Origin of the sequence: Endozoicomonas sp. Mp262, from assembly GCF_025643335.1 — a bacterium.
GTDB lineage: Bacteria > Pseudomonadota > Gammaproteobacteria > Pseudomonadales > Endozoicomonadaceae > Endonucleibacter.
Genome location: NZ_CP092489.1, coordinates 57,672 through 115,342 on the forward strand (window position 1 = coordinate 57,672; position 57,671 = coordinate 115,342).

Consider the following 57,671-nt stretch of genomic DNA (forward strand, 5'->3'; position numbering starts at 1 on the left):
CATGCCTTTAACCAGCCTCTTACCTGCTCAAGCATCACTGTTTTTCCCGCATGCTTTTTAAACGCTAATGCCACTGGAGAGTTTTGAAACCAACGGGCGTAACCAGAAGCCCGTTCAAAATAAATTTCAGCAGTCATACCACTGCACACACCATGCTTATACCATTGGTAGCGCTGGTAACACGACTTTACTCCTGGCATCACCTCTTCAAGGAAAGCAAGCTGCTTGCCGCTCAAACCTATAGGTCTATAGTCGCAGGCTGAACGTTTTTCACTTCCATTACAAAAAGCCGGATGTTTCCCCTGTTTATTTGAAGGCCATAACCCATGCAGCACAAAGGAGTGGGAGTGGGAGTGGGGTTGAGATTTACACTCAGGCAATCGCTTATTTTTATTTTTGCTACAAAATGCCGGGAATGATGACATGGCCAGCGTAAAAAAATCTGGCTTATTGATTATTAATCCTGTAACTTCTCCACACTGTTTACTGACCCACCTCACTTCCCCCCCAGGCATTTTTATCTGAACCCAGCCTCCACCCGGTTTATTTTCGCCCAGCAACGAGTATGACTCTCCCTTAATAAGCCGCTGTTTTTTAGGGTTTGTCTGCTTCTTTATGGATTGAAATACCGGACACTCCTTTTCCGCCAAAAAGGCCCCGGACAACTTCTCGAATGCTTCAGCAACAGGAAAAAGTAAACAACAAAAAAGCACGACCACAATGGTCGTTCCAGGTAGCATTTTACACATACTTGCCCTTTATCAGGGATCACCAGAAGCAGTTGACAGCCTCACCACTACCTGAACCCCTTATTTTACCCTACCAATCACATATTCTAACTAACCCGGTTCTCTCATAAACTGCCAGAAATCCCACACACGACTATATAAATGTTGATAAATTCCAAATCCTGCCAAAATAGTCATTGCACTGAATGTGTTTTTTTGAACCTTTGCAAACATACCACTGCCAGCAGATGATGGAAAAAAATAGTCCATAAGCATGAAGGCAAACACACCAAGCATTGAGACACCAAGCACTCTATTTTCATCTTCTGCAGTCACTTCAACCACTGTAACAGCTGATGCCTCCAGAAGGCTATCAGACAATTCAGGAAAAAAATTCTCTGCATTAGCAGATGAAAGCCCATAACTTGCCAGGAATCCAGCCAAACTCGTCATCACCCCCTTACCCAATACCTGGTTAAACAATGCAATGGTCTGGTAGCCTGCGCCAACTCCAAGACCCGGAGCCCACAGCTTAACTGCTATATCCGAGGAGGCGACCCCTACCCCTAACGCAGCTGTCCACATTATCCCCGCTGTCACTGCCTGACCAACGGTGGATGCAATGTCAGGATCCCCTCCAAAACTATAAATAGCCTGTGCTGTACTTGCCCTTATGGATTTAGCCAAATGAGTTACTGCGGGAGAAAGCAAGTAACTCGCTAAAGCCATTGGAACATAGCCTATACCTGCACACCGCATCCGATTCAGAACCCTGTAAGCAGCCCAGCTTGACAATCCCACAACACTGGCAGTCCCTGCATGAGAAAGAATAGATCCCAGCTGTTCAGAAAAAGATTGTTGAACACCATCAAAAGTCTTAATGGAACTAGCCAGCAAAATATAATCAAAGGGCTTGGTAGCACTGGCAACCATTCCTTCTTTTTTTGACCCCAAAATACTGGACAAACCAATAAAATAAGTGAAACTGTCCGCGGCAACCATAACCACTGCACCGATAGCATGACCTAAAAAACTGGAATTCCCCTCCCCCTCTTTCTTCTTGTATGGTTCTATTTCTTCAACATGCTTTTCATCGGTTATGCCAACCCAAAACTCCTGATCTGGATCATTATCCAGGGGGATGGCGATAGTCACTATTTTTAAATCATCAGATATTTTGACATGTTTTTTTTCACTTTCACCCTCATGATCAGAAAAAGGTTCCATTGCGTGATGAGATAAATCAGTACCTGTCGTATTTAATTTAATATAAAGTTTTTCTGAATCCTTATTAACGCATACCGATTGCAAGCGCACCTTTCCACCTTCAGCCAGTGTTTTTTCTTTCTGGAAAAAGCAGTGCTCCTGTAAAATCATCATTTCAGAGGGTATTACTTTTATACCAGCCTGTTTGGCTTCTACACCATTGAACTGAAATAAATTTAGATAGATAAAAAGAAACCCCCACCCTTTGAATCCAAGAAACATAAACTTGATTTTATTCATAGTATTTTCCTACAACATCATATAGGATAGAACGCCATTAGAAATCCCTATAGGCAAGACTGGATATTTCATAAGTTTATTTCCAGCCTTATTTATCCCATTAATTCTTTTGAAGTTATAATAATAGAAAAAACCATTACTTCGTCAAATCACATACCACCACTTTAAAAAGACACAAGTCTACTTTTATATAAAATTCATTAAAGCAGTTTCTTACCTTTTACCTTTCGAAGAATTATCAAATTCATCACTCAAGTTATCCTCCAATGACTTTTTAGTACTCTCACTCTTAATTTTATTATCACCTCCCTGATTTAATGGCTCGACACCCTCCTTTTCAGTGCCTTTATTATTAGACAGTTGATGTTTATTTTTCTTCTCCAACCCTGCATCATTTTCATCTTCTTTTACATGAATATCACTTTCATAATTAACTTTCACTCTGGTATTCCACTCCTTTTCTAATGCTTTTTTATCAAATACTCCCCCTTCTGTTTCTGCCTTATCCTTTTCCTGCTGTAACCAGTCAGCCTTTAGCGTGTCCAGTTGTATATCAAGATCATCACACTCAAACTGGGCCAGATCTCCATTCAGACGTTTATCCAGAACCCCCATTGCCCGGTCTATCAGATTCTCCTGCTGCTCTCGCGACATCTTCAGAAATTTTTTATCCGGTGGAATAATGGAAACAGGTTCACTCTCACCTTTGGGTGTCATTTTAACAACAACATCCTTAGGAAACTTATGCTTGGCCAGCTTGTCCAGATTAGCTTTCGCCTCTTCAAGCACAGCCTTTCCATCTGATAACCGCTTATGCTCAATATATTTTTCTGCTTTTTCCTGTGGCTCAAGAATAGCAGGTGCCTCACCGGCACTCTTCAGACTGGCTACTGCCCTGGAATCAGTAGTTTTCGCCTGACCTCCTGGTTTTTCCAGCATCTCACCAGGTTTTACAGTACGATCCTGTTTGCTTGACTTAATACTAGGAAGTTCACCCGGTTGACCAGCTTCACTGACATTTCTTGTCTGTAAGCTTTGGTCTGAGGGTAACGAGTCAGGCTTTACCGTATTAAGATTATTAACAGGCGTTGGGTTTTGAGTGACTTTCAAGCCATTCATCGTACTCTCTGCTGAAGACGGGTCAGGATTATGCACATTAGGCGATGTTCCCTGCGCATTTCCAACCTGCCCTGCTCCCCCTACATTAGACATATCTTTCCTCCAAAGCGCTGATACCATTGAAATGATGTACTAGTTAATATCGGTAAATACCGCTGGCTTTACAGGCACACATAAAAAAACCTGCGCTATCAAACGCAGGTTTTTTTATATGTGGAGGTAGGCTATTTAGAAAAGCAGCCCGACTTCACAGGGGAATGACTTTACATCATACCGCCCATGCCGCCCATTCCACCCATACCGCCCATGGCACCCATATCAGGAGCGGCAGCCTTGTCTTCAGGCTCGTCAGCAACCATGGCTTCGGTAGTGATCATCAGGCTGGCTACAGAAGCGGCAGCTTGCAGTGCAGCGCGGGTTACCTTGGCAGGATCCAGGATACCCATTTCGATCATGTCACCGAACTCGCCAGTGGCGGCGTTGTAACCGAAGTTACCTTCACCAGACTTAACCTTGTCCAGAACCACAGAGGCTTCGTCACCGGAGTTGCTGGCGATCTGACGCATTGGGCCTTCCAGCGCACGAAGGATCAGCTCAACACCTGCTTTTTGCTCAGCATTAATGGCATCAACATTGATGGCAGACAGCGCGCGCACCAGGGCAACACCACCACCGGCAACCACGCCTTCTTCAACGGCAGCACGGGTAGCATGCAGGGCATCTTCTACACGGGCTTTCTTCTCTTTCATCTCAACTTCGCTGCCAGCACCCACCTTGATGACAGCAACGCCACCAGCCAGCTTGGCTACACGCTCTTGCAGCTTCTCTTTGTCGTAGTCGGAAGAGGAGTTTTCGATTTCAGCGCGAATCTGTTCAACACGACCGGTAATTTCAGCCTGGATGCCAGCACCATCAACAACCGTGGTGTCTTCCTTGGTAATAACGATACGCTTGGCGGAGCCCAGGTCTTCGATAGTAGCGCCTTCCAGGGACAGGCCCACTTCTTCAGAAATTACAGTACCACCGGTGAGGATGGCAATATCCTGCAGCATAGCCTTGCGACGGTCACCAAAGCCAGGAGCCTTAACCGCTGCAACCTTAACGATACCACGCATGTTGTTAACAACCAGGGTAGCCAGCGCTTCGCCTTCTACGTCTTCAGCGATGATCAGCAGAGGCTTGCTGGCCTTGGCTACCGCTTCCAGTACTGGCAGCAGGTCACGGATGTTGGAGATTTTCTTGTCAACCAGCAGAACGAATGGGTTTTCCAGTTCTGCAGACATGCTGTCCTGGTTGTTGATGAAGTAAGGGGACAGGTAACCGCGGTCGAACTGCATGCCTTCAACAACGTCCAGCTCATTTTCCAGGCCGGAACCTTCTTCAACGGTGATAACGCCTTCTTTGCCCACTTTTTCCATGGCTTCAGCGATAATCTCACCCACCAGCTCATCCGCGTTAGCAGAAATGGTGCCTACCTGGGCAATGGACTTGCTATCGGCACAAGGAGTGGCCATAGCGTGCAGCTGCTCAACAACGGCAGCAACGGCCTTGTCGATACCACGCTTCAGGTCCATTGGGTTCATGCCCGCAGCAACGTACTTCAGACCTTCATTAACAATAGCCTGAGCCAGCACAGTGGCAGTAGTGGTACCGTCACCCGCCTGGTCGTTTGCCTGGGAAGCCACTTCCTTAACCAGCTGGGCACCCATGTTCTGGAACTTGTCTTTCAGTTCGATTTCCTTGGCTACGGAAACGCCATCCTTAGTGATGGTAGGTGCGCCAAAGGACTTCTCGAGAAGAACGTTACGGCCTTTAGGGCCCAGAGTTGCTTTTACAGCGTCAGCCAGAATGTTGACACCTTCCAACATTTGCTTGCGAGCTTCGTCGCCAAATTTAACCTGTTTTGCTGCCATGGTATGTGATCCTTTCAGAATTTAAACAGTTGCAATCGAATTCCGAACCTGATATCAGGCTTCCAGAACGGCGTAGATATCGCCTTCGGACAGAATGATCAGCTCTTCACCGTCAACTTTCACGGTGTTGGAATCTGCGTATTTACCAAAGATCACCTTGTCGCCAACGCTCACACCCAGAGGACGTCTTTCGCCGTTATCCAGATATGCGCCATCGCCCACAGCAACAATTACGCCCTGATTTGGCTTCTCGGTAGCAGAACCAGGCAGCACAATACCACCTGTAGAAGTGGTTTCTTCTTCTTCACGACGAACGACCACGCGATCACGCAACGGACGAATTTTCATCGATTATATCTCCAACTGTTTGGTGATATGCCGAACAATCAGCATTCAATCAAATCAACACCCTGGAAAACCCGGTTTAACCAATGGTTCCAGCAGTTTCCAAAGAAAGTCCGAAACCTTTGGCTTCGTAACTTTCCTGTAGTTCCCCAAGCTTGTTTAGCTGAGGATATGCTCCGCTTATCTCTGGTTCTCACCCCCTGCCCTGGAAAGTGGACAGAAAGACAGAGAAATCGAAACACAATCAGATGAATCACTTTTTAAGGGTGACCCGAACTAATTTCAAGGCCTACCCCTAACTTTTTTTCATTTTTTCACCGAATCATCCCTTTGAGCATCATTTACCAGCTCCCCCTCATAGGTATGATTCACTCTTGCATGCCCCTGATCACGCCGGGTTTCCCGGTAAAATTCGCCATCATACACTTCGGTTTGCCGAACCTGCCAATGACCAGAACCAAGGATTTTTCGAATAATAAACAGACGACTGGCCGGCACCAGCAAGGCCAACCCCAGAAAATCAGTAATAAAGCCCGGCAGCATAATCAAAAAACCTGCCATGGCCATGACTCCCCCTTCAATAATATCCTGGGCGGGTAACTCTCCTTGAGCCATGGTTGTCCGGACATTGAGCATAGTACTGAATCCTTGCTGCCGGATAATGCCCAGCCCCAAAATCCCTCCAAGGATCACCAGCGCCACTGTATTCAGCGCACCAATCATGCCACCCACCTTAATGAGCACCACCATTTCAAGAACCGGTAATAATACAAAGAACAAAGGAAGGAAGCGCATATCTGCCTCCGTTAAGGATGTTCTCAGTTATATTGGGAAATCTATGGGAAATTTCAAGGGATACTAAAGATCATGGTTAAGCATGATGTGCGAGCTCCCATTGAGTAGCAAAAAAAACACAAGATGCTTGTCAATAGCTATAGGCCTTTGCTGCATATGAGAGTGCTAAAAATATCAAAAGTAAACAAAGTGTAAAGACCAGGCATTTATACCTGACTTTAGTCGTTTTTTTCTATGGTAATCTCAGCACGAATGGTATGGAGATTTACGCTTGGCTGCATCAGCAGACAAAAAAATACACTTGACAAAAATACGTATAACCCGAAAAACCATTCCACGCATCCACTCCTATCCTAAATAGTAAATTTAGAAATAACCAAATATAAGGTTAAGGTTTTCCGTTTACATGAACACCTACGACGCGCTCAATGCCTTTCAGAAAAAGCCCCCTTCTAATGAAAGCAAAACACTGTACTCACACCAAAGATGGGTATCAGGTATATTCCCAGCTATTATTTTATCAGTCGTAACAAACGCCTTCTGCGCCACACACAGCACTAATGGCTCTAGTAGTGAGGATATCCAGTACACAGAAGTTACAAACCCTGCTAATCGAAAACCAAGCAGGCTTGGAAGTATTTTTCAGAGGCTGTGCAGTTGGATTGGAAAGAGCGACAAACAGGAAGACTCTATAAGTAGCGATTCAGAAGAAGAAAGTGAACATATAGAGAAACCGCGTCATCGAAACCTCTCTGGAAAATCCGATATATCAACAGTAGCTGAACTAGAAAAAGCCCAAATGAAAGGATACTTATCCAAAGACCTGAATCCGTGATTTCTTGATTTGCCCGGCAGTTTTGAAAATGTGCTGATTAATTTTTTCCTTTGAAAATAACTCGGGTTATTGATTGAAGTGTTTTTATGTCGTTTTTAAGCATAAATGCTGATCAAAATATCATCAAACTTGAAGACAGGTTGAAAGAAGCCCTACCGTTATCAATACAGTACTTTCTCATTTATGGCATTTTTTTCTATCTCGCTATTCAATCAACAAAGTGCATGCTGGCTTATTAATTGATGGAAAGACCTGAAACCAGGACAGTAACGACCAAAGCGTAGCCGGTATTGATGTCCTTTTTTCAGAAGACGGGCAGCCAGGTAGATGAGTTCCTGTATCACGGTTTTTAACCGGCGTCGTTTGGCTTTATGACGTACCGGCGCATCTGGCCCGAGCAAGCAACTCTGCCCCATGTAGCGCAGAATGTTATAGACCAGTGCACCCAAACACATCACCAGGTCGTTGGTGTCAAACTTGCCTGAAGGCAGGCGCTCTAAATCCATATCAGTCTTCAACTCACTGTGAAACTGCTCGCTGGTCGCATGATCCTCATAAAGATTAATGATCTGATCATCGCTGTAGTCAGCTTCGCTGAGTGTTGTCCACCATCCTTCCAGCTCATAATCGGGTGTCAGAAATCTCTGCCCTACAGTATCAGTGGTACGCTTGATAATGCGAATAATCAGACGCTGGTTACCATAGTTGGTTTCATAGACGGTTGAGAGTGTCGCATAACTCTTTCCTGGACGCGACTCCTCCCATTTGACTTGCTTTTCTTCAAAAATGGGGAGCCAGTGTTCCTTGGTGTGATACTTTCTTGGGTTGAGCTTGATAATGTGATTCACACCTTTGAACCCGGCGATTTCCCGGCGCGATTCCTCAGCATCGTGGCCACTATCAAGGCGAACCAGAATAGGCGCTCGGGTCAAACGTCGGCTGCGGTGCAGCACTGCTTGTAAAAAGCCAATAAAATCATTCTGGGAGTGCTGAGAGCCTGGGCGTAATTCACATCCCAGGCACCAGCCTTCGCAGCCAAAGTAAGCGGCAATAGGGGCATAACCAAAGAATTTTTTATACGTGTACTCGACCCCCTCCTTTTTGGTATTGCTGTTATCCATAGGGAATACGTCGATATCCAGTGGTATGTGCTGCTTCTTATCGAGTTTTTTCGGAAGGGGTGTGACGGGCACCTGAAGATTAACCAGGACATCGGTAAGGCTGTCCTCGATGAAAGGAATCAGTTGGGCGGCATCTTCATTGAAACGCTGTCTTAAGCGGCTGGCTGAAGGCATTTGTTTAATGCCCATTGCCAACCGGAACCAGTCGTTATCCCGGTTATTATCAACATTATCAAAATCACTTTTACCCTGAGCCAGTTGGCCGCAGTAAGCTCTGATCAGGTCGATATGAGTGATACGGTGCCTTTTTTTTATTTTGCGCAGGGATTTGCTTAACGCTGTCTTTTTGTTGAGTGCATGACCAACGAAATAAAGCCCTGCGACCGGTGTATAAAATTCCGTCTGTGATTGTTCAATTTTCAGTTTCACAAAAATGCACCCAGGTGGTGAAAATTAGAGTGGGTGCATTTTAACTTGGAACTTACGTTTTGTGGTTGATCCAGAGGAGTTGGGCTACAGTGAACTCACGGATTCAGGAAAGAAAGAAAAAGAAACAGTAATTCTACATCAACAAGTAAAACAAACGACTCTGGATTTATAGATAACTCACCTAAAGTAGCAACAACAAGAGAACGCCGCTATATCAGCTCCAATGAATCTTTTGAAAGCAAACAATCTATGCTTACACCTCATCAAGAGTTAACGCAAGAAGAGGAAAACCGAAGAAAGGATGAGCTTCTCACTCTAGTCGTTGAGGAGTGGCTAGATGACATGATGGCTGATGCCGATTTCATATTGCCAATTTTCAAATGGGGTGAGAATACTTGCGCAAATGTAACACTAAACCTTGTTAAATTGTTTACTTGCGGTGTTGCAGCCATTGCCTGTCCTTTCAACAGTCTATTTATTAGCAATGCACCTCTACTCGATAGACTAATGGCTGCGATGGGTACAGTACCACTCAGCATGGAGTTTAACCTTGAATTAATTCAAACAACAGAAAGAGCCTACCATAAGTAGTGTATAGATTGCTTTCGAATAATTTAACCATCCAGTCGGACAGTATTAGAAAATGAGATCATATACTCCTCTCCAAATGAAAAAAGCACCCGTTCAACTTCTTTTTCAAATTCCGCAAAGCTCTTGATTGACAAGAGGTTGAGCCATTCATACTTTATTTTCCTCCACAGGATTTCAATCAGGTTGAGCTCAGGTGAATATGTTGGCAGAAAGCAGACCAGCAATTTCTTTTCAATCATCCAGTCATCAATTCTGGCACAAAACTTTTTGCTGGTGTGAATGCTGGCATTATCCACCATAACTACCGTGTAACGATCATTTGAGCTGTATTTTTCATCTGCCATTTTCTCTGCAAAGTCATCAAAGGCCGCAATCACCGTATCGCTATTCACTGAACCCACAACAGGATAATGAAATAGCTCACAGCTTCGGTTCATAAACCCCAGTACGTTGATGCGTTTACTTTTGACTGATGGTATTCTGAGCTGCTTTCCTTTTTCCTGCCAACCGTATGGCACACAAGGTTCCTGGGTAAAGCCGGACTCATCAAAATAAAATAAATTGATTAACCCTTTGCTCTCGGCTTCCTGGGCATCTTTCAGAGCAGTTTTACAGTCATGGAATTGCTCTTCGTCCCGTTTATGTTTGCATGATTTACGGAGTCTTTTGTAAACCAGCCCTGCTTTTTTACAATGTTTGCCAGAGTAATTTTTGATGAAGATTTACCGGTTTCATCCTCGATCTTGGATTTGACATACGATAAGCGACGAGGCTCTTCAGCCACTAATTCTTTTATGCGTTGCACTTCGGATTCGTCATATATGCACGGCCTACCGCCACCATGCCCCTTGTACAAGGCACGAATACCATATTCTTCCCAATCATCAATCCACTGAGAAGCAGTTTGATATCTAATTTCAAGTATTTCGGCAATTTGCTCAAGGGTAAAGCCACGATTGCTCAATAAAAGGCTATGGGCTCTTTCCCTTATACATCTCAGAGGTCCGTAGTGTTTGGCGAATTTCAAAGTTAATAAAACAGCTTCATCAGTGATTGTAGTGACGTACTTCATAGGGAGAGGGATTTAAAGACCAGTACTCTCTTTATAATAGAGTAAATGTATCATTCAATAGCTATCTGATCGTTAGATCAAGAAGTAGATTTCTCGTACTGGCCGAACATCCAGTTTATTTGAAACCAAACTATGACCTACTTATTCTTAAAAAAAGAGGGGTAAAAGGGTGGTTTTCAGACTGGCTTAAAGACTTTAAAAGTCGTCTTGAGTCAAGCCATACAATAGGCAAAGCAGGCGACACAACAACCACATTTTTATTCAGACCAGCTGCCGCTACAGTAGGAGGAGCTATGTACGCATGGTCAGATGCGCTTTCTGCCCAGCTTGCCGGGGAGCACGTCGCAGGGCTTGCTGGAGCCAGTGAAGCTGGCAAGAAAACCACTGGATATGTTACCGGAATTGCAAACTTCTACTACACAGACCTTTCTGGTGCCATATTTTATGTAGGTCTTGTTAATCAAATCAACGACACTGTCTTTCACTTTGGGAAAAATCAAGAATCCATAAGATTAAGTAAGGTGATAGAAAGGTTAAATGGCTTCTATAGTGAAGACACCACCGAAGAAAAATTGCAGGCAAAGGAGAAAGCAAAAAATCATATAGAAAAAATCAAGATGAACTCAATTAAAGGCATTTTAGAACTTGGTGCTGCAAATAATGGTAATATGCTTGTAGACTCTCCCTTTAAGTCTTTTCTTTTCAATATAATACCCCTTATAGGAGGTACAACAGCCGGTTTAATGCTTGCCCAGTGTAATGTTGAAAGTTTTTCTGCAAAAAGACAGGTACTCAATGCCTGTCAAAATGGCCTGACCGTTTTTGGAACTGATATTTGGTATGACCAAAGAGTTGCACTTAATATAGGGTCAGCCTCTTCTGAATGTTGTGGGGCAATGATTGATGCGCTATCAGGAAACTCATCATATTCAGGAGGTAGCTGCGTCACAGAACATGCTAATATCACTATGCTCCCTACTTCTGATACTCAATCCAGCCATTTGGAAGGGATAACCCAAACTAGCGAAGTTCTGCATAATGTAACGGAACATAGCACTTTTGCACATGCTGGAATTCAGATGCTGGAAAGAGGAAATTTCACCTCTATTGCAGAGACTACAGGGAAATTCATATCCTCAGCCAATAGCACACTAATACAAACATGCCAGGGAGTAACTAGTTCAAACTGCCATTTGGAGCTATTACCACCAACGGTCGAAGCATTGGAAAAATCAGCCGCTAGTGGATGGGCAAGTGGTTACGCCCAAGGACTAGGACTTTGGTGCGCAATAACAACAAACTGTCTTACTGCCACTAACTGTCTTTACAATGCTTTCTTTCAGAAAAATCGAGTAAAAAGAATACCCCCTTCTGTATGGATTTATAGAGCCCTTGGATACGGTGAAATGGCAGTGTTTCTATACTTTTACAGTGCAAATGTATGGGCTGTTGTGCCAATCACTGCGGGATTCCAGATTATATATAATGCAACTAAAAATAAGGATCAAAAATTTGACCCAAGCCTAAGCGGGGTAATTTCGCTATTATCATTAAACGGAGCCTTTATTTCCGGTGGCGAGTTTATGGCCAGGGCCACAAAAACAGGGGTGCATTATACAGGAAAAGGATTAAAATTTGTCTGGCACACCCTAAAAGGCAGCTATTCCCGTGACATCAATTAAATCACTGCAACAGCAAGGCTTACAGTAAATTCCAAATGGAGTGATTTCGCACAAAATAACGTCTACTTTTGATAGGGATACTTTATCAATGGCTGTCTCTCATGGCTTATCCATTCCAAAAAAGTCGTAAGCATCTTTGTGCAAACAGTTTAATTACTACGATTTCTGAAAGTTATGAGCAAATTCCAGATGTCCGACCAAACAAGGATTCCAGAAAAATAACAATACATGATGCCTCCATGTCCGCTTTTGCCATGATGCATCTCAAGTACCCATCGCTCCTCTCGTTTGAGCGTGATAAAACAGAGCAAGAAGTAAGGCATAACCTTGAGCACCTGTATCAGATAAAAAAACGTGCTCCCTGTGATACCAGTATGCGGGAAATCCTGGATCCAATAGATCCCGTAGAGTTCAAAAAGCCTTTTAAGACATTGCTGTCTAACGTCCAAAGGGGCGGATTACTGAAGGCATTCGAATTTCACTGCGGGAACTTGAAAAATCACTACTTGCTCCCGATCGATGGAACTGGGCTATTTTACTCCTGCAATAATAAAAAACCTTGTCAGGAGTGCTGTACTAAAAATAAGGGAAAGGCCAACGAAGCTCACTACCACCAGTTAATGGCAGCATGCATTGCTCACCCGGATCAAAAAACAGTCTTGCCATTGGCACCGGAAGCCATAGTTTGCCAGGACGGTTCGACCAAAAATGACTGTGAAAAAAATGCCATTAAACGGTTGTTTGCCACCATACGAGAGCATCACCCACGTCTAAAGTTCGTTATTCTTCTGGACAGTCTTTATGCTGACAACCCCACTGTCCAACTGATTAAGAGTTATGGCTGGCATTACATCATTGTCGCGAAAGATGGCAACCATGCCTCGCTGGTTGAAGCGATGGATGAGCTGGATAAAGAAGGAAAAGTTCACCGTGCTGAAAAAGTTAATGAAGAGACTGGAATTAAGTGGTGGTTTCGCTATGCCAATGACGTCAGGCTGAACAAGGCAAAATATCTCTGTAGGGGACAATTCTGAGGTAAACGTTGATCTATGAGGGAGAATGAGCTGCTTTCAATCAGTATTCTGCAAGTCCTTTACCTCAAGCAGTTTACTTTTTGTGCAGCATACTCATTCTCTGGAAAAACAGCTTAAAGCTTCTTTTAACTGGCATCAATCCCGTATTAACCTTATGGCTCTCGCCATCTTTGGCCTTATACAGGTTGGCACGGTCAGTTTGTCCCGTATAGCTCAAACGATGGGGCACCACACTGAAATAGACTCCAGACGTAAGCGCCTCAAACGTTTCCTGATGTGGAAAGGCTTCGAGCTGGATTGTGTGGCACGAATGGTTGTTGACTGGATGGTGCCTGAAGGCAACTGGATTGTGTGCCTGGATCGCTCCAACTGGCAGTTTGGAAAGTTCAAAATCAATATCATGATGGTGGCAATTGCTTATAAAGGCACTGCCATTCCTATTGTCTGGACGCTCCTTCCCAAAAAGGGCATGTCCAGCATGGAGGAACGAATCACGCTGCTGAAGCGTTTTATCAACTTACTGGGTACAGAGCGTATACAGTATTTAACCGCAGACCGTGAGTTTCGGGGTGAAAAATGGTTAAAGTGGCTGATAGCGCAGAAAATTCCTTTCCGTATCCGCATTCCAAACGACACCCGCACAATGAACCGCCATCGAACGGAAAAATTGAAAGCGTATCGATTTTTCAGTCTGAAAGTGGGAGAAAGCATGCATCTGAATCATGCACGGGAACTCTGGGGTGTTCGTGTATTTCTTTCCTGTTATCGCTCAGAGCAGGAACGCGTCATCATTATCAGCAATGAAGCAGGTCAGGAGGCGCTGGGTGACTACATGAGGCGATGGGAAATTGAGACACTATTCCAAGCTTTAAAGGGTAGAGGTTTCGATCTGGAGAGTACACACCTGTCAGACAGAGAGCGTATTGAGCGCCTGCTGGGAATTGTAACCCTTGCCTATTGTTGGGCTTACTGCACAGGAGAATGGCGTGCTGAAATTAAGCCCATCAAAAGGCTAAAACATGGACGCCTTGCCAATAGTATTTTTCGATATGGACTGGAGTGGCTGGCAAGCCTTCTGTTTGACCGTACTTCATCCAGTACAGAATTAATGTTTCATATTGAGATGTTTGGCCAGCCTGTAAGGCCAGCCACTCATTGCGACAGTAAGAGTTAGGGATAATTGTCCCCTACAGAGGCAAAATATGCAGAACAGGTTAATGTGCTTGATTTTGTCGAAACCGATAAAAAAGGTAAACAGCATATCTGGTGCTGGGTGACTGATATTCCGCTTAACGAAGAAACCATAGAACCCGTCATGAAAGGAGGGCGCTGCCGATGGCATATTGAGAACCAGACGTTTAACACCCTGAAAAATCAAGGCTACGATCTCGAACATAACTACGGTCACGGTGAGAAGCACTTAGCCACAAATCTGGCCTATCTGACGATGCTTGCTTTTCTCGTAGATCAAATACAGGAACTGTGCTGTCCCCAGTTTCAGGAAGCTTTAAGAACCCGCTCAAAAGGAGTCCGTATAGCATTATGGAAATGGATACAGGGCTATTTTTTGCATTGGCTGATAAAAACGTGGGAGGGGCTTTTTTACACAGTAACTCATGGTATTGAAGAGAAAAGGGTGATTCCATTCGATACATCATAACCGGCCATATCGTAGCTACGTTCAGGGGTGACATTTTTTCTTTAAAGCTCCGCTTTGTTAATTGGCGGCTCAGTTTTGATCGGCTTCATTATTTTTGCTGCCTTATTGTCAATACCAACGATCATCGACGTTCATCATGCGGGAATAGCTGCCTAAAAGGACTTTGCGGTTATGCCCCTCATAGCGATAATCCTGATATTCATTGTGAGCTAGGACACATAGGTAATCCGTGAGGTAAAGAGCAACTACTTATAGAATTAAGCGTAGGACTATTGCTATTGCAATTTTGTACAAACAAGATAAGTAATACCAGCCGAATATTCAACTACGCCATTGGAAAACCACTATGAACCTAAACAATAAAAATATTCTGATTACTGGTGCTGCCCAGGGTATTGGTCAGGCTATGGCCGTTTATCTTTGCCAAAAGGGAGCCAATGTGGCCTTATTGGATCTGAATAGGGAAAAGCTGAAAAAAACCACAGATCTCTGTGAAAAGGCAGGTAGCAAGGTCATGGCATTAGAGATTGATGTATCCAGCGAGTCACAGGTTGAAGGTGCTATCCAGAAAATCAGCAACAACCTTGGCTCACTGGATGGCCTGATCAACAATGCCGGAATCTTGAGGGATGGGCTTCTGGTAAAAACAAAAAAAGGGCAAATCCTTCAGAAATTATCCTTGGAACAGTGGCAATCCGTTATTAATATCAATCTCACCGGTGTCTTTCTGTGTGGCCGGGAAGTGGCCGCCCATATGATCGAAGCTGGATCAAAGGGCGTCATTATTAATATTGCCAGCATTTCAAGTGCCGGTAATTTTGGTCAAAGCAATTATGCTGCCGCCAAAGCTGGAGTCGTAGCCCTAACCACCACCTGGGCCCAGGAGCTTGCCCGTCATGGCATTCGCTGTGCGGCCATAGCCCCGGGAATGATTGAAACAGAAATGACCTCGGCTATAAAACCTGAAGCCAGGGCAAAAATTAATGCAGGTATTCCCCTGGGTCATATGGGACTGCCAAAACACATTGCCCAGACAGCGGCCTTTATTTTTGAAAACCACTATATTAATGGGCGGGTTATAGAAGTGGATGGGGGGCTAAGGCTATAGACAGGGTGCATAAGCACTCTGCTCAAAAGATCATCCATTGATCCACTGCACCAATACCATCTACATATCACCACTTATATCCAATCCCTAATTTAACCTGGTTATCCGTCTTTTCCGCATCATCCACAGGCCGACCATCATAATCAAAATAGTGGGACAGCTTTAGCTCAAGAGCCTCAGTCAGGCTGATTTTAAGCCCGTGTTCACCATCCACGATTAGCTTATTGCCACTGCCAAGGCGGTAGAAAACCTTGTTATCCAGAAAATACTCCATTCCCCTGGGAAATACTTTCCGATAATGGATATCCCAGGTCAGGGCATAGTGTTTCTGATCATTTTCATTTTTGTAATCCTCCCATAAATGGGTAACACCTACACTGGTTAGCAACGTCCCATCAAGGGTTTCCCAGAAGCGATAGCCTCCGCTGGCACCAAAGGAAGTTCTTAGTTGCAAGTCTGCCGCTGAGTCATGACTTTGGTCTGCGGCACCTTTGACAAACCAGTGCTCTGTCAAATAGCGGCTATAGGAGTAACCTAATTCCCATTCAGAGGTTCTCACTCCCTTCTTGTTTTCCACTTCAACATCCCATTTAATGAGATTCTTATTCCACCGGTCATTGATGCCCAGGTTGCCATCAACACTGATGATGAGCTCATCCTTGTTACCTTTCTTACTGTCAAAACTGACCCCGATAGACCCCGTCACCTCCCACTCATCAGCCAATACGGGTTTTTTTCGGGTAATTCCCGCCACTGGCCAGGCTGCCGAAAAACTTCTGGCATAGCCATCCTCATCAATAATGGTCAGCCGTTTCCCCTTACTTTCGAGCAATCGCTTACTGGCCTGGCTTTCACCAATCATGCTAACCCACAAAGGTTCATCCCCATGAATAGCCCTGACATATCGCCAACTGACATTAATGGTTCCGGCATACCGGGTACTCAAGGAGAGTTGACCTGACTCCAGCTTTTCTATTTTTCCGGAAATCACATCACCATTTTCCAGCCATACCGTATCTGCCCGGGCAACATTAACATTCCAGGCTAAACATACTGCCAATAACTGCACGACAGGCAATGAATAAACACCAAGTAAGCTCCCGATGGTGCGGAGCAACATAAATCCCCCGAACAAAACAAAACCGTTATAACTGATTTTAAATGGCGGCAGGATTCCATACTTTACGCCTATAAATCAAACCGGGTAATGGCAAATAGTGGCGTTCAAGCAAGTTAAAAAGCTAAAGTCGTTAAAATAAAGTAGGATAGGCGGGAGCTAGGGGCTGTTGAGGTTTTATCATGTGCTCAGCCAAAGCCAGCGGTTTCGTGGCTAGGCGCAGCAGCGCAGGAATAACCTAAAGGTCACTCGTACTGACGTCTTTCAAGCTGCTGTAACGACGGCACGGAAGCGCTGGCTTTGGCCCTTCGGGTGATTCGTAAAGCGGCCTTCCGGCTGTGTTGAACTGGCTTGACGTAGAATAACTACGCGCTGCGCCAGTCCGCCCGGTGTGCCCCATTGGGTATTGCGTAAGGCCGCTTTACGAACCACTGAGCTCATGATAAAACCTCAACAGCCCCTAGAATTTTAAACGGAGATATCACTTGTCTTCCCCGGTAGACCCCAAAAGGGTATGGTACATTTTAAGCCAGATTCCAACAGGCAAAATTATCACTTATGGTCAGCTTGCTGAAATGGCAGGTGCCCGCGGCTGTGCAAGGATCATAGGCAATATTCTCAAGCAATTGCCATCAGGTACAGGTCTTCCATGGCATCGGGTTATAAACTGTAAAGGTCGTATTTCTTTCCCGGAAGGGTCTGCACACTACCAAAAACAAAAAGAACGACTGGAACAGGAGGGAATATCCCTCACAACAGGAAAAGTCGATCTTCAAACTTACCGCTGGAATGGAGAATAAATTATGGAAGACACGCCAGAAGATATTGCCCTGGCAGTGGAGATTATTCGTCAGCTTGAAAATCTGGCATACCCGGAAGAGGCTATTCTTCAGGCAATGATTTACGTCTGCAAAGACACCCTGAACAAACTGCCTGATCAGGCTAGCAAAGCGCACTGGCGGAATAAAATTACTCTGGCCCTGGCCGATTCATCTTCGCCTAACTAGGGGCTGTTGTGGCAATATCTCTAGGGGCTGTTGACGTTTGATCATGAGCTCAGTGGCTCGTAAAGCGGTTTTCCGCAATACCCAATGGGGCACACCGGGAGGACTGGTGCAGGCATAGTTATTCTACGTCAAGCCAGTCCAACGCAGTCGGAAAGCCGCTTTACGAGCCACCCGAAGGGCCAAAACCAGCGGTTCCGTGCCGTCGTTGCAGTAGCTTGAAAGACGCGAGTACGCGTGACCTTTAGGTTATTCCTGCGCTACTGCGTCTAGCCACGAAACCGCTGGTTTTGGCTGAGCACACGAGCACACGTCAACAGTCCCTAAATCGGGTGGCCTATTGTGGCCACCTTTTAAAATAAGCAACAGTAGCACTACCTATGCCCTCTAAGCCCCTTTCATCCTGGTGGGAATCCATCCAGGTTTATCGCCACCCCAAGGCCATTTCGCTATTCTTTCTTGGTTTTTCGGCAGGCCTGCCGCTAATGTTGCTGTTCTCAAGCCTGTCTTTCTGGCTCAGGGAAGCCGAGGTCAGCCGTGCAACCATTGGTTTTTTCAGCTGGATCGGCCTGGCCTATAGCATCAAGTGGATTTGGTCACCCCTGATCGACAAATTACCCTTACCACTATTAAAAACCTGGCTTGGACGCCGACGTTCCTGGCTGCTGGTCAGTCAGGCAGGTATCACATTGGGTCTTATTGGCATGGCCCTCACCGACCCTGCCATTAGCCTGGAGCAAATGGCAATACTGGCCGTTGTGGTAGCGTTTTGCTCCGCCACCCAGGATATAGTCATCGACGCTTATCGTATTGATGCCGCGGAAGAAAAACTGCAAGCTGCCCTCGCAGCAACTTATATGATGGGCTATCGCCTGGCTATGATCGCAGCAGGAGCGGGTGCCCTGGCTATTGCAGGCTTTGCTGCCGGCACCAGTGAAGGCTATGTTCCCCAGGCCTGGATGACCGCCTATCTGTGTATGGCTGCACTCATGGGTATGGGTATTGTCACCACCCTGCTGATTGCTGAACCGGCAACACCAACAAAACCACCGGCATTAGAGCAAAAAGCGATTGACTGGATGACCAGCAAATCTCACTTACCAGACAGAATAGTAAAGTTAGCAGGATGGTTTTATGGCACAGTGATTTGCCCATTTGCAGATTTTATCGGCCGACACCGTTGGCAGGCCGTGCTACTGCTGGCATTAATAAGCACCTATCGTATTTCAGATATTGTCCTGGGCATCATGGCCAACCCGTTTTATGTGGATCTTGGCTTTACCAAACAGGAAGTGGCCGCTGTTTCCAAAATATACGGCGTCATAATGACCCTGGTGGGAGCCGGGATTGGTGGCCTGCTGACCATGCGTTTTGGGGTCATGCGTATGTTATTTGCAGGTGCCCTGCTTTCTGCTTTAACCAACCTTCTGTTTGCCGCGATGGCTCATGTGGGTCACGATATTCTCTGGCTAACACTGGTTATTTCCATTGACAACCTGTCCGGTGGTATTGCCACAGCCGCCTTTATTGCCTGGCTCTCCAGCCTGACCAATGTTAATTACTCCGCAACCCAATACGCTTTATTCAGCTCAATGATGCTGTTATTCCCAAAGTTTCTGGCGGGTTTTTCCGGGGTTGTTGTTGATAGTGTAGGCTATAGTCCGTTCTTTATTATGACAGCATTATTGGGAGTCCCGGTGCTTCTGCTGATCTGGCTGGCATCGAAGCACCTTGCTTACCAGTCTGCCCATAGCGGAGAGGATCAATGACTTGCAAAGAAGAAAAATAGAAGGAATCCATAAGGAAAAACCGTTGATGGCAAACCCCGACTTTTCATCAGCAAGCTTGAAAACCTTTCTATCGATTTATCTCCACAGGCGAGCGGTCACTCTGTTTTTTCTCGGCTTTTCTGCGGGCCTGCCCATCATGCTGGTATTTTCCAGCCTTTCCTTCTGGCTCAGGGAAGCAGATGTCAGTCGTTCCACCATTGGTTTTTTCAGCTGGGTAGGGTTGGCCTATGGATTAAAATGGCTATGGTCTCCCCTGATCGACCGGATGCCCTTGCCACTCCTGACCCGGCTTATGGGACGCCGGAGAGCCTGGTTACTGCTATCACAGGTGGCTATCACCCTGTCATTAATGGGTATGGCAGCCACTGATCCCGTAGCCGATCTTTGGACTATGGCATTATTTGCAGTATTTGTAGCTGTTTCATCGGCTTCCCAGGATATTGTTATTGATGCTTACCGTATTGAAGCCGCAGAGCAAAAACTTCAGGCTGCCCTTGCCGCTGCCTATATGCTGGGATATCGGCTGGCCATGATTCTGGCTACGGCCGGGGTACTCTCTATTGCAGCCTTTTTTGGTAGCGCAGATGGCGGTACCTATGAGCTGATCCCCTGGCAAATGGCGTATCTATTTATGGCGGGCTTTATGTCCATAGGAATAATAACTACTTTAGCCATAGCTGAACCTCATGCTCCCACACAGCCTGCCATGGAGAAACGGGCACAACAATGGATGGAGCAGCACGTTCATTTACCTTTGCCAATACTCAGATTAGTTACCTGGTTTTATGGTGCGGTTATTTGTCCCTTTATGGATTTTTTTTCCCGCTATCGCTGGCAGGCACTGTTAATACTGGCCCTGATAAGCACCTATCGAATCAGTGATGTGGTCATGGGAATCATGGCGAATCCGTTTTATGTGGATCTTGGCTACAGCAAGCAGGAAGTGGCAGCCATAACCAAGGTTTTGGGCGTTATCATGACCTTGCTGGGTGCTGGTATTGCCGGTGTGTTAATCCTCAGACTTGGTATCATGCGTATTCTGTTTCTATCAGGAGTGCTTGTGGCAGTGACGAACCTGCTGTTTTCGTGGCTGGCACTAATTGGTCATGATCTTGTCTGGTTTACCGCTGCCATCTCCCTGGATAACTTGGCTGGCGGTATGGCTGCCGCTGCCTTTATAGCGTATCTGTCAAGCCTCACCAATATTAGCTATTCTGCCACCCAATATGCCCTGTTTAGCTCCATCATGGCCTTATTCCCCAAGTTTATTGCCGGGTTTTCCGGTGTCCTTGTGGATCATCTGGGATACGCTTTGTTTTTTGCCATCAGCGCTCTTATGGGTATTCCCACTTTAATACTTATTGCATTGGCCTGGCGCTATACTCCAGCCGTTGAGGACAATCGGTCAATAAAAGAAGAAAATGTCACTATGGCGCAAAAATAGAGAGAAGTTATGATTCATTAACATCAGCCCAAACCCGTGAATCTGTTGCCCCATGATTCACAGGTTCGCACTGAGGTTAAATTAATCCCTGAAATTATTATACTGCAAGGGCATATCCAGCTCGGCCTCTTTCAGTAAAGCAATCACGGCTTGCAGATCATCCCGCTTTTTACCCGTAACCCGAACCTGCTCACCCTGAATCGCCGGCTGAACCTTAAGCTTGGCATCTTTAATCATCCTGGTTATTTTCTTCGCCACCTCTTTATCCAATCCCTGACGAACAGAAACCTCCTGTTTCACCTGTTTACCAGAAGGGTAAAACTCCTTAACTTCCAGACACTTAACATCGATACTGCGCTTAACCATCTTGGTTTTCAGCATTTCCAGCATCTGTGCTAGCTGAAAATCAGCTTCTGCAGTCATCTGAATCTGGGCATCACTTTTGCTAAAGTTGGCATCCACTCCCCGGAAATCATAGCGTGTGGTCAATTCCCGGTTTGCCTGATCCACCGCATTAGTCAGCTCATGCATATCGACTTCAGAAACAATATCAAATGAAGGCATACAAATATTCCTGAATAAAGGCTAATTCTCTATTGTATCCGAGATTAAGGTGAATGTGGCGTGCTTCAGTATTCAGGCTTGGCCATTGGCTACAATAAAAGTTAAGGGACGTTTTGTTGACAGAAGACTACAGAGAAAGGTTTACGGAGGAACACAGCAATGAGCAGAGGGAGCAGCATTGGCAATGCACCGGGGACATTACCCTCTGGTCATCAGGCAGAACCCGAAATTCCAGCTGGACAAAAGCAGCCACCAGAACCTAAAAAGTACCTTCCCCACCAGCAACAGCAGATACAGTCGCCCCTGCCAAAAAAGAAGCTAGCAGAAAGAATGACCCAAAAGGCAGAAACCGCCCAACATTTACCATCCGTGCAAGAGTCCCCTTTTCATCGCCTTCAGAGCCAAATCTCATGCAGTGACAATCTAACCGAGCTTCAGGATTTGTATACTGCTCTTGAAGATGAACCGTTACGCAAATAGTGGAGGACATTTTCTCTGCCGATACAGACGCCATGGATCTAGAGGCTCTTCGCACCGTTTATTTAAGCCATACTTCAGACAATGCCGGAGTTACGCCCGTTTGGGATAAACTCACTGCACACATTGCTCATTCAGGGCCAGAAATAGTAGAGAGTGGTAATCAAGAGGCTATCCAGCTTATGTTTGATATCTGCCGCGAATCTCGCGCAGGACTTTGCCCCTCTAAGGAATTTTGTGAAGGAGCGCCGTACCGGGGAGTACGGTCGACTGAGCAAAACTTTCTTAGAGGGGCAAAGGACAAGCGAGAACGGGAGCATGTTTATGAAATATCCGGGCTAGTGATCCTCCAGCCTGAAACCAATTCTCACCGTTATTTGAAAATGGGCCACTTCTCCATCTTCAATATGCCCCCGATGACTGACCACTTCATACCAGCCAAGGTTTTTTAAACTGACGCTTGCCGTTGCTATAGCATTCCGGATTGCATCATCACTGCTAACCGTAGACGTTCCTACAACTTCTGTAATCTTGTAAACATGCCCCATACCATGACTCCGATCTGACCTGAACAAGAACAGGGCTTTACCCCGGCATGGGAAAGTATAGCCAGTGTTTTATCATAGCTATAAAATAAACGGATCAATTGAGTTATAGGGTTTTCATCTCTGTTCATGAATAAACTAAACTGGTGCATTCTTGGCGCTGGCAGCATGGGTTGCCTGTGGGCAGCAAAACTTTCAGAAAAAGGCATCAGTCCCACACTTATTTTGCGGCCAGAGCGATTCCACGGTCTGGGGAAAAATCAGGTCACACTAAAGTTAACTGCATTTTCCGGTATTGTAACTGAACACCATCTCTCAATCACCAGTGCTAAAGCCATTAATACGCCCATTGATCGACTGATAGTGTGCACAAAAGCCCAGGATGCAAAAAAAGCAGTACTACCCTTAAAAGATCAGCTGACGCCAGCAAGCAGCCTGCTTTTGCTACAAAACGGGATGGGTAGCCAACAGGAAATCGTCGATTTATTACCAGAACAGAACATCTGGGCCGGTTCCAGCACTGACGGTGCATTTTTGACCGAACCTTTTAAGGTCTGTCATGCGGGTAAAGGGGAGACGACCATTGGTGAAATCCAGTGGGGCCATCAAACGGCACAGTTCCCTTTTTCAGACTTGCTTGATAATTTTGGACTGGCCGTTCATAAAACATCAGATATAAAACAAATTCTATGGCGAAAACTGGCTGTCAACTGCTGTATCAATGGTCTAACCGCTCTGTATGATTGTAAAAATGGCGCATTAGTTGACCATCAGGAAAAATATAAACACCTCACTAACCTCATCAGTGAAACCAGCAGAACACTCAAGGGACTCAACAAAAACCTGAATACTGACATATCCCGACTAGTGGAGTCTGTCTGTAGAAAAACGGCGAACAATATATCCTCCACGTGTCAGGATGCCCGATCTGACCGGATGACCGAACTGGCTTACATCAATGGCTTCCTGCTAAACCTTGCCAGGCAGCATGGGATTGCTATGCCTGAATACTCAAAACTGCTATCAGCTCTTAAGCTAAAGGGAATCGCACTATAAATCGCAAAAACGAAATCGCAAAAATGCCATTTATTGCTATGGTATTGACTGTTCCCTTAAATAAATCAGTCAAGTTCACGCTCTATGATCAGGACTTTGTTGACGGTATTAACCTTGTCTGTCCTTGCATTACCGTCACACGCCGTTTTTTTGGTAACAAAGCAACCCTTTGTTTCCAAATACACCCTGGAATCCATGTCCGGTGAAATGATTCAGGAAAGATACCCCCAGGGGATCAAAGTCACCAACAAGGATGTACCTGAAGATTTACGCCATAAGCTGAAGGAACTTGAAAAAAAAGGGTATTCCGTTAAATGGGATAAACCGGACTATGAAAGGCTTCAGACACACACCTTCTATGTGATCCGGAAAAATAGATTTTTATACTATTTTTCCAACATGTTCGCTGACAACGCCAGTTGTTCGCCTTTTTTTCGGCATCAATTCCTTGATCATACTCTGAAGCTATCACCAGCTATAAACATAACCTGTCTCAATGAATTAAGCTCAATCCCGGTAACGTCATACTCTAACGCTTTAAAAAACCATCCCCATTGGGACAACCTGGGATTTACCGGCATGATCGCAGCCCCACAGGAAGTATCCGCATGGTTAAACCAGACAGCCAAAGAAGCAGAAAGCCTGCTCCAAATGGCGTTGAAAAAATGCCGGATTAAGCTTTCCCCCGAACATCTATCGGAAATCAGCAAGCTGGTTGTCCTGCAATATCTTAATGACTCGGTTAATGGACTTTTTTACCAGAGCAACGCCAGTCCCCTTACCTATTACCGAAAACGGGCGGTGGACTCTCTGGGAGGCCATATTGAGTGATTTTTCAAGGAACCCGGCAATTCACCATAAAATGAAAAGCCTGCAAACAAAAGCAATAAAGAACCTACCGGCAAAAGACACACTGTTGTATTCTTGCCAGTTTCACCCCCTGATTACAGAGCTAAGATGGAAGAGCATTACCACCCCCTTCAGATTGAAAACCAGGCTCAAGAGTACTGGGACAAGCATCACAGTTTTACAGTGACAGAAGATGAGAGCAAGGAAAAGTACTACTGCCTTTCCATGTTTCCTTATCCCAGTGGTCGCCTCCATATGGGCCATGTGCGAAACTACACCATCGGCGATGTGGTATCCCGGTATCAGCGAATGCAAGGCAAAAATGTCCTTCAGCCCATGGGCTGGGATGCCTTTGGCCTGCCCGCAGAAAATGCCGCCATTAAAAACAAGACAGCCCCAGCCCCCTGGACCTATGAGAACATTGATTATATGCGGGGCCAGCTAAAGCGCCTGGGCTTTGGCTACGACTGGAGCCGGGAACTGGCTACCTGTAAACCGGAATACTACAAGTGGGAACAATGGTTCTTCACTCAACTTTATGAAAAAGGCCTGGTTTACAAAAAAATGGGCACCGTAAACTGGTGTCCTAATGACGAAACCGTGCTGGCTAATGAGCAGGTTGAAGATGGCCGTTGCTGGCGCTGTGATACCAAGGTTGAACGTAAAGAGTTGCCCCAGTGGTTCGTCAAGATTACCGCCTATGCTGATGAGCTACTGGCAGACCTGGATCAGCTGGAAGAATGGCCAGAACAGGTCAAGGCCATGCAGCGCAACTGGATAGGTCGCTCCGAAGGTGTTCAAATGACCTTCAGTGTGGCTGCATCCTCTCTGGAACACACACTGGAAGCCCCTGACACATTCCAGATCTATACCACCCGTCCTGATACCCTGATGGGGGTGACTTATGTAGCCGTTGCTGCCGAACACCCCCTGGCCCAGGCGGCTGCTAGCAATAACCCCAAACTGGCCGAATTTATCAGCGACTGTAAAAAGAATACCGTCTCTGAAGCCGACATGGCCACTCTGGAAAAAATGGGCGTTGATACCGGAATCAAGGCGATTCACCCGGTTACCGGTGAGGAAGTCCCGGTATGGGCTGCCAATTTTGTGCTGATGGATTATGGTACTGGCGCAGTGATGTCTGTACCTGCCCACGACCAACGCGACTTTGAGTTTGCCACCCGCTTCGGGCTGACCATTAAACAGGTCATAAAACCGGCTAATGATAATACCCAATGCGATACCAGCAAGGCCGCCTTCACAGAAAAAGGCCTTCTGATCAATTCCGGTGACTTTGATGGCCTCAGCTCGGAAGATGCGTTCCACGCCATTGCTGAGTGGCTGGCTAACGCCGGAAAAGGGGAAAAGCAGGTTAACTATCGCCTGCGTGACTGGGGGGTTAGCCGACAGCGCTACTGGGGTACGCCTATTCCCATGCGCTACCTGGAAGATGGCACAGAAGCACCTGTTCCTCTGGAAGACCTCCCGGTCAGATTGCCTGAAGACGTGGAAATGGATGGTGTTCAGTCCCCTATCAAAGCGGATCCTGAATGGGCAAAAACCACCCATAATGGCCAGGCGGCCCTGCGGGAAACAGACACCTTTGATACCTTTATGGAATCAAGCTGGTACTATGCCCGTTACTGTTCACCACAAAGCGATACCATGCTGGATCCGGCTGCCGCCAATTACTGGCTGCCCGTAGATCAGTATATTGGCGGCATTGAACATGCCGTAATGCACCTGCTCTATTCCCGTTTCTATCACAAACTGCTCCGTGATGCGGGCCTGGTTAACAGTGACGAACCCTTCAAACGTCTGCTTTGCCAGGGAATGGTACTGGCTGACACCTTCTACTCTTTGGATGAGAAAGGCGTCAAGCAGTGGGTTGCCCCCACCGATGTCACCGTCGAGCGGGATGAAAAAGGACGCCTGGTAACGGCTACCCACAACGCAACAGGTGAAGCCGTTAGCTATGCGGGCATGAGCAAAATGTCCAAGTCCAAAAACAACGGCATTGACCCCCAGCAGATGATTGACCAGTATGGCGCCGACACCATTCGTCTCTACACAGTATTTGCCTCACCTCCAGAACAAACCCTGGAGTGGTCAGAAAGTGGCGTAGAAGGTGCTCACCGTTTCCTTCGCCGTTTCTGGAAGCAGGTGTGTGATCACCTGGGCAAAGGAGAAGTGGCAGTTCTGGATACAGATGCCCTGACCAAAGAGCAAAAGGCATTGCGTCGTAAAACCCATGAGACCATCAAAAAGGTCACTGATGACTTTGAACGACGCCTGACATTTAATACAGCCGTGGCAGCCGTTATGGAACTAACCAATGCCACCAGCAAATTCTCTGATAATTCTGAACAGGGACAGGCTGTATTAAGAGAGGCACTGGAGGCGACAACCCTGATACTGGCACCCATTGCCCCTCATATTGTCCATAGCCTCTGGCAGGCCTTTGGCAATAGCACACCAGTACTGGAGGCCCAGTGGCCCAGGGTGGACGAAAATGCTTTGGTTAAAGATGCCATTACCCTGGTTATTCAAGTTAACGGCAAGGTACGTGCCAAGCTTGAAGTTGCCGCGGACATGTCCAAAGAGGCCATTGAAAAGCTGGCTCTGGAGCAACCCAACGTCACTAAATTCACCGATGATAAAACTATTCGCAAAGTCATCGTAATTCCGGGAAAGTTGGTGAATATTGTCGCTAACTAAACGATTCAGGTTTTGTTGACAAAACCACTGGTCTGGCAATCTATCGGAAGACGGATAGGTTGCCAACCTAATATCCTGCCCTCCTTCTGCAATCATAAAACACTTTATTACAACCTAACCCATTAATTGACTGGACACCTGCTCAGTAAATAGGGATATTATTCCTCTGAAAGGCAATGGCAATCTTCGCCAATAACTCCTTGCATATTGGCAAAGCTGCCTGGCTGATGCGTTTATCCTGCAGATTCAAAAAAAAAGAGGACAGGAGTAACACGGATGATCAGTGAACAAAAACAGATAAGGACATTGCTGGAAGAAAGAATCCTACAGTTTAAGGCATGGTCTGATACCTCCCCTAAAGCAACGGGCAACCTGACGGTAAGAAAGTTTCCCTGCCAGGTGGAACTGCTTGATTTCAGAACATCCAAAGAAAGGCAGCCAAGTGGCCAGGCAAAACTGAGAGTGATCCTTTCCAACAAAAGACAACTCTGGTCAGCTGAAATGACCATGTCCTTTTTCACCCGCACCGTCAGAAAACCGGGATATGAAGACCTGAAGCCCGGTATCTATTTCCATACTTTTCCGCCCTCCGGAAAACCAGAGTTAATCAAATCATTCAAGATTATTATGAACACTCCGGGAGCTTACGAACCCGCAGATTTCAATGAGTGGTTTCATTACTGGATTCAGCGGGTATTGAAAGACCCTTGCATTAAGTCGCTATTTGCCAACAAACAGCTGATTTCAGAAAATGAAATTGATGCCGAGCTATTTGGGCAATAAAGAAGTCATGTTCTAAGGCTCGTTTCCAGGCTCCAGAAAGTGTCGCGAAAATCTGAATTTTCTCCGTCGTCATCCCGTACAAGGACTGTACGGGATCCATACCACAGGGAGGTGAATCTCTCAGCCCGCATGATACGCGCGGTTAGACTGCCTTCCATGGCAGATGGATCCTGTACAATCTCGGCAATTGCTCCTTGCATTGCTCTACCTCCTGCATCCATGCAGTCGCCTGTACAGGATGTACGGCATTGAATCTATTTCAGATTTTCGCGACAACCTCGGGACGCTGGGAACAAGAAGAAATGAGAAGAAAAAACTCAGCCGTGTTTTAGCCAGAAAGCTTTATTTTAAAACTTCAGCTACAACCCGACGGTTTTTCTGACGGCCTTCCATTGTGCTGTTATCAGCTACAGGCTCAGATTCGCCCTTACCGATTACATCAATACGACTCTGGTCAATTCCATGCTCCTGCACCAGGATCTGGCGAACCACCTCTGCCCGCTGCTGAGACAGTTTTTCGTTGTAGGCTGCCGGGCCTTTGCTATCGGTATGACCTTCTACAACAATACGTACCTCTGGATGACGTTTCATAAAGTCCGCCATTTTTTCAACGGTACTCATGTCACCGTCACGAAGCGTATCGGAGTCGAAACCAAATTCAACCAACAGATCAATCTCTTCCATCGGAATACAACCAGTGGCATCAACAGTGCTGCCAGCAGGGGTATTCGGGCAAAGATCCTGGCTGTCAACAACACCATCCATATCGCTATCCGGTGGTGCTACAGGCTGAACTACCTCTTCTTCCTGAACAGGGGGAGGGGGAGGGGCAGGTTCAGTCTGCTGGACAGGCTTCGCTGGAGAACCGAATGTCCAGGTCAGAGCTACATTCACCATCCCTTCTGTCTGGCCATAATCCAGGCTACGAATAGCCCTGATATCACCACGCAACGATAGATTGGGCATCAATGCTTTCCGAACTCCACCACCAAAGCTCATTCGGGTATCTTCACGGTCACGGGTAAATTCACGGTTCTCACGCAGCTCCCCGATACCAACCAGCGCATAAGGTGTCCAGTCACCATCCCAAGGCCTAAGGTCATAGAATCCATCAAGGCGATAGTTTTTGATTTTAGCTTCGCCTGCGTTTTTCTGGTCTGTCTTGAACTGGGAGTAAATACCCTCCAGGCTCATGCGATCATTAAAGCGATAGCCGATACCGATCTCCGGCCCCCAGTTATTATCCAGGCTTCGTTCACTGTCAAATGCGGTATATCCCCCTCCCAGACTAAAAGTGAACCCCTTGTCAACCACTGTATTTGCCAGGGCACTGGTGCTGACAACAGCAGCCACCGCAGCACTGAGCAGTGTGCGGGAAAAAGAATGAAGCTTCATACGTACTCCTTGGTCATTATGTCTGAATCATCTCCAGTCCCAACCGGTATTTTTCTTATATCCGGTTTTCCCGTGATACAGTAAGGGAATAACGCAGTTTTGAAAAGAGTGGTTACTGCTTATTAACAATAATATTAAGGAGCAGAGCAGTGTCTCGTTTTATCAAAGGATTGATGATCACCCTTATAACCTGCCTGCTCGGCTGGAAAGGGTTAAGCTATTACCTGGAAAAAAAGCTGACAAAGCAGTTGGATGAGCTGATAGCCACAGCCTCAGGCTTTGTAAATATTCACTACGACAAACTCAGTGTCCACTTTAATGGTCAGGTGTCTTTATCCCGGCTTACCATAAAGCCATTATTCGAGGGCAGTAGTCTCATTACTACAGTAGATAGAGTATCAGTAACATTCCCAAATACCCTTTATCTAATTAACAAGATTCTTAGAGAAAGTGACACCTCCCCTGAATCTCTTTCCATCCATTTTGAAAACTTATCCAACCCTTCGGGAATAGATGACCTCAACGCGTTACTCCAAGAATATGACAAACTCAACAACGCCTTAAAAGAACATATCGAACCCGTTTGTGGCGACCGCTTTTTTTTAACCGGTAAAGACCTTAAGGCCTTGGGCTATGGTTCATCGGCAATGAATCTAACTGCAAATTATCAGTTCAATGAGTCCCACCGTGAACTCACATCGGCCATCCAATTCCAATGGCCTGAAATAGGATCTTTGGAGCTGGAAACCAAAATCAGCAATATCGATGGGCTTCCTCCCGCTAAAATAATTAATACACCACGTTTTGAAAAACTCTCGCTGGAATTTAACGACTACGGACTTACATCAAGACTGACTCAATTCTGTGCAACTAAAGCAGGCTTATCCCAACAGGACTACATTGTTAAAGAATCCTCCCAGCCTGATATCTACTATGGATACACCCTTGGACTCCTATTTAATGATGCAATGAAGCACGGATATCAGGATTTCCTTACCACACCAGGCAAAATAACCCTGTCCGCTTTACCCTCTATAGACTTTCACCCCCTTGCCTTGTCAAATCTACCCCCTGAATACTGGGTTGAGAATCTGGGGCTGTCCCTTCAGATTAATGGTAAGGATATTACACCACTACAGTTACAACCCGGGCCATTATTTAGGCTGCTTTCAGAACTGCAGGAGACGAAAAAAACCAAGACTGAACCCCGTCATGACTATTCCAGCCCCCGGGATAAAGTACCGCCAAAGCCTTCATTCCAGGTCATTGAAAAAAGTAACATTAGCCGTTATATCAATAACAAAGCCCGGATTCAGATAACAAATAATCAGGTATACGAAGGCAGAGTCCTGGATGCAGATACAAACCAGTTAGTCATTGAATACTGGGTTTCCGGGGGAACAGCAACACTGCCAATTAAGCTGGATCGCATTGAATCTATTGAAATCTGGAAATAATCCATCCCCCCAGGGGGCATGTTCAGGATAAAGGCCAGAAAAACCATCCTTGACTTCAAAGGTTTTACCATTTAACTGAAATCGGTACTCTTGGGTTTCAGGCTTCATAAAAAAGTATTGTCATGAATAAGTACAGCCGAGCAATTTTACCTACCCCCGACTCTGCAGTAACTAATGGTCAGTGCAATTTTGGGACGTTCGATAGCGCTATCGTCAATTTGAACCTGCTGGATGCCAAAAAACCCCTGGGGCTATCACTGCCCACTGGCATCCAGGGCTTCAGATTAAAGGAGTGGGAAGCCATCCAGATCGCCTGTAAAGACTGGTTTTTTTGCGTTTCAGTCTATAACACAAAAACCATTGGCACGGCGATTATCATGGCCTATGACCGGAATAAAGGGCGTATGTATGTCTATCAGCACAAGGTGCCTTGCTGGAAGCTCAAAGTCCCCAGTGGACTGGCAAACAGTCACTGCTATTACCACAGCCCGAACTTTAAAATTGATATCAACAACCAGCTTGATTCAAAGCGGGTGACGATTTCTTTTTCTGCAAAAAAATTTAAACACCAACCTAACCTGGAAGCCTCATTTACCGGACACTACCAAACCCAGCCCATTGTTATTATCCAACCATTCGGAGACAACCGCCCCCTTTATTCACATAAATCACTAATGTCGTCTGAGGGTACATTAAACGTCGATAGTCATATTTATAATTATACGTCTCAGGATACCTGCATGATTATGGATGATCACAAAGGCTATTACCCTTACATCATGAAATATGACTGGGCTACCGCTATGGGCTTTAATGACAGGGGAGAGCTTCAGGGTTTTAACCTGACGGATAACCAGGTAACAGACCATGAAAAGTACAATGAAAACTGTCTCTGGCTTGGCGGCACTATGCACCCCTTACCACCCATAAAGATTCAACGCCCTGAAGGCGTCACCGGCACATGGCATATCCGGGACGATTACCACATGGTCAGGCTAAGCTTTACACCTCTGGCGGATGTTCCCAATTACCTTAATCTGGGCTTTGCAGAAACCCGTTATCATGGTCCCACCGGCGAATTTAAAGGCTTTATTATGTCTCCTGATAAACAGCAGATAGATTTTGATGGCTTTATCGGTATGGGAGAAAAAAAATATATTCGGATGTAATGTCCTAAACCGCGCCAACGTAGAAAGTACATATTTTCTAGCCCTTTGACTGGCGCGGTTTAACGATTAATCAATAATCATCAAACCAAAAACTTTGATTATTTAAATCACTTCAAGTAGATTCGTTCCCCTGTCTCTCAACCACCAGACATTTGATAGCTTATATTCAAGGATTAGCCTATAGGGCCTGTTGCCACACATGATAATGCTGTTTTTTCGTACAGGCCTCCTCGTCCTGCTCACGCTCTTTACTGTTATCGCACAGGGTGCTCCCCTGAAATTAAAGCTAACAGGACTCGATAAAGAACTTGAGGAAAATGCCAGTCTCTACCTGAATACCCTGCCCCCCATTGATCCACATCAGCTGCCCGGTTTCCGACAACATATCAAAGAGAAAATCAGCCATTCGCTGGAAGCCCTAGGGTATTATCATTCAGTCACAACACTGCAGCTCTCGGAAAAAAACCAAAATACACTGCTGGTCAACGTTGATGCGGGAACACCTGTTATTATCCGAAAGCTTCAGCTAAACCTGTCCGGTGATGCCCTCGAAGACCAGGCTTTCTCGGATTTCAAGACAAACCTGCCATTGCAGGAAGGCGATATACTGGATCAGGGCAAATACGAGGCCATAAAAAGCACTCTGGTTAACCTGGCCCTGGCCCGGGGCTACTTCGATGCAAGCCTCACCCAGCATACCATCGAGATCTTCCCGAAAGAAAATAGTGCCCACATAACACTATCTATGGAGACGGGACACCGCTATCAGTTTGGAGCTCCCATCTATAGCAAAATGACGGCACCCACCCAGAAGCTACTGGAATACCTGATCAATTTTCAACCGGATCAATCTTACGACTCCGTTAAATTAGGCAAATTAACTCAGGATATTTCTTCAACCGGCTATTTCCAGAACATCGACGTTCACCCCGTTAAGGAAGATATAGATGACCTGGCTGTTCCCATATTTATTGGCGTAAAGCCCAGGCTAAAACACGAGTTACAGGTGGGTGCTGGCTATTCAACCGATGAAGGCCCCCGTGGTTTTTTGAACTGGGATAAACCCTGGGTCAATCATTATGGGCACAGCCTGAGCAGTGAAGCCATGATCTCGGGAAAACGAACCGAGATATCGTCCAGCTATAAAATTCCTGCCGGAAACCCCCTGCAAGACTACTACAGCCTACAGCTGGGCTATCAGCGCAAATATATTCAGGATACAGACAGCAGCTTACTTTCCACCTCGGTTCACCGCTGGACAAAACGTTCTTTAAGAAAGAAAAACAGTTGGGACCAGGATGTATTCTTTCGGGTGGAATCAGAAAGTTTTGAACAGGGCATCCAGAAAGACAAAAACCTTCTTCTTATTCCCGGCGTCTCATTCAGTCGTCGACGTATACGTGGTGGAGCTGATCCTCACTGGGGCGATCAGCAGCTGGCAAAACTTGAACTATCCAGCCGGTCCTGGGGTTCTGACGCAGACTTTATCAAGGCCTGGGGCCGAACCAAATGGTTACGAACCTATGCCAAAAAACACCGTGTCATGACCCGCTTTGAACAGGGGGCTATCTGGATGCCTGGAGACATCACTGATATTCCCCCTTCCCTTCGCTTTTTTGCCGGAGGTGACCAGTCCATCAGAGGTTATGCCTATGAAAGTATCTCCCCCAGGGATAAGGACAACAAGCTAACGGGGGCTCGCTATATGACAGCGGCCAGTTTTGAGTATGCCTACAGCTTTGCCCCTAAATGGCGTATTGCCACCTTTGTGGATAGCGGGACAGCTACTAATAACTACAGGGATAAATGGAAAACCGGTACCGGCTTTGGTATCCGCTGGGTCTCCCCCCTGGGTCAACTAAAGCTGGATCTGGCCTTTGCCATCAGTGAAGAAGACACACCCTGGCGTTTGCACTTTACCATGGGGCCTGAGCTATGAAGCGGCTGATCCGAAGTGTCTTGATATTCATTGTTTTTGTACTGGGCATTCTAACCATCGGCTTTACCCATACGGGCAACCAGTGGCTCTGGCAACAGGCACAAAAGCAGCTTCCTGAACTGGAAGGTGAACTTGTCAGTGGACACTTGGGAACAGGCTGGACTTTTCGCAACCTGGGCTGGAATAACGATCAGGTATCGTTTAATAGCAGACAACTGTCACTGGAATGGAATCCCCTGTCGCTATTAAAAGGCAGGCTTTGGGTAACCGATATTACCGCTACCCATCCCACCCTGGAGTTGTTACCCTCATCTGAACAGGACAGTGTATCCGAAGGGAGTTCTTCTGAATTGTCCATTCCATTATCTGTGGATATTGATAGGGTAACTATCAATGACTTTAAATTCCAACAGGAAGGGCTAACCACTTCATTTAAAAAGCTGTCCACAGCCGTCCATCTTAACAAGGCTGGCCTGGTGGTGGATTCTACTTTGCTGGATAACCTTAACATTGCAGCATCCAGCACAGCTGACAGTGCAAGTGCAGCAACAAAACCAGCCGACGACCCCATTACTTTGCCAGCCATTCAACTTCCTTTTCCCGTTAAACTGCAAAAATTGGAGCTGGTAAACACCCAATATGACCAGGAGGTGATTCCTGGTATTACCCTGAAGATGGCAGGTCAAGCGCATCAGTTAACCATTGAGCAGTTAACTGTTTTTCACCCATTAGCGAATACCGAGCTATCAGGACATATCAGTCTGGCCAATGACTACCCATTAACACTGGCGATAAATTCCATCGTAAAAAAAGACCAAATCGACGCACTGCCTGACAACCAGAGGCTTTCTATCAACCTCACCGGTTCACTTCAGCAGTTAGCCATCAAGATAACCACAGCAGGCTCATTCAACGCAAAGGTTACCGGGGAAGCCCAGCCTCTAATACCGAACCTGCCATTTGAGCTTAATCTGTTATGGGATAAAATTCAGTGGCCTCTCGCAGGGACAACACCTGATGCCACTCTGGAACAGGGTCAGTTAACCGCCAAAGGTACTCTGCAAAACTACGCCTTCACCCTTGACGCCCTTGCAAAACTCACTGCACAGCCACCCATAACAGTAGATATTAACGGTGAAGGAACAACCCGCAATATTTACTTTAATAACATTGATCTGCGAACGTCTGAGGGAGCTGCCGCCATCTCTGGCTCCCTTGATTGGGAAAATGATATCCAATGGCAGGGGGATATGGCTTTATCCCACGTCAATCCAGCCCACTGGGTTTCGGAACTGCCGGGAGAAATCAGCGGAAACATTCACAGCCAGTTCAAGCTCAGGGACAACCAGTGGCAATTAGCTATTCCTGAACTTAACCTCTCAGGCACCCTGCGTGACCACACGGTTACCATGAAAGGAAAACTGCTGGGTGACCAGGATTTACACTGGACTATTGATTTTCTCAATGTCCGCCTGGGCGAAAACCAACTCTCTGCCCAAGGCCAACTTGCCGATAACTGGAACCTGAATGCCCGCATTGACGGCAAAAAGCTCAGCGAGCTATATCCGGGATTGGGAGGCTCTTTGGAGGGCACTTTCCAGCTTACGGGTAATCAGGAAAACCCGAGTATCAACTATCAACTGACCAGTCCGTTACTCATCTGGCAGGCACTGAGCCTGAAGCAGCTAAGCAGTGCGGGGGCAATCATAAAGGATGATGAAATCCGTGGAGAGGCAACCCTGAACCTGGATCAGTTTAATGGCAGCGGCATTAAACTGAAGCATATTACCCTGGCCGTCAAAGGCAGTGAAAGCAGCCATCAATTGTCACTGGGCAGTGAAGGCAACCCCGTGGCTCCCAGCCTTAACCTGTCCGGCTCATGGTTAAATAATCGCTGGAATGGCATTTTAACAAAAGCCCACCTCCGTACTGATATCGGCAAATGGCAATTAAATAAACCCGCACAGATCACCTTCAACAACCATCAGGTGCTTGCCCTGTCCCGGCAGTGCTGGCAATCGGGGCAGGCGCAGCTTTGCCTTGATCCTGCTGAGATATCCGCTGCCGAGGGAAGCACCGCCTTCACACTGAGCCAGTTTAGCCTGGAAACCCTAAAGCCCTTTTTCCCGGATAATTTTTCCTGGCAGGCGGTAACCTCGGCCCAGGGACAGGTGGCGTGGAAAAACAGTGCTCCGACCCTCTCTCTTGCTATCACCACAACACCGGGAACACTGGAAGCCGGCCCCATCAAAAGTGACTATGATACCCTGGCCGTTCAGGTCAATGTGGCTAATGACAAGATGCACAGCACCCTGGGCTTTAAGTCTCAACAGCTTGGACAGGCTGATATTGACTTGTCAGTCAGCGATATCCAGGATCGCCGACAACTGGCTGGCACCCTGCATACCGATAATCTAATGATTCATATTTTGTCGCCTTTCCTGCCTGATACCCGTGATCTGACGGGTACCGTTTCGGCACAGGGCCGGTTTGGCGGAACCCTGGAAAAGCCGCTTTTTCATGGTTTCCTGGAGCTCGCTGAAGGTGGCCTGAAAACCACAACGGATATGGTTACCATCAGTGAGCTGGATACCCGTCTGGAAATCGCCGGGGATCAGGCCAACATCACAGGAAAAATGAACGTAGGCGACGGAACCCTTAATCTTGGCGGCCAGATTAACTGGCAAAACCTGTCGCCATCAGGGCAGATCACCGCCAAAGGCTCCGGGCTGGAAGCCCAGTATCCGGGGGTGGGTGCCGTTCATATTTCTCCTGACCTTCGCGTACTGCTCGGCAATAACCAGAAGATAGAAGGAACCCTCGCTATCCCCTGGGCACGCATTAAAATAAAGTCCTTACCTAAACAGGCGGTAACACGCTCCGATGATGTGATTGTTATCAAATCAGGGGCAGTGGTAACGGATAAAAAAGAGCTGGCTACACCCATTGAAATAGACACACAAATCCTGCTAGGCAATGATGTCCAGCTTGATGCCTTTGGCCTTAAAACCCACCTTACCGGCCGGCTCAACCTGCTACAGAAACCAGAAAAGCCCCTGGAAGCCCATGGTACCATTCAATTAAAAGAAGGCCGCTACCGTTCCTTTGGGCAAAATCTGGTGATTCGAAACGGAAAAATCATTTTTTCAGGCCCTCTGGATAACCCCTACCTGGTGGTAGACGCTATTCGCAACCCTGATGCCATAGAAGACAATGTCACAGTTGGGGTCATGGTAAACGGCCCTGCTGCCAAGCCTGGCTGGGAAATCTTCTCAGATCCCTCAATGCCTCAAACCGAACAGTTTTCCTACCTGCTCAGGGGACGAGCCATGAAGGCCAGCTCTGGAGACAGTAATGCTCTCCAGTCCATGCTGCTTGGACTGGGCGTTAGCCAAATCGGTGGGGTGGTTTCCGATATTGGGGAGGCGGTTGGTTTTGAGGATGTCTCCCTGGATACAGAGGGGAATGGTGAGGATACCCAGGTCACTGTCAGTGGCTATATCTCTCCTGATATCCAGGTCCAGTATGGTGTGGGAGTTTTCAGCTCAGTGGGTGAAATGAAGGTTAAATATGAACTGATGCCCCGCCTTTATCTTCAAGCCGTCAGCGGCCTGGCCCAGGCACTGGATATTTTTTACCGTTTTTCCCTATGACTTATTATGGGGCTATACAAAGGGTGAAATTTTTACGGCGGACAGCTATTTCGCTAACCCCTGGTGCCCTTTAAAAACGGGGAGTGTTAGCGCATAGCTGAAGGTCTTGCTGTATCAGGGTCGCGTCCTTCCCGGGCGCGTGAATTGAAACCCTATTTATTCCCCCGGAGTTTTTCTCTCAGCCCTTTTTTTCACCCTCCTTAATTCTTTCTTATTTTACCGGAGATAAAAACTGGAAAGCAGCCTTCTTAAAATACAATAAATAATTAAAAAATACTTCACTGCTGAAGAACGAGTCCACAATCAATTATTCAGACATCTTGGCAATCATAATCATCATATCGCCTAGCAGCCTGTCGGACTTAGCCGATCGTAGCGAGAAAAAGACCGGTTTGAGCCATTTTTTATGCTGATTCGAGGCGAATAGTGGTTCTATTTAACGAGAATCAGCATAAAAAATAGCCAAATCCGGCTTTTTCGCAGTAGGTCAGAGCTAAGTCCGACAGGCTGCTAGGATGAAATATCAAACAACCGGTGAAAATAATAATGGGGTGACAGCGTGCTCATGATACGTGTGTTGATACTTTATTTACTAGGACTTTTATCCATACCCGTGGTAGCCATGAACCCAGCGGGACAGTACGGTAGCACGCCTGACGCAGCCACGTATTCTCAACCGGCTCCTATAAAGGCAAACTTCATTCCGGGATACGCTGTTCCGCCTTATGTTTATATCCCTAACCGGCCACCCCAGTGGCTTCCCCCTATGCCAGCACCGGCAAGACCCACCTACCTGCACCCTCAGCAGGAAACAGTTCCCGAAGAAAAACCGCTATCCCTTGAAGAACGGCAACTTTTTGAGCGGCTGACAAAAAATGCAGAACCAATAGACATCACTATCCTAAAGAACCTCAGCAAGTACACAACACACAGGGCTAAACAGTATCTGGGCAGCTCCGACCCACAAAAAGCTGCCCAGTCAATCAAAATGCCCACTTACAGCAACAACTCAGAACCACCAGACCTGAAGTTACACGGCAGCGTTGGGTTTTTACTCAATCTAAAGAAATGGTATGGCCTATTAGTGGATATCTTTCCTGAAGACTGGGATTTCAAAGTTCACCGCACAGCCATTGGGGATGTTCTTCCCCTCCTTCATATTCCCATAGAGCACATCGAGAAAATACTAGGCCGGGTTTATGATGTGTATCCCGAAGGGTCGCCCCCACTACATCGACTGGAGTTTGACACCAAGCAACGGCATGTTGTGGTGGAAATGATGCCATTCAACCATTATCCACCTAAGAACATCACCATTCACTATTATGTACTTAAAGACTATCCCCGCAAACCACCAGTCCTGTCCATCGATTTGACAGTGGTCGACGACATACAATTATTCCCCTGGGGAGTGGCTAATATTCCCGGCATTGGTGAATTTCCGATGTTGGATCATACAACTATTCTTAATCATGCAGAACTTATGCTGTCGCCAATTCTTCCTTTTGAGGAGTTTTATCGACTACCTCCCAACCAGCAAAGGGCACATATATCTGAAGCCGGTGATCGTGCCTTTCACAAGCTACAACCTAAATTAAAGCAATGGTGGGCACTGGAAAAACCCAGGGGTGTCTTTCCTGATGCTGCAAGAACCAGACTTGAAATACTGGCCAACTACGAAATTAGTGCCTGGCAGCCCCCTATGCAACCCGAAACACCAGCCTCATCTCAACAACAGAAAACCATTGAGCCTACCAATAAAAAAGCACCTGATAACCCGACACCAACGACAAAGAAAAAAATAAATATTATAGGGGGCCAGTCTAAACCTGCCCGATCATCCTCTTCAAAAAAACGAACGACACTTTCCTCAAAACAAAATAATGATGGATTTAACCTGGAGGGAGAAGAACTCTTTTCTTTGCATTTCGGCGATACAGAAGACGCAACCGATGTTTATCGCCGTAGACGTCTTGAGCAGAAACAGCCAGGAAAAAATCCGGATTTTCCCCTTGAGGACTCTGAACCCGTCTCTTTCTATTTTGGTGAGGCTACACAGACATACCGTGAGCACCGTAAAAAAAAGAAAGCACCACCAAAACAACAGCCCAATACTCAACCACCATCTCCCCCTATACCTGCTGGAGCCATAACGGTAGAAGACCTGGAAAAAAACATACTGCTTTCAAGAGTACCCGTCACAGAAGAATCCTCAAAAGCTCTGCCAGGTGTACGGAAAGATAAGAGACCAAAGCGCCCTGAAAAAACCGCCCACCCCTTCACAGAGGCTCAGGCTCCCCTAAAACACAACATCTGCAATATTGATCACTATCATCATTTTTGTAACCCGCATCAGGAAGGTTTTTTTGAATATCCCCTTCCCCCCGATGATTTTTGTGGTTTCCATGCCCTGGCTTTACACCGGCCTGAATTCACTGATGGTAAGGCATTATTTTCTGCTTTTGTTAAAAAATGCCAAAGTGACAGAGTGTTTCAAATTCGCTGTAAAGAGATACTAGCTCCTTATAAGGACGTTGACCCTGAAGGTTACCCCTCGATCCTTCAAAACTTCGAAAACTTATGCAAAAAAACGTCCGCTAAAAAAAGCGCATGGCTGGATATTTTCCAGGTTCCCTGTATTGAACTATTTCTTGATCAGACAATCTGCATCCCTGGCAAGGAAGGGTTCTACTTACACGCTCCATTGCCAGAAAACCATAAACCAGCCATACATATCCTCTTTGAGGACTCAACCGGCAACCACTTTTCCGGATTGGTAACCACACAACACTCTTACGGGGCATGGCTTTTTGAACACGAAAAAAAAAGCAGCTGGAGCCTTAAGACAGGCTCCTTGTGGAGAGACTATAATACTCTAACCTACTTGCATTACGAAGGGATGCAACAAGAAACTGCTACAGGCATATCCAACCTCCAGACTCGACTGAATGAATTTATTCTGGATAATAATAATGAAGACCTACCCCAGGATTATATTGAAGGGTTATATCAATTCTTCAACTGGAAACTACAACTAAACACACCAGAACATCCTTCCCCAAAACAACACCCCATAACACCTCAAAAAAGCACTATAAAACCAATAAAAACATCTCCTGTATCGTATCAATACCCTCCCCAACACCAAGGAGAAAAAAAACAGCACACAACATCCTCAACAAATAAAAAGCGAGTGGAAAACAACCAATATAGTTTGAATAAACCAGTTCCAATGAAAAAAGAATCCGATCAACAGAGCAATAAAATACCGGTATCCACTGACACTAGAGACCTACCTTCTATGCAAGGTGCCCAGCCATCAGAAAACAGAACTGATAGCAATAAAAAAATAGGCATTGCTTCCCCTCCTGGCATCACTGAACCAGTAACCAGTAAAAATAACGGCACTCAGAACAAAACACCTGATATTACCAGTACTCCAATGACAGCCAACACCAGCAACCTAAATACACTACCGCCATCAGATGCACCACAAGAAGAAGTTCTAAGTTCAGCCGACATCCCTTCTAATGATGCTAAAGAAGATATAAAAATGTCAGAACCTGGCATCCAAAAAGAAAAGAAAAGAAATAAAAAAAAGAAACACAAAAAGAAAGCGTTCCCCCATAAAAAAGAAGAAACTCATATTCCTCCGAAAAAAGATTTACAAAAAAACAAAGAACCCATCTTAGTTGAGATGGGTAGCGCATCAACATCAATAACAAAAGATGAGAAAGATACTAGCAAACAATCTCAAAAAAAAGAAAAAAACAAAGTAACACCAATGGCAAAACAAACCGATTCTGACTCTATCCCAAAAACCAGTAAAGTAGCACTAACGCATGAGGAACTAGCAGAAATCAAAAAAAGGATAGAGCAACTTGAACTTGAAAACAAACAAAAAATAGTGCAACCTACCACGACTCAAAGTTTACCGAAAGATTCTCCGAAGAGCACTTTACAACCTTACATTTCCGTCGGCAAGCAGCTTAAAAATAAGATTCCACCTAAAGATTATGAACACTTATGCGTTATTGAGGGATCGAATGAAAGTAATGACTTATCAATAAAACATAATTCAGGTGATCATCAATCGGTTTTAAGCTCTGAATTAACAGAAAACGATGAACTTGTGGCTACAATTGCGGGAAATAAAAACGAACGTACACGTGAAGCGACCGCCCTGCCTATTGAGGCTTTGCCCTCTAAACCCCGCTTACCGCTTTGCTATTTAACTAACAAAGAATATATTAACTATGCATTATCAGAATGTATTGGCATGCCATCAACATTACCATGGTTTGCTGGCTTTGAACAAATAATGGATACCCCTCCTGCCCATGAATGGGAGGCCGTTGCAAAAAATTGTTTACACGATTATGAAAAGCTCGCACCGGTACTTCAAGCGGATTGGGAAGGTATTTTACAACAAGAACAAAATCTTGAAAAAATACCTCCATTCACCCCTGACTGGTATTCACAGCGCGAAGCCATCGGCAGAAACTACTACCTGAAATTCCTGCAATATGCATTTATTGAAGATTACGATGAATATCTGCCTGTTCAACGATTTATTCCTGCAATAAGAACCCAAACGCAGATATTGAGCCTTCTTGAAAAGGCTGCTATTTATGGTTACCAAATAGCTATAACGACACTTAGCACATTAATTCAAACAGATAATATGGATAACCATAGATCAAAACTTCGCTATATAAATTGGGCTATTTTAAAGGAAATAACACTCTATCATCCCAAAAACAGCGACGAGTATAAAAAGTATGATATATTAACAGATCCGCGCCATAAAAACTTTATATCTTCCTTCAGCAGCGCAATAAAAGCACTGAACTATATACTGAAGAAACAGGAAAACAGCAATAAACCTGAACAGGCTCTGCCAGTTGAAAATAAGTCTGCCGTTCTTTTCAGCTATATTGAACTGCTTGCACAAGGTCTAGCCCACCCCATAACTGCCGAAAAGGTTCTTATCTCCGGCCTTATCTTCTCCAGCTCAACCTTACATGCCCTGCCAACAATATTTACCATCCCCCCCGCCCGCTGGATACACTTTCTTGATTTCCTGACAGATATCCTGAGTCATCCAGAAGCGATAGAAAAAGAGCAAAAAGAAATCATCATTAGCTTCTGTGAACCCATGATCTATCAGCTGAATATTGCCCTGCTATGCCTCGGTGACCGGGATGCAATTAACCGGCTTGCCTTGTTTGACCCACAAAACCGGGATGATGAAACTCTTCATCGACTCTATAACCACTCCCCCTGGCGGCAACCCGTTGCTTCAGTCTATGATTCAGATGAGGAAAATGACACTTGTGAGGATGAAACAGTCCAATCAGTAACAATCCCCGCAGTAACAAGTCTCGTCAGTGACGCGTTAGACAACAGCGGCTCTTTTTATGAAAAAAACTTCGAAGCTGCCGAGTTGTCGTTAATGAATTTTTCCTCTTCAGATAGCGAATGGGTAACTTGTGATGAGGATGAAGAACAAGAAGATACAGAAAAGCAAATAACATTTATAGAAGCCTCTATCCATGAAATGACAGGAATACCTCTTTTCTCACAACCATCTTTATTCCCTATTACCGAAAGTTTGCTGCCCTCTGCTGCCTCAAGGGAACAGCTCCTGGCTGCTTTTGGATGGAGCGAGGAAAGCCATAACATTGACAGAGAGATGAATCATATCATCCAGGCACTTTCACCATGTACAGAACCCGGTTTAACGAATACCTGCATGACTGGAAAAGCTTGCCTGTTACTTTTTTTGCAGTCAGCGGGTGTCAATATCATACAGCCAACCCCGCGGGAAACATCCCTGACATTCCTACAGAGGCTGCCCTCTGATAGTGAATTATACCCCCTACTTGAGCAAGCCTCTGCCTGTCAAAACCCTTATGCACAATACCTGCTGGGAGTGTTTTCAGCAGGCAATCCCCGCTTTGATGCCTGGTCACAACAACGCCACCGGGCACTGGCAATAAAAGCAGGATTCTCTCAACCTGTCTCCCTGCCCAATATGGAGTACAAATTAATAACCCAATACGACTTTATTGCTTTATCAGAGCTTGTCCAAATGCACCACTATTCAAAAAACAGCAATAAATCATTGCTCATGTTTAATGACAGTACTAAATACCTGGTGCCTTTTTCTTGTACACAAGCCCCACATAAGCCAGATGATCTATTTTATGATGAAATAAGGCGTAATATGATTGACTATTTTGCGAGACGCCAGCACTTAACAAAAGACAAGCACTGCTCCGCTAAAGAAAGGCTTCTATTATTACTGACGATGTACAATTACCCGGATATACTGACCAAAGCACTTGATGCCTTAGCCTTATGGGTTGAGATTTGCGAAGGCACCTCATACCCATCTGCAATCAGCCATATAAAACACAAGACGTCCTTTCTATTATTATGCGCTCTACAGGGTATTAGCGATAATGACGTCAAGAAAAAATTTCTCGGCTGTATCCGCTTTTGCGATCTATCTGAAGTCTCTTATTTGACGGGTGAGGATATTATATACAGTCTATGTACACTCGCTAAAAGCCGGGAAGCACCCACCTCGAAACATTTATATGCCCACAAACTCATCAGCACTTACCGAAAGATGATGCAGAGTCAATGCAAACACCTGAAGTCACCCTACCCTGAGACCATCATAGACCCTGTGGCTATCTACGCGGCTTGGGATGTAGCCACCCATCCATTATTATTTAAAAAAACACTCTACCGTCCTGCCGTTGAATTGCTTTGTGATCTGGCAGAAAACCCCAATGGCAACCTTCCCGAAGAACTGACAACCTTTGCCTATCAACTGGCCTGCATGATCCAGCTGTTGCTACTTGATCCTAAAGACAGCTCCACCGTTGAGCAGCTAGAATCCATACACTCCGGCTACAGTGAAACCCCACTCCTACAGCAACTGCTTGATCTCAAAGGGCAATAGTAATTAAAACCAGTTAATTTGATCATGGGATTCATGACCGCTTCCTATAAATAGGCATTGAGTTAAGTATCTCCCTGGAGTGCACTAGAAACACACTGAGACTTAAAGTAATAACAAGAAATACCTTCAAGACCCATCAAGGTTATAACTGCTCTTTATATTGGTAAATCACTATCGGCGGCCTTGTTTCTTAATATTACAATTTGTGCCCTATTGTTGCTTTCAGATAAACAACGGTTTTCTTTTATTTTTGGCTGAGATAGGTAGGTCTGTACAAATGCTATTGCACACCGTTTACCGGCAATTGGCAAAATTTGTTTTTATTATGCTCCTGCTAAGTGCCCCCATTTATACCCTTGCAGCATCGCAGTGTTACATGATTTATGATGCAGGCAGCAGCGGTACCCGACTGCATGTTTATGAAAAAAAAGGAACACAATGGTTATCTCATGAGGGGCCAAAAACCGGGCCTTTATCCTCGTATACTCACCCTGAAAACAAGGGAAATTAGAATCAGGCAGGTATAGCGCTGGCTAATATACTGGACGGGCTGCGATCAGGGGATAACGACAGTGTCAAGCCATTTGACTGGCCTACTGCCTGTCAGAAGGTCTCTGTGATGGTGTATGCCACAGCCGGTATGCGTATGAAAGAGGCGGAATACCCTGAAGCCAGTAAAACATTATGGCAGTCCATTCGCGAGACCTTGCGACATAAGGTTCAGTCCACTCTTCCCGAACACCACATCCTTGAAAAGCTCGAAGCCAGAACCATTACCGGATATGAGGAGGGTGCTTATGCCTGGCTATCCGTTCGATTGAAAGATCATACCAATAATAATGATTTTGGTTTGTTGGAGTTAGGGGGAGCCTCTGCACAGATCGTTTTTCCCTGCCAAACCTGTAAGGAGTCAGTTAGTACCATTCTCGTAGAGGGTCAACCGGTTAAACTGTTCAGCCACTCATTTTTAGGGCTGGGACAGAATCTGGCAGTGAAGTCTGTACTTAAACACCCATTAGATGAAGCCAGCCCATGTAGCTATGGCGCAGGAAAAAATGATGAAAACTGGGCGAAACTCAGTTGCAGTAATGATATTCGTATCGTTTCCCACCAAAATATTTACGACCCTTACAATTATACAAAAACAGGCCAGCGGGGAAAATATCGTCATATTCCCGATCCTGATCCTATGAGTAAGAATTTTCAATGGTTTCTGGCGGGGGCTTTCAGCTATATGCAGAAGGATGACATCGATAATTTTTGCCGGGATGATAAGTCCGCCTATATGCCAGAAACTGCATGCTTTCGTGCCATTTATCAACACAAGCTCTTGCAAACGTTAGAAATCGCTGATGCCGCCGTTTCAGATAGCAGCTGGACTTTTGGGGCGGCAGTATGTACAGATACTCACTGTATGGATAATAGCGTAAAGCTCCAGTGCAAATGGTTACCGGGAGAGTGCCTCTGGAAACCGAAAAATCCGGAACCCGGAGACAAGAAACCCACATTTCTGGCCTCTCACTCTAGGGGCTATTGAATCAGTACCATAAATAAAGCACTGCTTACAACCGGCATAGCCAGATCCTCTGGATGGTCTCAGTCTGGTAGTACATGCTGCCATGTACTACCAATTACTGCTTAGAGGCTGTAATAGAGTTATCAGGATCTGTTACCATACGGTGTTACTCTTATTTCAGCGACTTGATAGGCTTAGAGGCGGTTCATGATCTTTTGGTATAGACTGGCACTGACCTGTGGAAATACTATGAAAAACCCTTTTCGCCTGGGTTCTATTCTAACCCTGCTAGTGACTGTCACCCTGCTTACTGCCTGTGGCTTCCACTTACGGGGAACAATGGATATAAACAGTGATATAGCCCGGTTAGCGGTTGCCGGTGACGACCCGGCTTATATCCAGCAACTGACCAGGGCGCTCACCAATAGCGGCATCGAGGTTACGGACAGTGCCCCCTACCGGTTGAGGGTATTGCAGGTTAAAAAAGATACGGGCAAACAGTCCCATGCCTCAGTGGGATTCTATGAAAGGCTGTTAAAACTGAGTATTCGTTACCGCCTGGAAACACAGGATAACCTGAAACTGTTTGAGCCTGTGGAATTCTCTGCCGAGCGCTATGTATCTCAAGACAAGAATCTTACCAATGCCGCGCAATCAGAGCAGTCCCTGGTTTTCCAGGAACTGGGCCAGGAGCTTTTATTCCGTACCATTAATCAGGTAACAGCCATTCCTGGTGAAAAGCTCAGAAACGAAGAAGCCCGTGTGAGAAAAATACAAGCCATGGAGCAGGAAAAACAACAATCCGAGCAGCAAACGGGATCTGAATGAAAATCCGGCCTGATCAACTGGAATCCCGGCTGCAGCAAACGCTGCAGCCCGTTTATATCATCAGCGGCGATGAGCCTCTCCAGGTGTCCGAGTGCGCTGACCGCATCCGTCAGGAAGCCAGGAACCAGGGCTTTACTGAACGCAAGGTCTACCATGTTGATAATAGTTTTGACTGGAGAGAACTTCTCGAAACCGCCAATAGCCTGTCCCTATTCGCCGAGAAAAAGATTATTGAGCTGAGAATGCCCAATGGCAAGCCTGGGGACTCTGGTCGCAAGGCGCTACTGGAATATATCCAAAACCCCTCTCCTGATAATATGCTGCTGGTTATTACCGATCGACTGGATGGGCAAATTCAGCGCTCCAAGTGGTTTAAGGCGTTAGATCAAGTGGGCACGTTCATACCCGTATGGCCCATTGACCCCAATAAATTGCCAGGCTGGATTGCCCAGCGTTTCAGAAAATCCGGATTTCAGGCAACCCCCGAAGCTTTGGCACTTCTGGCAGAACGGGTTGAAGGAAATTTGCTGGCCGCCTCCCAGGAAATAGAAAAGCTTAAACTGTTAAGCCAGGGACATACTATTGATGAAAATGCCATAAGGGAAGCGGTATCCGACAGTGCCCGTTATGATGTTTTCCATCTGGCTGACGCAGCCCTGGAAGGGAATGTCAAAAACAGCGTACGCATTCTGGGGGCACTAAAAGGTGAAGGTATTGAACCCCCGATAGTACTTTGGGCCCTTGCCAGAGAAATCCGCTTGCTGAGTTATTTTAGCCGCCAGCTCTCCAAGGGTCTTAGCCGTGAAGCTGCCCTGAACCAGTCAGCCAAGGTCATCGGTTTTTCTCCTTATCTGCTAAAACGCAGGCTGCCGCTGATCAATAAAGCGATTTCACGGCACAGTGAAAAGACATTCAGGGCCATGCTGGTTCAGGCTGGAAAAATTGACCAGGAAATCAAAGGTATTAATCGAGGTGACCCCTGGAGTAGCCTACTCAGCCTGATACTGGCACTGGCAGGCATGCCCGGACTGGTATGCCTGTCGGACTAAACTCTGGCCTGCTACCCCAAACCCTTAGGGCAGCATAGGGAAAAGTAGTGCCTAGACACGCAGGAATTTGTGAGAGTTAAACTATTAATGTGGTTCTTTGACTACTGGTTCAATACGGTAGTCAATGGCTTTATTTTTATTTTCAAAAAAATTGAGTCTGAAACAGCCTTTATTTGTCTTAATCATAATGTTACAAATTGAGATTTTACCTCCAATATATATTGTACCTTCCTCTTGAAAGCTGGAACTTTGTAAAAACTCATCAGGAAATATATCCAGGTAAAATAAATCATCAATTTCATCAGACACATGAATAATATTTTTATCAATTTGAATCATGATTTCGCCTACCACATTAGTGGTAAAAAATAGCCAGAAAGCAGCTATAGCTACAAATCTCATAGTTTGTATTCTTGAGTATATGATTGCTAATAGGTTCTGATAGATAGGGCAACTCGTGCAGTAACTATAGCTTAAACAGCACTGATCTATTGATAACTATCTATTACAGGCTCAAATGAGAATTTTAACCATGTGCACTTTCTAACCATTCTAAATTAAACCTGTGTCAGCCATAGCCGATAACCCTGGAAGTAACTCCGGGAAACAGGCAACATGAAAACCCTATACCTATTGCTTGCTATTACCCTGGTCAGTGGCTGTGCCAGTAAAAGCAGCAAATACAATAGCCAGTGGTCAAAGGCCAAGAACCTGACCGCAGCGGCAGGATTAGTTCGGCAAATGCATGACCAACAGCTTCCGGCCATGGCATATAACAAAGATGGCAAGCTTTTGGATTATAAGCTGGGTAGCATTACCCACCCAGCCTATGGCAGCTCCAGCGGCGTCACCGGTGTATCCATTGCGCCATACGGTGCCTTCGAGAATTTTTACTGGGGCTGGAGCGTACCCGGAGCCAGCCATAGAAGTACGCACCGGGTTTTTGCCTGGATGCCGGAAAATAAAGCGAAAGAGGCCGCCCATGCCAGGCAGGTCTTTGAAAATATGATGGCCCGGTCTTCCCTGAATGTGATTCAGGAAATGCAATATAAAGTACAGGCAATCAAGGCGCCTTATGTTCATTTAGGTGTTGCATTCCGCCAATGGTATCTGGAACGTGCTGATGGCGAGTGCTCGTTTGAAAAAATGAACTGTGTCCTGAGTATCTATATTCCTGAACCCATGGGGCCTGTTATCACCCCGGCCTTTTCCCATTATGCAACCGCCGGTCATGGTGCATGGCTCTTCCATCTGGCCGATGAGTTCCGCTATCCGAGGGTTGCCATATCCCAGGGGAATGGCCTGGAAAGCATCGAAGAAAATGTTTTCTACCAAAAGCTGAGCGCTCGCCTGCCTGGCTGGGTTTATCTTTATATGGCACCTGATGAGGTGGGAGTGGGTGAAGACAACCGGACTATTGGCTATCCCTACGTGCTTGAGAAAGGCAAACCCTTACTGTACGTCAGGCCAGTAAAATAATGAACCTGCGGAGGTAGCTCCGCAGCTTACCGGTAACACTGATCCGCTCAGGCAAATCACCCCCGTACTGCTATATTTTTCCAGACTCCAACCTGACAGGTAAGCCATTTTGCCAACGTCCAGCCAAACCAATACCGTGTCTCAGGCACCCCTGAAAACAAGAAGCCAGTTCAGCTCAAGGCTGGGGTTTATTATTGCAGCGGCCGGATGTGCTGTAGGCATTGGTAATATCTGGAGCTTCCCGGCACAGACTGCCGAAAATGGTGGTGCCGCTTTTGTGCTGGTCTATCTGATTTTATCCTTTGTCCTTGCTTACCCGGCTCTGGTAGCGGAACTCACCATTGGCCGTTACAGCCAGTCCAATCCGGTAACAGCCCTGCAGCAGCTAAATCCAAAGCCTGTCTGGCGGAGGTTGGGTCAGCTGACCGGTGTCAGTGCAGTGATCACCATTACAATGATCTACAGCTTCTACAGCATTGTTGCCGGCTGGTTTATCGGCTTTTCCCTTTCACCGCTACTTTCAACCATCGGTATGGATGCTGCTGCCTCATGGCTCACCGGTTTTTCCACGCCACCTACCCTTCTGCTAACACTGACTTTTATGATCCTCACTACCCTGATCGTCACCCGAGGCGTAAAGGATGGTATAGAACGCTGGTCAAACCGACTGATGCCCTCCCTGATTATTCTACTGCTGGCTCTGATAATCTTTGCCTTGACCCGAGCAGGGGGGATGGAGGGACTCAAAGTATACCTTCTGCCAGACTTTTCCAGGGTATTTGACTCAAAGCTGCTTATCAGTGCACTGGGACAATCGTTTTTCTCTATGTCATTGGGGGTAGGAGCTATGATGGTCTATGGCTCATACCTGAACAAAAAAGCCAATATACCAACCACCGCCGCTCATGTTGCCATCCTGGATAGCTCTGTGGCCTTTATGGCAGGACTGCTGGTTATTCCCTGTATGTACGCCGCCATGTACCAGGGTATCGAAATCTTTTCTCCGGAAGGGGTGCTATACAGCTCGGACAAGCTGGTTTTCACGGTTCTACCGGCGCTCTTCCAACAACTGGGTCCAGTGGGTCAGCTGGTGACTATCGCTTTCTTTTTGTTACTCACCATCGCAGCCCTCACTTCCTCCATCGCCATGTTGGAAACACCGGTTTCAGTGCTGGTTGAAAAGGTCCGGTTTCGACGCTATCGGGCTTGCTGGCTGGTGACCTCTACAGCAGCGGTGCTCTCTGCTGCCATTATTATGAATATTGATGTGCTATTGCCAGTGGTGGTGAAATTAATTACCCAGTATTTTATGCCGATCCTGTGTCTGGTCACTACCATCTACTGTGCATGGCTGATCCGGCAGGACAGACTGCTGGCAGAAATACGGGAGGGCTTTCCAGATATTGAGTCCAGCCTGTTCTGGAAAATATGGCCCTGGTATATCCGGACTATCTGCCCTCTACTGATCTTCTTACTGGTCTTAAACAGCTTTAGCTAACTTTTCTATTTTCCCGCTCTTTTGCAGCAACCTTGCGGTGTAAAGCAATCATCTTCAGGTGATCTCCACTCAAATCACCCCCAGCCGCCCTTGCTAATAAAAAACCGGCATGTTGAAGGTAGCGATCACTGAATGTTGCACCCCGGGCGCCGTACAATAACTTTATCGCCAGCTCATAGGCTTCATGTCCTTTGGGTGGCGCTTTCTTTTTCTCAAGCCGTTTGAAGTACCGTTGAATTTGCTTTTCTGTTTTATCAAACTCACTGACACTTTCATTATGAAATGTATGACGACCATTCTGGACACGCTGGATTAACATCTCCACCACATAATCATGAATGGTTGACTCGGCGGGTATGCTTTCAAGCAGGGTCAACGCCTTCGAGAAATCATCATAGGTTTTCTCCCCCTTAAAAATAACGGCCGCCTGATACAAGCTGGCTACCTCTGAGATAATAGGAACCTCACTTTTTATCGCAGCATCGAGCTCGGCCATTGCCATTTTTTGCCCTTGCTGTACGGCCGTTAGCAGGTAATTCATGGCTTTAAAAATCTTTTCTTCGCTATTCTCAGGCATTGTGGCTTTACCCTGCTCCATTTCCTGCAATAGTAGATGCCCGAGCCTGGTATTTATTAAAGGGTCCCTGGGCCTGCTCTCCATAGCCTCCTGATAACACTTTTTAGCGCTTTCTAACGCCCCCTTTTGCTCATACAACAACCCTTTCACAGCAATATCCGTTTCAGTAAACCCTTCAGGATCATCAATCATTTGCTGAATATAGTTTCCCCTTGTTGGTTTTAGCAGGTCTGCAAGCATTAAGGCTGTTGCCTGGAGGGGTTGATGACGGGCAAATACGTCAGCTATTTCTGCCAGCTTGCCCAGGTATTCAGTATTCCCGGCCACTTGCCCTATCAGCCTCTTTGTTGGGCCTAAGGGCCATCGCCTGGCCAGCAGCTGAATAAAACCGGGTTTGGCAGAGGCATCGATCACCAGGGCATGTAGTCGATCCACTGCAGGCAGGCAAACATCACTCTCATCACTCCCAAGATTACCAAGCATTAAACCTGCCTCCGCTAACAGGTCTGAAGTAAGCGCTGTGGCCCCCACCGTTTCGTGCAAAATAAGTGGAATATCCAGTGTATTGGCCGTTTCATTTAAACAACGCTCTGGCAAAGGCAAATTAATCACTTTTCTGACAGGCCCTAACCGGAACTCAACAAAAGGTCTTTTGACCTGCCGCTCAAGACCTCCGGCTTCTTCCCTGACATGATGTTTACCGGTTTTAAATGTTCTCAGGCCACCAATACCCCATCGAGCACATAAATTTAAAGCCTTGGTTACAACCCTGTCGAACAGGGTAGCGTCCTTATGGGCTTCAAATTTCACGGTGATAAATCGCAGCCCATCCAGCAGGCATTGACCCTTTTCAATACCCGCCTGGGAAAACACCCGGACTGTTTTATTCTTCAAGAGCGGCTTTATATACCAAGGTATCGCCTGGTCAGATTCCCGGGCCATTGTCATCAAATGCTTCAAGTCCAAAGCTGCGTCTATTTTCAGTTCACCATTATGACGGGCATCCATGTTTACCTTAATATCACTGACCTGAATCGGGCCAACTTGCAAATCACTCAGATTCAACCCACCATCAGTCACCACACCAGTACGACTACCGGCATCGGCCTCTGATGAGGTGTTAATGGGAACTTCAATACTTAACTGCTCTGCCGCATTTTTTATATTTACTGGCAAGGCCACTTCCTTGCCTTTTTTAATGAGTTTGATATCAGCCGAGCCACTGGCCTGGATATCCGGCTTAATTCTCAGTTTGTTATCCGCCAGCTGTACCAGTTTTCCCTGTGTAGTTAGCCTTAGCCCCTGAGGAATAATCACTCCATCCTCCCCAACCTTTACGGTGGTTTCTTCAGAATTTTCCAGGGAAAAACCTTTGACCTCAGCATCTGCTTTCAGCTTGCCACCTTCGGCGGCAGCTTCCACAACCAGGCCATCAAGACTGGCTCTGGCCTTTCCTTTAACAACAAACGGCTTCCCTGCTATCTTGGCAGGCATCATTTGCTCCGGCGCATCCATGTCCAAATGGCCTCGTTTGACCTCGGCACTAACATACATTTTTTTATCTGGGTTTGTTGCCCCCTTTACCTGCACCCCATATAAGCCACACTCTCCATTAACCATACCTTTATTGTCTGCGGTAACCTCTTCGATATCCGCCTTTACAGTGTCAACTCCGGTTAACTGCCAGCTATCAGGCTTTGACTGGACAACCTCACGGGATACACTGACTTCCTTCACTGCCTTTAACTGTACAGTTAAAGACTCGCTCGTTTGTGCTTGATCTAATTTTCTCTCTTTCGGGGGCTGCCGTTGACCCGGAAGCACATCAAATGGATTTTTCAGGGATAGACCGGCCAATATCCTTTTTGCGGTAGCATCCCCCTGTTTAACGTCCACTCGACCACCCTCGGCAGCAAAGGATAAACACCTTTGCTGCTTCTTCTGCTTAACCTGTTTATCAACCGGCCGGGTTATTCCGTATTCAAGTTGAGGCTTATTAACCTCAGCACCCATGGATAGGTCGCCATGAGCATCAATATTCATCCTGGCCAGTTTCAGGCGAAGAGGGAAATCCAGTTTTTCAAATAAGCTATCAATGGCACTTCTTGGTGTTGTACCGGGCAATTCCACCAAGGCTGATAGCGTTTCTGCCTTACTCCCCACCAAAGTTAAGGATGCAGAATCACCCTCAATGGAAAGATCTTCAGGCTGAAGTCGATTTAACTTACCCACAAGCTTCAGCAAATCAAAAAATGCCAGGCCTCTGTACTCATTACATATATAATCATGTAGATCTTTACCCCAGGATGCCTTTATTTGGCATCGAAGGTCTTTCATTTCAACGTTAACCTGAAGCGGCTCTTTACCGTTAACCGGTATAGCCACCTTGCCTTCCAGATGATCAATGCCAAAAACAGGTTGCCACTGTTTATCTCCCGTATGCTTGAATTCCGGAACCTTTAACGCCAGCTTTAAATCGCTGAACTCTATGGGGCCATCCGGAGACTCTACGGTAAGTTTAGGCACACTCAACCAGGTCAGGGCTGCAATTTTTGTTTCTTTTTGACCGGCTTTACGCGCCTTATATAATTTCCTGAGTGATGTGAAAAAATCATAAAAGAACCTGAGCAAGCTGCCTTTATTTTGTAAGTCTTCTTTATCTTCTTTTTTTAATCTTGCTTTTTCACTTTCAAGTCCTTTCATTTTCTTATGGGCAGATGCCAACTGCTCTCTTAGGTTTTCACTCTCACCTTCGCAATGACCTGTATCTTTCACACAAGCCAGTTTTTTCTCATATTTTTTTATTTCTTTCTTCAACACTTTCTTTTCTTGTGAAATTTCATCACATAACTTGCTATTTTGTTTATTTTTAGCCGCTAACCTTGCCAATCCTCCAAACAGTTTATTTTTTATTCCCCCTTCTGAAGCCTTTTGACCTTTTATTTCCACCATGACATTTTCATAATCAGGAGGTGACGAATAGTCTTCTGGTTCAGCTTCTTTTAATCCTGAAGGCCGATCATAATCATGAGTGGCTGATGGCAGTGATGGTTGGGAATCTGCTGACAGCCCTACATCACCCGATAGAGAATCCAGCTGCCGCTGTTTTGTTTTCTCCTCCTGAAGCATCTTCTCCTTTTGAGCTAAAGCCAATTCAGTTTTGTTTTCTTTAGGCAAGGAGTTAGGGGGTTCCTCCCCTCTCACTGTAACGTCTCTTTTTTGTGGACTTTGCACTTTCTCGGGCATAGAACCCGGTTTCACTGACCTGAAATGGGTTCCGGGCTTTGCCTGCTTTATTTTTTCTGAAAGCTTTTCTTTAATTTTCTTTGCATCACCAAAAAAGCCATGCAGAGGGCCACTAGAGATTTTCCCTGGCACAGTTTAACTCCCTTTTAATTATTTATTCAGGAAGAGGCTGTCAATTAAATGACATCAAAAAAACCGATTCTCTTAAAATCTACACTAGACCTGTCGGCTAAGTCGGTTAATAATTTAAATTCAGCAGTACTTATCCTTCACCGGCAAACGCCTGGTTTTCCCTCTCGTTCCCAACAGGGCAAAAACATGATCAGAATTTGAACAGAAAATTGATTTCAAAAGCTGTAGAATCCCATGCTTTTTCTGTTGCCTGATGTCTGCCAAAGCCCTTTTTTCCAAGTTTACATCGCTTACCGACAAACGAGACCCGAAGAAGTCAACACATATTCTTGCAGAGGTTATGTTCATCTCAGTTTGTGCCATTCTCTGTGGTGCAGATGATTGGAATGGCATTCGCTTGTTTGCTGAGCACAAGGAAGGCTGGCTCCGTAAGCACTTAACCTTGCCTGGCGGTATTCCAGTAGCGGTTACATTCAATCGTATTTTCGCCACTCTTGACCCGGAAGAGTTTCGCAAAATCTTCATCCAGTGGATTAGGGATGTTCTTTCCGGACTGGAGCTCTCTGATAGCAAGATAGTTGCTCTTGATGGCAAGACTGTTAAAGGTTCGGCCTGGAATAAAGGCAAAGATGCAATACACATGCTTAACGCTTGGTGCACAGAGGCTGGACTGTCGCTGGGTCAGTATAAAGTTGATGAAAAATCCAACGAAATTACGGCCATTCCTGAGCTGCTCAAGCTGCTTGAACTCAGTGGCAGCCTTGTCACTATCGATGCAATGGGCTGCCAGAAAAAAATTGCTACTGCAATCCTGAAAAAAGAGGCAGACTACTTGCTGGCGGTGAAAGGCAACCAGAGAAAACTCTATGGAGAAGTGACTCGACTCTTCGATCAATACTGGCAAGATAATCTGGAAGATGCTCCTGACCATTACTTTGCGGAACAGGAAGGTAAAGAGCATGGTCGTATGGAGCACCGCCGGTGCTGGGTTATCAATGATGTTACTGAGGACTCCAATGCTGCCTCATGGAAAGCCAAAACCATAGCCGCAATCCAGTTAGACAGTAGCAAAAAGGGTAAAGGGAAAACACTCATCCGTTACTTTATATGCAGCCGCCAGTTATCAGCTGCCGAGGTACTTCAAGCTACCAGGAAGCATTGGCTAATAGAAAACCAATTACACTGGGTGCTTGATGTGGCGTTTGATGAAGACCGCTGTAGGGCAAGAGAAGGGTTCGCAGCAGAAAATCTAGCTGTTGCCCGGCAGGTGACACTCAATCTTCTTAAGTTGGACACTACGGTGAAAGCCGGTATCAAGAATAAGCGCAAAACCTGTGGCTGGAATGAAGACTACATGATGCAAGTGCTCAAATTGGTTGATTTGTGATCATGTTTTTGCCCTGTCGTTCCCAACGTCCCAAGGGGGTCGCGAAACTCAGTTAAGCGTAAAAAACCGGGAGTTGCCTCTCTTTCTTTTCACCACAGAGACACAGAGAACACAGAGTTTTCATACTCTTAAAATAATAAGCCTCTGTGCTCTCTGTGTCTCTGTGGTGAATCAAAACACCTTTTGCGACAGTCTCTCCCCGCTGGGAATGCATACAGATGTTTCGGCTTATTCAATCACTGTAGGATATTCGCGCTTGCCTGCGCGAGCTGTTCTATATCCCTTATGGCTCCCTTATCTGCACTGGTAGCCATCAGGGCATAGGCTTGCAACGCTGTAGAGACTTTTCGTGATCTCACTTGCTGTGGTTGCCAGGCATCCTTTCCTTTTTCGTTCATCAGCTTTCGTCGCTCTTTTAATTCATCATCAGAAAGCAGGGCATTGATTGAACGAGCGGGAATATCAATACGAATGATATCCCCCTGTTCTATCAAACCAATCGCCCCCCCGGATGCCGCCTCAGGTGACACATGTCCAATGGACAAACCTGAAGTCCCACCGGAAAACCGGCCATCAGTTAACAGTGCACACTCTTTCCCCAAGCCTTTGGATTTAAGATAACTGGTTGGATAGAGCATCTCCTGCATCCCCGGGCCACCACGGGGCCCTTCATAACGAATGATAACCACATCGCCGGTTTTCACCTTGTCTTCAAGGATATGCTGTACTGCTTCATCCTGGCTTTCACAAATATAGGCAGGCCCTTCAAAAACCAGAATACTCTCATCCACACCGGAGGTTTTCACCACACAGCCACCCTCAGCTATATTTCCGTAGAGCACTGCCAGCCCACCTTCCTGGCTATAAGCCTGGTCAACGGAACGAATACAGCCAGCACTCCGGTCATCATCAAGCGTGCCCCAGCGGGTATTCTGACTGAATGCTTCTGTTGTACGAATACCTGCTGGCCCCGCCCGATAAAAGTGGTGAACTTGCTGATGATCTGTCTGTTTAATATCCCATTTAGCCAGTGCGCCCCTCACTGTTTCACTGTGTACCATGGGAATCTGGTTATGGAGTAACCC

At 46.0% G+C, this 57,671-nt stretch carries 43 protein-coding genes (2 of these 43 cut by a window edge); 27 read left to right on the forward strand and 16 right to left on the reverse strand.

What is annotated here, in order from left to right; genetic code table 11:
* The 6 genes from MJ595_RS00265 to MJ595_RS00290 form a co-directional block, all read right to left on the reverse strand.
* Positions 1–515 carry the 5' portion of a hypothetical protein gene (locus tag MJ595_RS00265; protein ID WP_263322425.1) on the reverse strand. 172 nt of this gene lie to the left of the window's left edge, so the window shows 515 of its 687 coding nt (coding positions 1–515); the start codon lies at positions 513–515; the stop codon falls past the left edge of the window.
* Positions 516–839: 324 nt separating this feature from the next.
* Positions 840–2,234, reverse strand: coding sequence for a hypothetical protein (locus tag MJ595_RS00270; protein WP_263080524.1), 1,395 nt, complete (start codon positions 2,232–2,234; stop codon positions 840–842).
* Between the two features lie 213 nt (positions 2,235–2,447).
* Positions 2,448–3,446 carry a hypothetical protein gene (locus MJ595_RS00275; RefSeq protein ID WP_263080525.1) on the reverse strand — a complete coding sequence of 333 codons (999 nt, stop codon included), beginning with the start codon at positions 3,444–3,446 and terminating at the stop codon, positions 2,448–2,450.
* A gap of 170 nt (positions 3,447–3,616) precedes the next feature.
* On the reverse strand, positions 3,617–5,266 hold the full coding sequence (groL, locus tag MJ595_RS00280; protein WP_263080526.1) for a chaperonin GroEL: 1,650 nt from the start codon (positions 5,264–5,266) through the stop codon (positions 3,617–3,619).
* Positions 5,267–5,320: 54 nt separating this feature from the next.
* Positions 5,321–5,614 (reverse strand): co-chaperone GroES, encoded by a 294-nt coding sequence (locus MJ595_RS00285; protein ID WP_263080527.1) that lies wholly within the window; start codon positions 5,612–5,614, stop codon positions 5,321–5,323.
* A gap of 303 nt (positions 5,615–5,917) precedes the next feature.
* A complete protein-coding gene (locus tag MJ595_RS00290) occupies positions 5,918–6,406 on the reverse strand; it encodes an FxsA family protein (protein ID WP_263080528.1) in 489 nt (162 codons plus the stop codon).
* A 406-nt stretch (positions 6,407–6,812) separates the two neighbouring features.
* Between MJ595_RS00290 and MJ595_RS00295 the strand changes: the two genes are divergently transcribed.
* A complete protein-coding gene (locus tag MJ595_RS00295; protein ID WP_263080529.1) occupies positions 6,813–7,241 on the forward strand; it encodes a hypothetical protein in 429 nt (142 codons plus the stop codon).
* 212 nt (positions 7,242–7,453) lie between these two features.
* Here MJ595_RS00295 and MJ595_RS00300 read toward each other — a convergent pair whose 3' ends face one another.
* Positions 7,454–8,791: an IS1380 family transposase gene (locus MJ595_RS00300; protein WP_263078015.1), complete on the reverse strand. Its 1,338-nt coding sequence runs from the start codon at positions 8,789–8,791 to the stop codon at positions 7,454–7,456.
* A 249-nt stretch (positions 8,792–9,040) separates the two neighbouring features.
* On the opposite strand from MJ595_RS00300, the gene MJ595_RS00305 reads away from it, so the two are divergent.
* Positions 9,041–9,382 (forward strand): hypothetical protein, encoded by a 342-nt coding sequence (locus MJ595_RS00305; protein WP_263080530.1) that lies wholly within the window; start codon positions 9,041–9,043, stop codon positions 9,380–9,382.
* A gap of 23 nt (positions 9,383–9,405) precedes the next feature.
* Here the strand turns inward: MJ595_RS00305 and MJ595_RS00310 are convergent, their stop codons facing one another.
* Complete coding sequence (locus MJ595_RS00310; RefSeq protein WP_263322427.1) at positions 9,406–10,059, reverse strand: IS630 family transposase; 654 nt, start codon at positions 10,057–10,059, stop codon at positions 9,406–9,408.
* Positions 9,981–10,454 (reverse strand): helix-turn-helix domain-containing protein, encoded by a 474-nt coding sequence (locus MJ595_RS00315; RefSeq protein WP_263078037.1) that lies wholly within the window; start codon positions 10,452–10,454, stop codon positions 9,981–9,983. The genes MJ595_RS00310 and MJ595_RS00315 overlap by 79 nt, the downstream gene beginning before the upstream one ends.
* Positions 10,455–10,573: 119 nt before the next feature.
* Here MJ595_RS00315 and MJ595_RS00320 point away from each other — a divergent pair, with 119 nt between their 5' ends.
* The 5 genes from MJ595_RS00320 to MJ595_RS00340 all read left to right on the forward strand — a co-directional run bounded on the left by MJ595_RS00320 (position 10,574) and on the right by MJ595_RS00340 (position 15,938).
* Positions 10,574–12,136, forward strand: a complete 1,563-nt coding sequence (locus MJ595_RS00320; protein ID WP_263080531.1) for a hypothetical protein — start codon at positions 10,574–10,576, stop codon at positions 12,134–12,136.
* A 101-nt stretch (positions 12,137–12,237) separates the two neighbouring features.
* Positions 12,238–13,170 carry a hypothetical protein gene (locus MJ595_RS00325; protein ID WP_263080532.1) on the forward strand — a complete coding sequence of 311 codons (933 nt, stop codon included), beginning with the start codon at positions 12,238–12,240 and terminating at the stop codon, positions 13,168–13,170.
* Between the two features lie 25 nt (positions 13,171–13,195).
* Complete coding sequence (locus tag MJ595_RS00330; RefSeq protein WP_263079026.1) at positions 13,196–14,344, forward strand: IS4 family transposase; 1,149 nt, start codon at positions 13,196–13,198, stop codon at positions 14,342–14,344.
* A gap of 6 nt (positions 14,345–14,350) precedes the next feature.
* The gene (locus MJ595_RS00335; RefSeq protein WP_263080533.1) at positions 14,351–14,830 is read left to right on the forward strand and encodes a hypothetical protein; all 480 of its coding nucleotides are present in this window, start codon (positions 14,351–14,353) and stop codon (positions 14,828–14,830) included.
* 346 nt (positions 14,831–15,176) lie between these two features.
* Positions 15,177–15,938, forward strand: a complete 762-nt coding sequence (locus tag MJ595_RS00340; protein WP_263080534.1) for an SDR family oxidoreductase — start codon at positions 15,177–15,179, stop codon at positions 15,936–15,938.
* Positions 15,939–16,005: 67 nt separating this feature from the next.
* Here the strand turns inward: MJ595_RS00340 and MJ595_RS00345 are convergent, their stop codons facing one another.
* Positions 16,006–17,058, reverse strand: coding sequence for a DUF481 domain-containing protein (locus tag MJ595_RS00345; protein WP_263080535.1), 1,053 nt, complete (start codon positions 17,056–17,058; stop codon positions 16,006–16,008).
* A 482-nt stretch (positions 17,059–17,540) separates the two neighbouring features.
* Between MJ595_RS00345 and MJ595_RS00350 the strand changes: the two genes are divergently transcribed.
* From MJ595_RS00350 to MJ595_RS00365, 4 genes are all read left to right on the forward strand, one after another.
* Positions 17,541–17,855, forward strand: a complete 315-nt coding sequence (locus tag MJ595_RS00350; protein ID WP_263080536.1) for an MGMT family protein — start codon at positions 17,541–17,543, stop codon at positions 17,853–17,855.
* 3 nt (positions 17,856–17,858) lie between these two features.
* Positions 17,859–18,062 carry a hypothetical protein gene (locus MJ595_RS00355; RefSeq protein ID WP_263080537.1) on the forward strand — a complete coding sequence of 68 codons (204 nt, stop codon included), beginning with the start codon at positions 17,859–17,861 and terminating at the stop codon, positions 18,060–18,062.
* A gap of 377 nt (positions 18,063–18,439) precedes the next feature.
* A complete protein-coding gene (locus MJ595_RS00360; protein WP_263080538.1) occupies positions 18,440–19,828 on the forward strand; it encodes an AmpG family muropeptide MFS transporter in 1,389 nt (462 codons plus the stop codon).
* 1 nt (position 19,829) lies between these two features.
* Positions 19,830–21,293 (forward strand): MFS transporter, encoded by a 1,464-nt coding sequence (locus MJ595_RS00365; RefSeq protein ID WP_263080539.1) that lies wholly within the window; start codon positions 19,830–19,832, stop codon positions 21,291–21,293.
* A gap of 81 nt (positions 21,294–21,374) precedes the next feature.
* Here MJ595_RS00365 and MJ595_RS00370 read toward each other — a convergent pair whose 3' ends face one another.
* Positions 21,375–21,857, reverse strand: coding sequence for a YajQ family cyclic di-GMP-binding protein (locus MJ595_RS00370; protein ID WP_263080541.1), 483 nt, complete (start codon positions 21,855–21,857; stop codon positions 21,375–21,377).
* Between the two features lie 159 nt (positions 21,858–22,016).
* Between MJ595_RS00370 and MJ595_RS00375 the strand changes: the two genes are divergently transcribed.
* Positions 22,017–22,337, forward strand: a complete 321-nt coding sequence (locus tag MJ595_RS00375; protein WP_263080542.1) for a hypothetical protein — start codon at positions 22,017–22,019, stop codon at positions 22,335–22,337.
* Between the two features lie 335 nt (positions 22,338–22,672).
* Here the strand turns inward: MJ595_RS00375 and MJ595_RS00380 are convergent, their stop codons facing one another.
* Positions 22,673–22,882, reverse strand: coding sequence for a dodecin family protein (locus MJ595_RS00380; protein ID WP_263322428.1), 210 nt, complete (start codon positions 22,880–22,882; stop codon positions 22,673–22,675).
* Positions 22,883–23,008: 126 nt separating this feature from the next.
* On the opposite strand from MJ595_RS00380, the gene MJ595_RS00385 reads away from it, so the two are divergent.
* The 4 genes from MJ595_RS00385 (at position 23,009) to MJ595_RS00400 (ending at position 28,285) form a co-directional block, all read left to right on the forward strand.
* Positions 23,009–23,935 carry a 2-dehydropantoate 2-reductase gene (locus MJ595_RS00385; RefSeq protein ID WP_263080543.1) on the forward strand — a complete coding sequence of 309 codons (927 nt, stop codon included), beginning with the start codon at positions 23,009–23,011 and terminating at the stop codon, positions 23,933–23,935.
* Positions 23,936–24,085: 150 nt separating this feature from the next.
* A complete protein-coding gene (locus MJ595_RS00390; protein ID WP_263080544.1) occupies positions 24,086–24,766 on the forward strand; it encodes a hypothetical protein in 681 nt (226 codons plus the stop codon).
* 126 nt (positions 24,767–24,892) lie between these two features.
* Positions 24,893–27,502: a leucine--tRNA ligase gene (gene leuS, locus MJ595_RS00395; RefSeq protein WP_263322429.1), complete on the forward strand. Its 2,610-nt coding sequence runs from the start codon at positions 24,893–24,895 to the stop codon at positions 27,500–27,502.
* Between the two features lie 276 nt (positions 27,503–27,778).
* Positions 27,779–28,285 carry a hypothetical protein gene (locus MJ595_RS00400; protein WP_263080545.1) on the forward strand — a complete coding sequence of 169 codons (507 nt, stop codon included), beginning with the start codon at positions 27,779–27,781 and terminating at the stop codon, positions 28,283–28,285.
* A 342-nt stretch (positions 28,286–28,627) separates the two neighbouring features.
* Here MJ595_RS00400 and MJ595_RS00405 read toward each other — a convergent pair whose 3' ends face one another.
* Positions 28,628–29,680, reverse strand: coding sequence for an OmpA family protein (locus tag MJ595_RS00405; protein WP_263080547.1), 1,053 nt, complete (start codon positions 29,678–29,680; stop codon positions 28,628–28,630).
* Between the two features lie 149 nt (positions 29,681–29,829).
* On the opposite strand from MJ595_RS00405, the gene MJ595_RS00410 reads away from it, so the two are divergent.
* The 8 genes from MJ595_RS00410 to holA all read left to right on the forward strand — a co-directional run bounded on the left by MJ595_RS00410 (position 29,830) and on the right by holA (position 48,267).
* A complete protein-coding gene (locus MJ595_RS00410; protein WP_263080549.1) occupies positions 29,830–31,137 on the forward strand; it encodes a hypothetical protein in 1,308 nt (435 codons plus the stop codon).
* A 122-nt stretch (positions 31,138–31,259) separates the two neighbouring features.
* Positions 31,260–32,306 carry a DUF2804 domain-containing protein gene (locus MJ595_RS00415; RefSeq protein WP_263080550.1) on the forward strand — a complete coding sequence of 349 codons (1,047 nt, stop codon included), beginning with the start codon at positions 31,260–31,262 and terminating at the stop codon, positions 32,304–32,306.
* Between the two features lie 205 nt (positions 32,307–32,511).
* Positions 32,512–34,245, forward strand: coding sequence for an autotransporter assembly complex protein TamA (locus tag MJ595_RS00420; RefSeq protein WP_263080551.1), 1,734 nt, complete (start codon positions 32,512–32,514; stop codon positions 34,243–34,245).
* Entirely contained in the window at positions 34,242–37,898 is a 3,657-nt protein-coding gene (locus MJ595_RS00425) for a translocation/assembly module TamB (protein ID WP_263080552.1), read from the forward strand. Before MJ595_RS00420 ends, MJ595_RS00425 begins: the two co-directional genes overlap by 4 nt.
* A gap of 2,488 nt (positions 37,899–40,386) precedes the next feature.
* Complete coding sequence (locus tag MJ595_RS00430; RefSeq protein WP_263080553.1) at positions 40,387–44,874, forward strand: hypothetical protein; 4,488 nt, start codon at positions 40,387–40,389, stop codon at positions 44,872–44,874.
* 616 nt (positions 44,875–45,490) lie between these two features.
* Complete coding sequence (locus tag MJ595_RS00435; RefSeq protein ID WP_263080554.1) at positions 45,491–46,411, forward strand: hypothetical protein; 921 nt, start codon at positions 45,491–45,493, stop codon at positions 46,409–46,411.
* A gap of 228 nt (positions 46,412–46,639) precedes the next feature.
* A complete protein-coding gene (locus tag MJ595_RS00440) occupies positions 46,640–47,218 on the forward strand; it encodes a hypothetical protein (RefSeq protein WP_263080555.1) in 579 nt (192 codons plus the stop codon).
* Positions 47,215–48,267 (forward strand): DNA polymerase III subunit delta, encoded by a 1,053-nt coding sequence (gene holA / locus MJ595_RS00445; protein ID WP_263080556.1) that lies wholly within the window; start codon positions 47,215–47,217, stop codon positions 48,265–48,267. Before MJ595_RS00440 ends, holA begins: the two co-directional genes overlap by 4 nt.
* Positions 48,268–48,351: 84 nt before the next feature.
* Here the strand turns inward: holA and MJ595_RS00450 are convergent, their stop codons facing one another.
* On the reverse strand, positions 48,352–48,669 hold the full coding sequence (locus tag MJ595_RS00450) for a hypothetical protein (protein WP_263080557.1): 318 nt from the start codon (positions 48,667–48,669) through the stop codon (positions 48,352–48,354).
* A gap of 213 nt (positions 48,670–48,882) precedes the next feature.
* On the opposite strand from MJ595_RS00450, the gene MJ595_RS00455 reads away from it, so the two are divergent.
* On the forward strand, positions 48,883–49,746 hold the full coding sequence (locus MJ595_RS00455) for a hypothetical protein (RefSeq protein WP_263080558.1): 864 nt from the start codon (positions 48,883–48,885) through the stop codon (positions 49,744–49,746).
* A gap of 109 nt (positions 49,747–49,855) precedes the next feature.
* On the forward strand, positions 49,856–51,244 hold the full coding sequence (locus MJ595_RS00460; RefSeq protein ID WP_263080559.1) for a sodium-dependent transporter: 1,389 nt from the start codon (positions 49,856–49,858) through the stop codon (positions 51,242–51,244).
* Here MJ595_RS00460 and MJ595_RS00465 read toward each other — a convergent pair.
* Positions 51,237–55,199, reverse strand: coding sequence for a hypothetical protein (locus MJ595_RS00465; RefSeq protein WP_263080560.1), 3,963 nt, complete (start codon positions 55,197–55,199; stop codon positions 51,237–51,239). The genes MJ595_RS00460 and MJ595_RS00465 overlap by 8 nt on opposite strands.
* A 253-nt stretch (positions 55,200–55,452) precedes the next feature.
* Between MJ595_RS00465 and MJ595_RS00470 the strand changes: the two genes are divergently transcribed.
* Positions 55,453–56,586 (forward strand): ISAs1 family transposase, encoded by a 1,134-nt coding sequence (locus MJ595_RS00470; protein ID WP_263080561.1) that lies wholly within the window; start codon positions 55,453–55,455, stop codon positions 56,584–56,586.
* Between the two features lie 236 nt (positions 56,587–56,822).
* On the opposite strand, the gene ilvD is transcribed toward MJ595_RS00470, so the two are convergent.
* A protein-coding gene (gene ilvD, locus MJ595_RS00475) for a dihydroxy-acid dehydratase (RefSeq protein ID WP_263080562.1) crosses the window boundary here: on the reverse strand, positions 56,823–57,671 show its 3' portion. The gene runs 1,017 nt beyond the window's last position; the window shows 849 of its 1,866 coding nt (coding positions 1,018–1,866); its start codon lies off the right edge, out of view; the stop codon is at positions 56,823–56,825.

Excerpts from the sequence above, each read along its gene's own strand:
- MJ595_RS00270 (WP_263080524.1), bottom strand. The coding sequence starts at position 2,234 with ATGAATAAAATCAAGTTTATGTTTCTTGGATTCAAAGGGTGGGGGTTT.
- MJ595_RS00275 (WP_263080525.1), bottom strand. The coding sequence starts at position 3,446 with ATGTCTAATGTAGGGGGAGCAGGGCAGGTTGGAAATGCGCAGGGAACA.
- groL (WP_263080526.1), bottom strand. The coding sequence starts at position 5,266 with ATGGCAGCAAAACAGGTTAAATTTGGCGACGAAGCTCGCAAGCAAATG.
- MJ595_RS00285 (WP_263080527.1), bottom strand. The coding sequence starts at position 5,614 with ATGAAAATTCGTCCGTTGCGTGATCGCGTGGTCGTTCGTCGTGAAGAA.
- MJ595_RS00290 (WP_263080528.1), bottom strand. The coding sequence starts at position 6,406 with ATGCGCTTCCTTCCTTTGTTCTTTGTATTATTACCGGTTCTTGAAATG.
- MJ595_RS00295 (WP_263080529.1), top strand. The coding sequence starts at position 6,813 with ATGAACACCTACGACGCGCTCAATGCCTTTCAGAAAAAGCCCCCTTCT.
- MJ595_RS00305 (WP_263080530.1), top strand. The coding sequence starts at position 9,041 with ATGCTTACACCTCATCAAGAGTTAACGCAAGAAGAGGAAAACCGAAGA.
- MJ595_RS00315 (WP_263078037.1), bottom strand. The coding sequence starts at position 10,454 with ATGAAGTACGTCACTACAATCACTGATGAAGCTGTTTTATTAACTTTG.
- MJ595_RS00325 (WP_263080532.1), top strand. The coding sequence starts at position 12,238 with ATGGCTTATCCATTCCAAAAAAGTCGTAAGCATCTTTGTGCAAACAGT.
- MJ595_RS00330 (WP_263079026.1), top strand. The coding sequence starts at position 13,196 with ATGAGCTGCTTTCAATCAGTATTCTGCAAGTCCTTTACCTCAAGCAGT.
- MJ595_RS00340 (WP_263080534.1), top strand. The coding sequence starts at position 15,177 with ATGAACCTAAACAATAAAAATATTCTGATTACTGGTGCTGCCCAGGGT.
- MJ595_RS00345 (WP_263080535.1), bottom strand. The coding sequence starts at position 17,058 with ATGTTGCTCCGCACCATCGGGAGCTTACTTGGTGTTTATTCATTGCCT.
- MJ595_RS00355 (WP_263080537.1), top strand. The coding sequence starts at position 17,859 with ATGGAAGACACGCCAGAAGATATTGCCCTGGCAGTGGAGATTATTCGT.
- MJ595_RS00360 (WP_263080538.1), top strand. The coding sequence starts at position 18,440 with ATGCCCTCTAAGCCCCTTTCATCCTGGTGGGAATCCATCCAGGTTTAT.
- MJ595_RS00370 (WP_263080541.1), bottom strand. The coding sequence starts at position 21,857 with ATGCCTTCATTTGATATTGTTTCTGAAGTCGATATGCATGAGCTGACT.
- MJ595_RS00375 (WP_263080542.1), top strand. The coding sequence starts at position 22,017 with ATGAGCAGAGGGAGCAGCATTGGCAATGCACCGGGGACATTACCCTCT.
- MJ595_RS00380 (WP_263322428.1), bottom strand. The coding sequence starts at position 22,882 with ATGGGGCATGTTTACAAGATTACAGAAGTTGTAGGAACGTCTACGGTT.
- MJ595_RS00385 (WP_263080543.1), top strand. The coding sequence starts at position 23,009 with ATGAATAAACTAAACTGGTGCATTCTTGGCGCTGGCAGCATGGGTTGC.
- leuS (WP_263322429.1), top strand. The coding sequence starts at position 24,893 with ATGGAAGAGCATTACCACCCCCTTCAGATTGAAAACCAGGCTCAAGAG.
- MJ595_RS00400 (WP_263080545.1), top strand. The coding sequence starts at position 27,779 with ATGATCAGTGAACAAAAACAGATAAGGACATTGCTGGAAGAAAGAATC.
- MJ595_RS00405 (WP_263080547.1), bottom strand. The coding sequence starts at position 29,680 with ATGAAGCTTCATTCTTTTTCCCGCACACTGCTCAGTGCTGCGGTGGCT.
- MJ595_RS00415 (WP_263080550.1), top strand. The coding sequence starts at position 31,260 with ATGAATAAGTACAGCCGAGCAATTTTACCTACCCCCGACTCTGCAGTA.
- MJ595_RS00420 (WP_263080551.1), top strand. The coding sequence starts at position 32,512 with ATGCTGTTTTTTCGTACAGGCCTCCTCGTCCTGCTCACGCTCTTTACT.
- MJ595_RS00425 (WP_263080552.1), top strand. The coding sequence starts at position 34,242 with ATGAAGCGGCTGATCCGAAGTGTCTTGATATTCATTGTTTTTGTACTG.
- MJ595_RS00440 (WP_263080555.1), top strand. The coding sequence starts at position 46,640 with ATGAAAAACCCTTTTCGCCTGGGTTCTATTCTAACCCTGCTAGTGACT.
- holA (WP_263080556.1), top strand. The coding sequence starts at position 47,215 with ATGAAAATCCGGCCTGATCAACTGGAATCCCGGCTGCAGCAAACGCTG.
- MJ595_RS00450 (WP_263080557.1), bottom strand. The coding sequence starts at position 48,669 with ATGAGATTTGTAGCTATAGCTGCTTTCTGGCTATTTTTTACCACTAAT.
- MJ595_RS00455 (WP_263080558.1), top strand. The coding sequence starts at position 48,883 with ATGAAAACCCTATACCTATTGCTTGCTATTACCCTGGTCAGTGGCTGT.
- MJ595_RS00470 (WP_263080561.1), top strand. The coding sequence starts at position 55,453 with ATGTCTGCCAAAGCCCTTTTTTCCAAGTTTACATCGCTTACCGACAAA.